General features: G+C 73.2%; 55 protein-coding genes. 27 read left to right on the forward strand and 28 right to left on the reverse strand.

Going from position 1 to position 55,655, the window contains the following annotated elements; all coding sequences use genetic code 11:
- Positions 1-179: 179 nt before the first annotated feature.
- Positions 180-551 (forward strand): DUF6479 family protein, encoded by a 372-nt coding sequence (locus ACIHAA_RS18115; RefSeq protein ID WP_399818187.1) that lies wholly within the window; start codon positions 180-182, stop codon positions 549-551.
- A 48-nt stretch (positions 552-599) separates the two neighbouring features.
- Here ACIHAA_RS18115 and ACIHAA_RS18120 read toward each other — a convergent pair whose 3' ends face one another.
- Together ACIHAA_RS18120 and ACIHAA_RS18125 are read right to left on the reverse strand one after the other, a co-directional pair.
- Positions 600-1,565 carry an ATP-dependent DNA ligase gene (locus ACIHAA_RS18120; RefSeq protein WP_399818189.1) on the reverse strand — a complete coding sequence of 322 codons (966 nt, stop codon included), beginning with the start codon at positions 1,563-1,565 and terminating at the stop codon, positions 600-602.
- A gap of 72 nt (positions 1,566-1,637) precedes the next feature.
- The gene (locus tag ACIHAA_RS18125; protein ID WP_399818191.1) at positions 1,638-2,531 is read right to left on the reverse strand and encodes a Gfo/Idh/MocA family protein; all 894 of its coding nucleotides are present in this window, start codon (positions 2,529-2,531) and stop codon (positions 1,638-1,640) included.
- A 178-nt stretch (positions 2,532-2,709) separates the two neighbouring features.
- On the opposite strand from ACIHAA_RS18125, the gene ACIHAA_RS18130 reads away from it, so the two are divergent.
- Positions 2,710-4,134, forward strand: a complete 1,425-nt coding sequence (locus ACIHAA_RS18130) for a M1 family metallopeptidase (protein ID WP_399818193.1) — start codon at positions 2,710-2,712, stop codon at positions 4,132-4,134.
- A gap of 1 nt (position 4,135) precedes the next feature.
- On the opposite strand, the gene ACIHAA_RS18135 is transcribed toward ACIHAA_RS18130, so the two are convergent.
- Positions 4,136-5,848 (reverse strand): phospholipid carrier-dependent glycosyltransferase, encoded by a 1,713-nt coding sequence (locus tag ACIHAA_RS18135; protein WP_399818195.1) that lies wholly within the window; start codon positions 5,846-5,848, stop codon positions 4,136-4,138.
- Positions 5,849-5,939: 91 nt separating this feature from the next.
- Positions 5,940-6,440, reverse strand: coding sequence for a hypothetical protein (locus tag ACIHAA_RS18140; RefSeq protein ID WP_399818197.1), 501 nt, complete (start codon positions 6,438-6,440; stop codon positions 5,940-5,942).
- A gap of 252 nt (positions 6,441-6,692) precedes the next feature.
- Between ACIHAA_RS18140 and ACIHAA_RS18145 the strand changes: the two genes are divergently transcribed.
- Positions 6,693-7,223 carry a hypothetical protein gene (locus ACIHAA_RS18145; RefSeq protein ID WP_399818199.1) on the forward strand — a complete coding sequence of 177 codons (531 nt, stop codon included), beginning with the start codon at positions 6,693-6,695 and terminating at the stop codon, positions 7,221-7,223.
- Positions 7,224-7,288: 65 nt separating this feature from the next.
- Here the strand turns inward: ACIHAA_RS18145 and ACIHAA_RS18150 are convergent, their stop codons facing one another.
- Positions 7,289-7,549 (reverse strand): hypothetical protein, encoded by a 261-nt coding sequence (locus tag ACIHAA_RS18150; RefSeq protein ID WP_399818201.1) that lies wholly within the window; start codon positions 7,547-7,549, stop codon positions 7,289-7,291.
- A gap of 152 nt (positions 7,550-7,701) precedes the next feature.
- A complete protein-coding gene (locus ACIHAA_RS18155; RefSeq protein ID WP_399818203.1) occupies positions 7,702-8,094 on the reverse strand; it encodes a helix-turn-helix domain-containing protein in 393 nt (130 codons plus the stop codon).
- Between the two features lie 234 nt (positions 8,095-8,328).
- Between ACIHAA_RS18155 and ACIHAA_RS18160 the strand changes: the two genes are divergently transcribed.
- From ACIHAA_RS18160 to ACIHAA_RS18185, 6 genes are all read left to right on the forward strand, one after another.
- Positions 8,329-8,541: a hypothetical protein gene (locus tag ACIHAA_RS18160; RefSeq protein WP_399818560.1), complete on the forward strand. Its 213-nt coding sequence runs from the start codon at positions 8,329-8,331 to the stop codon at positions 8,539-8,541.
- Between the two features lie 207 nt (positions 8,542-8,748).
- Positions 8,749-8,967 carry a hypothetical protein gene (locus tag ACIHAA_RS18165; protein ID WP_399818205.1) on the forward strand — a complete coding sequence of 73 codons (219 nt, stop codon included), beginning with the start codon at positions 8,749-8,751 and terminating at the stop codon, positions 8,965-8,967.
- Positions 8,968-9,046: 79 nt separating this feature from the next.
- On the forward strand, positions 9,047-10,933 hold the full coding sequence (locus ACIHAA_RS18170) for a hypothetical protein (protein ID WP_399818207.1): 1,887 nt from the start codon (positions 9,047-9,049) through the stop codon (positions 10,931-10,933).
- A gap of 133 nt (positions 10,934-11,066) precedes the next feature.
- Positions 11,067-11,741 carry a hypothetical protein gene (locus ACIHAA_RS18175; RefSeq protein ID WP_399818209.1) on the forward strand — a complete coding sequence of 225 codons (675 nt, stop codon included), beginning with the start codon at positions 11,067-11,069 and terminating at the stop codon, positions 11,739-11,741.
- Between the two features lie 332 nt (positions 11,742-12,073).
- Positions 12,074-12,724, forward strand: coding sequence for a DUF4360 domain-containing protein (locus tag ACIHAA_RS18180; RefSeq protein ID WP_399818210.1), 651 nt, complete (start codon positions 12,074-12,076; stop codon positions 12,722-12,724).
- Between the two features lie 216 nt (positions 12,725-12,940).
- The gene (locus ACIHAA_RS18185) at positions 12,941-13,759 is read left to right on the forward strand and encodes an SAM-dependent methyltransferase (RefSeq protein WP_399818211.1); all 819 of its coding nucleotides are present in this window, start codon (positions 12,941-12,943) and stop codon (positions 13,757-13,759) included.
- A gap of 41 nt (positions 13,760-13,800) precedes the next feature.
- Here the strand turns inward: ACIHAA_RS18185 and ACIHAA_RS18190 are convergent, their stop codons facing one another.
- Positions 13,801-14,721 carry a helix-turn-helix domain-containing protein gene (locus ACIHAA_RS18190; RefSeq protein WP_399818213.1) on the reverse strand — a complete coding sequence of 307 codons (921 nt, stop codon included), beginning with the start codon at positions 14,719-14,721 and terminating at the stop codon, positions 13,801-13,803.
- Positions 14,722-14,864: 143 nt separating this feature from the next.
- Entirely contained in the window at positions 14,865-15,095 is a 231-nt protein-coding gene (locus ACIHAA_RS18195) for a DUF397 domain-containing protein (protein WP_399818215.1), read from the reverse strand.
- 291 nt (positions 15,096-15,386) lie between these two features.
- Between ACIHAA_RS18195 and ACIHAA_RS18200 the strand changes: the two genes are divergently transcribed.
- The 7 genes from ACIHAA_RS18200 to ACIHAA_RS18230 all read left to right on the forward strand — a co-directional run bounded on the left by ACIHAA_RS18200 (position 15,387) and on the right by ACIHAA_RS18230 (position 20,719).
- On the forward strand, positions 15,387-15,860 hold the full coding sequence (locus ACIHAA_RS18200) for a hypothetical protein (protein WP_399818216.1): 474 nt from the start codon (positions 15,387-15,389) through the stop codon (positions 15,858-15,860).
- Positions 15,861-16,071: 211 nt separating this feature from the next.
- Positions 16,072-17,655, forward strand: coding sequence for a PP2C family protein-serine/threonine phosphatase (locus ACIHAA_RS18205; protein ID WP_399818218.1), 1,584 nt, complete (start codon positions 16,072-16,074; stop codon positions 17,653-17,655).
- A complete protein-coding gene (locus ACIHAA_RS18210; RefSeq protein ID WP_399818219.1) occupies positions 17,652-18,761 on the forward strand; it encodes a B12-binding domain-containing protein in 1,110 nt (369 codons plus the stop codon). Before ACIHAA_RS18205 ends, ACIHAA_RS18210 begins: the two co-directional genes overlap by 4 nt.
- Positions 18,758-19,141, forward strand: coding sequence for an STAS domain-containing protein (locus ACIHAA_RS18215; protein WP_399818221.1), 384 nt, complete (start codon positions 18,758-18,760; stop codon positions 19,139-19,141). Before ACIHAA_RS18210 ends, ACIHAA_RS18215 begins: the two co-directional genes overlap by 4 nt.
- A gap of 90 nt (positions 19,142-19,231) precedes the next feature.
- Positions 19,232-19,594, forward strand: a complete 363-nt coding sequence (locus ACIHAA_RS18220; RefSeq protein WP_399818223.1) for a PRC-barrel domain containing protein — start codon at positions 19,232-19,234, stop codon at positions 19,592-19,594.
- Positions 19,595-19,946: 352 nt separating this feature from the next.
- Positions 19,947-20,345: an ATP-binding protein gene (locus ACIHAA_RS18225; protein ID WP_399818225.1), complete on the forward strand. Its 399-nt coding sequence runs from the start codon at positions 19,947-19,949 to the stop codon at positions 20,343-20,345.
- A gap of 119 nt (positions 20,346-20,464) precedes the next feature.
- Entirely contained in the window at positions 20,465-20,719 is a 255-nt protein-coding gene (locus ACIHAA_RS18230; RefSeq protein WP_399818226.1) for a hypothetical protein, read from the forward strand.
- A gap of 28 nt (positions 20,720-20,747) precedes the next feature.
- On the opposite strand, the gene ACIHAA_RS18235 is transcribed toward ACIHAA_RS18230, so the two are convergent.
- A complete protein-coding gene (locus ACIHAA_RS18235) occupies positions 20,748-21,179 on the reverse strand; it encodes an ATP-binding protein (protein WP_399818229.1) in 432 nt (143 codons plus the stop codon).
- Between the two features lie 371 nt (positions 21,180-21,550).
- Between ACIHAA_RS18235 and ACIHAA_RS18240 the strand changes: the two genes are divergently transcribed.
- Positions 21,551-21,979, forward strand: a complete 429-nt coding sequence (locus ACIHAA_RS18240) for a MarR family winged helix-turn-helix transcriptional regulator (protein WP_399818231.1) — start codon at positions 21,551-21,553, stop codon at positions 21,977-21,979.
- A gap of 27 nt (positions 21,980-22,006) precedes the next feature.
- Here ACIHAA_RS18240 and ACIHAA_RS18245 read toward each other — a convergent pair whose 3' ends face one another.
- The 6 genes from ACIHAA_RS18245 to ACIHAA_RS18270 all read right to left on the reverse strand — a co-directional run bounded on the left by ACIHAA_RS18245 (position 22,007) and on the right by ACIHAA_RS18270 (position 28,030).
- On the reverse strand, positions 22,007-23,770 hold the full coding sequence (locus ACIHAA_RS18245; protein ID WP_399818233.1) for a PP2C family protein-serine/threonine phosphatase: 1,764 nt from the start codon (positions 23,768-23,770) through the stop codon (positions 22,007-22,009).
- Entirely contained in the window at positions 23,767-24,834 is a 1,068-nt protein-coding gene (locus tag ACIHAA_RS18250; RefSeq protein WP_399818235.1) for a SpoIIE family protein phosphatase, read from the reverse strand. The genes ACIHAA_RS18245 and ACIHAA_RS18250 overlap by 4 nt, the downstream gene beginning before the upstream one ends.
- On the reverse strand, positions 24,831-25,226 hold the full coding sequence (locus ACIHAA_RS18255; protein WP_399818562.1) for an anti-sigma regulatory factor: 396 nt from the start codon (positions 25,224-25,226) through the stop codon (positions 24,831-24,833). The genes ACIHAA_RS18250 and ACIHAA_RS18255 overlap by 4 nt, the downstream gene beginning before the upstream one ends.
- A 47-nt stretch (positions 25,227-25,273) precedes the next feature.
- Positions 25,274-25,693, reverse strand: a complete 420-nt coding sequence (locus ACIHAA_RS18260) for an STAS domain-containing protein (RefSeq protein WP_399818236.1) — start codon at positions 25,691-25,693, stop codon at positions 25,274-25,276.
- On the reverse strand, positions 25,690-26,589 hold the full coding sequence (locus ACIHAA_RS18265; RefSeq protein WP_399818238.1) for an STAS domain-containing protein: 900 nt from the start codon (positions 26,587-26,589) through the stop codon (positions 25,690-25,692). The genes ACIHAA_RS18260 and ACIHAA_RS18265 overlap by 4 nt, the downstream gene beginning before the upstream one ends.
- A 274-nt stretch (positions 26,590-26,863) precedes the next feature.
- Complete coding sequence (locus tag ACIHAA_RS18270) at positions 26,864-28,030, reverse strand: PP2C family protein-serine/threonine phosphatase (RefSeq protein WP_399818239.1); 1,167 nt, start codon at positions 28,028-28,030, stop codon at positions 26,864-26,866.
- Between the two features lie 142 nt (positions 28,031-28,172).
- On the opposite strand from ACIHAA_RS18270, the gene ACIHAA_RS18275 reads away from it, so the two are divergent.
- Positions 28,173-28,649: a MarR family winged helix-turn-helix transcriptional regulator gene (locus ACIHAA_RS18275; protein ID WP_399818242.1), complete on the forward strand. Its 477-nt coding sequence runs from the start codon at positions 28,173-28,175 to the stop codon at positions 28,647-28,649.
- A 278-nt stretch (positions 28,650-28,927) separates the two neighbouring features.
- Here the strand turns inward: ACIHAA_RS18275 and ACIHAA_RS18280 are convergent, their stop codons facing one another.
- Entirely contained in the window at positions 28,928-29,305 is a 378-nt protein-coding gene (locus ACIHAA_RS18280; protein WP_399818244.1) for an anti-sigma factor antagonist, read from the reverse strand.
- 298 nt (positions 29,306-29,603) lie between these two features.
- Positions 29,604-30,881 carry a hypothetical protein gene (locus tag ACIHAA_RS18285; RefSeq protein ID WP_399818245.1) on the reverse strand — a complete coding sequence of 426 codons (1,278 nt, stop codon included), beginning with the start codon at positions 30,879-30,881 and terminating at the stop codon, positions 29,604-29,606.
- A gap of 225 nt (positions 30,882-31,106) precedes the next feature.
- Between ACIHAA_RS18285 and ACIHAA_RS18290 the strand changes: the two genes are divergently transcribed.
- The 3 genes from ACIHAA_RS18290 (at position 31,107) to ACIHAA_RS18300 (ending at position 33,331) form a co-directional block, all read left to right on the forward strand.
- Positions 31,107-32,456 carry a transaminase gene (locus ACIHAA_RS18290; protein ID WP_399818247.1) on the forward strand — a complete coding sequence of 450 codons (1,350 nt, stop codon included), beginning with the start codon at positions 31,107-31,109 and terminating at the stop codon, positions 32,454-32,456.
- 43 nt (positions 32,457-32,499) lie between these two features.
- Positions 32,500-32,940: an Lrp/AsnC family transcriptional regulator gene (locus tag ACIHAA_RS18295; RefSeq protein ID WP_399818249.1), complete on the forward strand. Its 441-nt coding sequence runs from the start codon at positions 32,500-32,502 to the stop codon at positions 32,938-32,940.
- A 139-nt stretch (positions 32,941-33,079) separates the two neighbouring features.
- Positions 33,080-33,331, forward strand: a complete 252-nt coding sequence (locus tag ACIHAA_RS18300) for a DUF5133 domain-containing protein (RefSeq protein WP_399818251.1) — start codon at positions 33,080-33,082, stop codon at positions 33,329-33,331.
- 47 nt (positions 33,332-33,378) lie between these two features.
- Here the strand turns inward: ACIHAA_RS18300 and ACIHAA_RS18305 are convergent, their stop codons facing one another.
- From ACIHAA_RS18305 to ACIHAA_RS18315, 3 genes are all read right to left on the reverse strand, one after another.
- Positions 33,379-33,585 (reverse strand): hypothetical protein, encoded by a 207-nt coding sequence (locus ACIHAA_RS18305; protein WP_399818253.1) that lies wholly within the window; start codon positions 33,583-33,585, stop codon positions 33,379-33,381.
- Between the two features lie 124 nt (positions 33,586-33,709).
- A complete protein-coding gene (locus ACIHAA_RS18310; protein WP_399818255.1) occupies positions 33,710-35,218 on the reverse strand; it encodes a multicopper oxidase family protein in 1,509 nt (502 codons plus the stop codon).
- A 289-nt stretch (positions 35,219-35,507) separates the two neighbouring features.
- Positions 35,508-36,365 (reverse strand): fructosamine kinase family protein, encoded by an 858-nt coding sequence (locus tag ACIHAA_RS18315; protein WP_399818256.1) that lies wholly within the window; start codon positions 36,363-36,365, stop codon positions 35,508-35,510.
- Between the two features lie 189 nt (positions 36,366-36,554).
- Between ACIHAA_RS18315 and ACIHAA_RS18320 the strand changes: the two genes are divergently transcribed.
- Positions 36,555-37,520 (forward strand): polysaccharide pyruvyl transferase family protein, encoded by a 966-nt coding sequence (locus ACIHAA_RS18320; RefSeq protein ID WP_399818258.1) that lies wholly within the window; start codon positions 36,555-36,557, stop codon positions 37,518-37,520.
- Between the two features lie 32 nt (positions 37,521-37,552).
- Here ACIHAA_RS18320 and ACIHAA_RS18325 read toward each other — a convergent pair whose 3' ends face one another.
- Together ACIHAA_RS18325 and ACIHAA_RS18330 are read right to left on the reverse strand one after the other, a co-directional pair.
- Positions 37,553-38,563: a cytochrome d ubiquinol oxidase subunit II gene (locus ACIHAA_RS18325; RefSeq protein WP_399818261.1), complete on the reverse strand. Its 1,011-nt coding sequence runs from the start codon at positions 38,561-38,563 to the stop codon at positions 37,553-37,555.
- A gap of 60 nt (positions 38,564-38,623) precedes the next feature.
- Positions 38,624-40,042 (reverse strand): cytochrome ubiquinol oxidase subunit I, encoded by a 1,419-nt coding sequence (locus ACIHAA_RS18330; RefSeq protein ID WP_399818262.1) that lies wholly within the window; start codon positions 40,040-40,042, stop codon positions 38,624-38,626.
- Between the two features lie 361 nt (positions 40,043-40,403).
- On the opposite strand from ACIHAA_RS18330, the gene ACIHAA_RS18335 reads away from it, so the two are divergent.
- Complete coding sequence (locus tag ACIHAA_RS18335) at positions 40,404-40,940, forward strand: hypothetical protein (protein WP_399818264.1); 537 nt, start codon at positions 40,404-40,406, stop codon at positions 40,938-40,940.
- A 49-nt stretch (positions 40,941-40,989) separates the two neighbouring features.
- On the opposite strand, the gene ACIHAA_RS18340 is transcribed toward ACIHAA_RS18335, so the two are convergent.
- From ACIHAA_RS18340 to ACIHAA_RS18350, 3 genes are all read right to left on the reverse strand, one after another.
- The gene (locus ACIHAA_RS18340; RefSeq protein WP_399818265.1) at positions 40,990-42,285 is read right to left on the reverse strand and encodes a glycosyltransferase; all 1,296 of its coding nucleotides are present in this window, start codon (positions 42,283-42,285) and stop codon (positions 40,990-40,992) included.
- On the reverse strand, positions 42,282-43,247 hold the full coding sequence (locus ACIHAA_RS18345) for a glycosyltransferase (protein WP_399818266.1): 966 nt from the start codon (positions 43,245-43,247) through the stop codon (positions 42,282-42,284). The genes ACIHAA_RS18340 and ACIHAA_RS18345 overlap by 4 nt, the downstream gene beginning before the upstream one ends.
- 241 nt (positions 43,248-43,488) lie before the next feature.
- Positions 43,489-44,388, reverse strand: a complete 900-nt coding sequence (locus ACIHAA_RS18350) for a DMT family transporter (RefSeq protein WP_399818268.1) — start codon at positions 44,386-44,388, stop codon at positions 43,489-43,491.
- Positions 44,389-44,716: 328 nt separating this feature from the next.
- Between ACIHAA_RS18350 and ACIHAA_RS18355 the strand changes: the two genes are divergently transcribed.
- The 3 genes from ACIHAA_RS18355 to ACIHAA_RS18365 all read left to right on the forward strand — a co-directional run bounded on the left by ACIHAA_RS18355 (position 44,717) and on the right by ACIHAA_RS18365 (position 49,889).
- Positions 44,717-45,883, forward strand: coding sequence for a YihY/virulence factor BrkB family protein (locus ACIHAA_RS18355; protein WP_399818270.1), 1,167 nt, complete (start codon positions 44,717-44,719; stop codon positions 45,881-45,883).
- A 96-nt stretch (positions 45,884-45,979) separates the two neighbouring features.
- Positions 45,980-46,720: an SOS response-associated peptidase gene (locus ACIHAA_RS18360; RefSeq protein WP_399818272.1), complete on the forward strand. Its 741-nt coding sequence runs from the start codon at positions 45,980-45,982 to the stop codon at positions 46,718-46,720.
- A gap of 328 nt (positions 46,721-47,048) precedes the next feature.
- Entirely contained in the window at positions 47,049-49,889 is a 2,841-nt protein-coding gene (locus ACIHAA_RS18365) for a SpoIIE family protein phosphatase (RefSeq protein WP_399818274.1), read from the forward strand.
- A 14-nt stretch (positions 49,890-49,903) separates the two neighbouring features.
- Here the strand turns inward: ACIHAA_RS18365 and ACIHAA_RS18370 are convergent, their stop codons facing one another.
- From ACIHAA_RS18370 to ACIHAA_RS18380, 3 genes are all read right to left on the reverse strand, one after another.
- A complete protein-coding gene (locus ACIHAA_RS18370; RefSeq protein WP_399818276.1) occupies positions 49,904-52,321 on the reverse strand; it encodes a SpoIIE family protein phosphatase in 2,418 nt (805 codons plus the stop codon).
- A gap of 495 nt (positions 52,322-52,816) precedes the next feature.
- Positions 52,817-53,587, reverse strand: coding sequence for an HAD family hydrolase (locus ACIHAA_RS18375; protein WP_399818277.1), 771 nt, complete (start codon positions 53,585-53,587; stop codon positions 52,817-52,819).
- A gap of 267 nt (positions 53,588-53,854) precedes the next feature.
- On the reverse strand, positions 53,855-54,721 hold the full coding sequence (locus tag ACIHAA_RS18380; protein ID WP_399818279.1) for a ScbA/BarX family gamma-butyrolactone biosynthesis protein: 867 nt from the start codon (positions 54,719-54,721) through the stop codon (positions 53,855-53,857).
- A gap of 210 nt (positions 54,722-54,931) precedes the next feature.
- Here ACIHAA_RS18380 and ACIHAA_RS18385 point away from each other — a divergent pair, with 210 nt between their 5' ends.
- Positions 54,932-55,645 carry a ScbR family autoregulator-binding transcription factor gene (locus ACIHAA_RS18385; protein ID WP_399818281.1) on the forward strand — a complete coding sequence of 238 codons (714 nt, stop codon included), beginning with the start codon at positions 54,932-54,934 and terminating at the stop codon, positions 55,643-55,645.
- The last annotated feature ends 10 nt before the right edge of the window (positions 55,646-55,655 follow it).

The raw sequence follows: 55,655 nt of genomic DNA on the forward strand, positions 1-55,655 counted from the left end.
GTGCCGGCGCCCCCGGGTGGGGGCGCTGGGGCGGCCCCGCGCGCGCGCCCCCCCCCTCGCCCCCCCCGCCGCCCCCCCGCCCGCGCCCCCCCCCGGGGGGCCCCCCCCCCCCCCGCCGTATTTCCCGGCGGAATTCCCGGGAAAGGGCGGGGTCCATTCTGCGGGAGTATGGTCGGAACATGAATACGATGAGCTTTGTGCTCCTGGCGGTGTCGCGGGAGCAGATCAACGTGTTCGCCGCCTTCCTCGGCGGCCTGGTCGTCGCCGGTGCGCTCATCTGGGCCGTACGGATGGGCATGTCCGTACGCGACCGGGAACCGGATCCCCCCACCCCCGAGGAACAGCCCCATCTGCCGGAGGGCGGCCCGGTCCTGGAGGAACGCGAGGTCCGGGAGCCGGAAGAGGTGCCGCACGCCGCCCAGGAGAGCGAACGGCTCATGCCCTACCAGCTCCACCACGCGGCCAGCCGACGCGGGGACGACCAGGAACGGAAACGCTGGCACCCCGGCTCCAGCGGCTCCTTCGGCAGCGGCGGCCCGGGCCACGTCTGAGCTGCGGACGCCCCCGCCCGCACACCCCGGCCACCGGCCGGGGCACCCTCACGGCAGCTCCGCCGCGGAGTCCTCCGGTGCCAGATCCGGACGCATCCGCAGCCACGACGGCTGTCTGAGCAGACCGGACCGGGTCCGGGTGCTGTAGCGCACCTCGCCCACCAGCCGGGGCAGGACCCACCGGGACCCCGGCACCCGTGGGTCCCGGTCGAAGGGGCAGACCCGTGACTCCACGGCCGCCAGCAGCCGGGCGAGTTCCTGCCGCTCCGCCTCGCTCCAGCCCGTCCCCACCCGGCCCACATAGCGCAGCCGCCCCTCCTCCCGCTGCCCCACCAGCAGCGCCCCCGGCAGCCCCGACAGCCGCCCCTGGCCGGGCAGCCAGCCGCCGACGATCACATCCACGGCACGCACATTGCGGATCTTGATCCAGGACCGGGAGCGCACCCCGGGCTCGTAGACCGAGTCCAGCCGCTTGCACACCAGGCCCTCCAGGCCGCTCTCCCGGGTCGCCGCCAGGGCCTGGGCGCCATGTCCCACGATCGCGCCCGGAGTGGACCAGTGCGGCCCGGCGAGCCCGAGCCCCTCCAGCTCCTGCCGCCGCCGCGCATAGGGCAGCCGGGTGAGACCCGTGCGCAGCACCATCACATCGAAGAGCACCAGATGCACGGGCGTCAGCGCCGCCCGCCGGGCCGCCAGCGCGGGGGAGTGGGCCAGCCCCATCCGGGACTGCAACCGCTGGAAGTCCCCCCGCCCCCGCTCGTCCGGCGCCACCACCTCCCCGTCCAGCACGGCGGGCGTCGCACCCAGCGCACCGCCCAGCGGGCGCAGCTCGGGGTACGCGTCCGTGATGACCTCCCCGGACCGGGCGCGCAGTTCCAGGCTGCCGTCCCCGGGCAGATAGACCACCGCCCGCTGCCCGTCCTGCTTGGTCTCGTACGCCCACTGCTCGTCCTGCCGGGCGGGCGGCAGGACACCGGTCGTGGCGAGCATGGGGGCGATCAGCGGAAGTCTCACGGGTCAGTTGTGGACACCGCCGGGCCCCCGCACGCGTGCCGACCCGGAGTTTTCCCCTGAACGGCGCCCGGGCTACCCGGCCGCGGCCCCGGCGATCAGCTCCTGCAACCGCAGTCCCCGCCGGGCGTCCAGCTCACCGGACACCCCGGTGCGCACCGCGGTGGCGAACTCGCGGCGCAGCACCGGCCAGGCCTCCTCGAAGTCGAGTCCGGTGCCGTCGTAGACCACGGGCGCGGCCGGTCCGAACAGTTCGACGCGGATGCCGCCCCGCGGCACGTTCACCGAGCCGGACAGGGAGCACTGGCTGACCGCCCCGGTGGTGTGCTCGCAGGTCAGCTCGATCCAGCGGCGGGGATCCCCGGCGGCGCGGATCCGGGCGACCGGACCGACCGCCGCGTCCAGCAGGTCGAGCAGATGCGGTCCCACATCGAGCAGCGCGCCGTGCTCCAGCCGCCACGGGGTCGCGAAGTCGCCGCCCAGAAAGGCGCCGCTGAGACCGCTGGAGCGGGCCCCCGCCACCTCCGTCTCCCGGGCGGCGGCCAGGAACCGGCGGCCCTCGGGGTGATAGCGGTTGGACAGCAGCAGCTGTGAGACGACCCCTGCCTCCCCGATCGCGTCCGCGACCCGCCGCGCCGCGGTCAGACCGACGCCGAGCGGCTTCTCCAGCAGCAGCGCCCGGCCCGCCCGCGCCGCACGCGGGGCCAGTTCGGCCTGCACCGCCGGAGGGACCGCGAAGGCCACGGCCTCAACCGCGTCCAGCAGCTCCTCGAACCGGGTGGTGGCCTTCGCGCCGTAGGGAGCCGCGGTCTCCTGGGCTGCCTCCTCGCGCCGCGCCCACACCGCCGTCAGCCGGGTCTCGGGCCCGGCCGCGAGCACCCTCGCCTGCATGGCGCGCGCCCAGGGCCCCGCCCCCACGAGCCCGACCCGCACGGGTTCCCCGGTCCACGGCAGCAACTGGTCCGTCATGCCGCAACTCCATCACGCCCTGCCCCGGCCGGAACAGACCCCGGCCCCGGTCCGGATCAACGGACCACGGCCGCCGCGCAGTTGACCGCGGAGAAATTGACCGAACACTGGTGATTCCGGAGCGGGACGGCCCCCTAAGCTGACGGCCGTTGATCATCCGCCCTCCACAGGAGTCACCGTGACGCCACCCCCTCGGCACCTCCGCAGGCACCGCTCCGTCCTTCCCCGGCAGGCCGTCGCGGCCACGGTCCCCCTCGCCCTGGCCGCCCTGCTCGCCACCGCGGGCACCGCGGCGGCGGGCACCATCGGGTCGGCCGGGGCCGGTGACCCGTACTTCCCGAAACAGGGCAACGGCGGCTACGACGTGAGCCATTACGACCTGACCCTCGGCTACGACACGGGCAGCCGCCATCTCGACGGCCGGGCCGAGCTGCGCGCCCGGGCCACCGAGCGGCTCACCCGCTTCGACCTCGACCTGAGCGGTCTGAACGTCACCCGCGTCACCGTCGACGGCAGCACGGCATCCTTCCGCCGCGACGGACAGGAACTCGTCGTCTCCCCGGGGCGGGTGCTGCGCAAGGACCACGACTTCCGGGTCGCCGTCACCTACCAGGGCACGCCCCGGCCGGTGACCGACCCCGACGGCTCCCTGGACGGCTGGATCCCCACCGACGACGGCGCCTTCGTGGCGGGCGAGCCGCAGGGCGCCATGACCTGGTTCCCGGTGAACGGCCACCCCCGCGACAAGGCCTCGTACGACATCACCATCACCGTCCCGCAGGGCCGCACCGCGGTGTCCAACGGTGTCCTCGTCGGCCGCAGCACCGCCCACGGCCGCTCCACCTTCCACTGGCGCCAGTCGGAGCCGATGGCCGCCTACCTGGCCACCGCGACCGTCGGCACCTTCGACGTCGAGCAGTACACCACCCGGGACGGCATCAAGGTCTACAACGCCGTCGACCCGCGCGAGGCGTCCGCCGCGGCCCCCGTCCTCAAGAAGCTGCCCTCCGTCCTCGCCTGGGAGAGCAAGCTCTTCGGCCCCTACCCCTTCCGCGCCGCCGGAGCCATCGTCGACAAGGCCACCAACGTCGGCTACGCCCTGGAGACGCAGTCCCGGCCCGTCTACGACCGCGCACCCGATCTGAGCACCCTGGTGCACGAGAGCGCCCACCAGTGGTTCGGCGACTCGGTCAGCCTGACCCGCTGGCAGGACATCTGGCTGAACGAGGGCTTCGCCACCTACGCGGAGTGGCTCTACAGCGAGCAGCACGGCGGCAAGACCGCCCAGCAGACCTTCGACTCCCTCTACGCCCGCCCCGCGTCCAACGATCTGTGGGCCTTCCCGCCCGCCGATCCCGGCAGCGGCGCCCATCTCTTCGACACGCCCGTCTACGCGCGGGGCGCGATGGCCCTGCACCGGCTGCGCACCACCGTGGGGGACCCCGTCTTCTTCCGCATCCTGCGCACCTGGGCCGCCGAACACCGCGGCGGCCATGGGACGACGGCCCAGTTCGTGCACCTCTCGGAGCGGCTGTCGGGCAAGGACCTCGGGGGCCTGTTCCACACCTGGATCGGCACCGCGGGCAAGCCCGCCAAGCCCTGACTCAGGGCCGCCGGAAGATCGTGACGGAGTGTCCGACATCGTCGACCGCCCTGCTGCCCCGCAGCAGCCGCTTCAGCGGGCCCCGGGCCTTGGCGATCGACGTGTCGGACACCACGAGCAGTCCGTGCACCCGCTCCGGCGCCACCTTCAGCGGGTCGCGGCCGTGGATGCCGTACCAGGAGGGCACCCCGCTGCCCTTGTAGACGAGCCACACCTCCTTCTCCCGCGGATAGCGCCGGTGCAGCCGGTCGGCCAGCCGCCCGAGGTCCTGGCCCCAGTCCACATTCGAGTCGTGCAGTTCGAGATGCGTCCTGGAGGGCCCGCCGAAGGCCTCGTTGGAGTACGGCAGATAGTACGGATACGTCCGCAGCGAACTCACCGCCACGAACAGGACCAGCGCCGCCGTCACCGCGTACACCCGGCGCCGCCGCAGCGCGAGCACACACCCGGCGGCGACCGCCAGGAACACCGGGACGAACAGCGCGTAGCGCACCCCCAGATCCCGGGAGCCCCCCATGGCCGCCGCCATCAGCACCGCCGGGACGCCCAGCACATACGGCACGGCGGCCCGCAGCGCGGGCACCGCGGCCATGGCCCCGCCACCGGCGAGCCACAGGGCCAGCATGCCGAGCGGTGTCTTCACCAGCAGCGCGGCAGGCAGGTAGTACCACAGGGACCCCGTGTAGAGGCGGCCGAACAGAAAGCCCTGCCAGCGCGCGTTCTCGAAGCCGAACTGGATCCGCATCCCGTCGCGGTAGGCGTCGGGGAACGGCAGCCAGTCGACCAGCAGGGCGCGCACACCGTGCACCGCGGGCAGATGCGCGGGCGGCGTCCATCGCAGCCGGGGATCCACGGCCAGATAGGCGGCCCAGACGACCGCGACCAGGACCAGGCCGAAACCGGCGGCCGCCGCCGCGGACCGCAGGGCGCGCCGCCGCCGGGGGAGGGCGCCGCCCGCCGCCCGCCAGGACGACCAGGCGGCCAGGGCCAGCAGGACGGGGACGGCGGGCAGGGTGCTCATCCTCGTGGCCACGGCGGCACCCGCCGCCGCCCCGGACAGCGGCAGATACAGCCCCGGCCGGTGCCGGGCGCGCCACAGCAGCCACACCGAGGTCACCACGAACCCCACGGCGGGCAGATCGAGCGTGGCCAGCGAACCGTTGGTGATCAGATCGGGGGAGAAGGTGTACAGCGCCAGCGCCACCAGAGCGGCCGCCCGGCCCGCGAGGTCGCGCGCGAACCCGAAGACGACCAGCCCGAACAGCAGCGTCACCACCATCACGGGCAGCCGGGCCCAGAACATCACCCGCCAGGGGTCGTTGCCCGACTCGTACAGCAGCCTGCGCCCCAACTGCCCCTGGCCGCCGTGGAATCCGGGCCTGAGATGCGGATGGGCGAACACCGTCCCGGCGGCGATCAGCAGTTTGCCCAGCGGCGGATGCTCGGGGTTGAAGCGCAGGCTGTGCTCCCGGACGTACACCACCGCGGTGCCCACATAGACGGGTTCGTCGATGGTGGGCGTCTGCCGCACGGCGGTGGTCACCATCGCCACCGCCATCTGCGCCAGCAGCGCGACCACCACCAGGGCGAGCAGCGGCCGCCGCAGCCGCTCCCGGCGGCCGCCGTCCTCCGGGCCGCGGGCGGCCCCCCTGCCGGGAGCCGCGGCGGCCCGGTCGCCGTCCGCGGGCAGCGTCCGCTGTTCGTACGTCATCATGTCCTTTGCTACGTCGGCACGGCCTGACCTTGCTCAACGACGGAGGGCACGGGCCGGCCGCGTGCGGGACGGGACGCGTCCGCGGGACCGCTCAGGGCCGCGCGTACTCCTGCCGCACGGCGGAGGCGAGCCGGGCGAGGGCCTCCTCGGCCGGGCCCGGGTCCGCGTCGTCGAGCGCGGCCAGCGCGTCGGCCGCGGCCTCCCGCACCGGGCGGGGCACTTCGTCCTGCGCCGCCATGCGATAGGCGACCGTGCGCCGCGCCGCCCGCTCCTCGGGGGTGACGCCCGACGGTCCCGTGCGCGGGAAGACCGCGGCCTCGTACGCGCCGACATGCAGCAGCACACCGTGGGCCATCCCCTCCGCGTATCCGCGCACCCCGGCGCGGTGCCGGGCCGTGGCGAAGTGCGCCAGCGCCCGGCGGCGGAGGAGGAAGGCGACCGACGCGGTCACCGCACCGGCCACCGCCGCGGCGACCAGGGCGATCCGGGCGCCGCCGAGGAGCGTGCCGATGAGGGCGCCGCTCGCGGTGGTCAGGCAGACCAGCCCCAAGACCAGCAGACGCAGGGCGCGGGCGGGCGTGATCGGAGCCATGGTGCGCAGTCTGCCAGCCGATGCTGTGCTCCCGGCTGGAGCCCCGGCGGCCGTCCCACCGCGGTGGGCGGCGGCGTGATGTGCGCCACGTGCGTCCCTGGCAACCCCGGAGGCACCACGGGGATCCTTGCTGCGCATCGCTTGATCGATGATCAAGCGGGGGAATTCCGCTGGCCACGCGGTGTGCGCCGCATTTGACACTTTGTTGCGTGCGCGGATAGGAAACAAGGCGCGGAAGCGGAGAGGTGGACTGTGCGCGAGCCCCAGGTGATCGGCGACTGGCAGGAATGCTCGGACGAGCATGCCGGTCTGCGTCTTCGCGTGCACCGCCTGGAAAAGGCGGAGCCGCCGCGCGGGCGGGACGACGCCGCCGAGGGCCTGACCTACTTCCGGTTCCGGGTGACCGTGGAGAACCGCGGCGGTGATGTCGTGGACATCCACCTCGAAGACGGCCAACTCGACGTCCGTACCGGCTCCGACGGCGAGAGCGCCTTCCTCGACTGGCGCAACTCCCAGTTCATCGAGGGCTTCGACCTCTATCCGCTGCGCCGGGCGACCGCGGTGCTCTACGCCGCCGCGCCGGAGCCCGGTCTCCAGCTCGTCGACATCCAGGTGCAGGTGAAGGCCGGCGAGGAATGGGCCGACCGCTATCTGTGGTCCGGCGATCTGAGCGCGGCGGAGGACATGCCCGGCGCGGACGCCCGCCCCGACGGCGTCTCGGAGCTGCTGGCCGGGCAGATCAGCACCTTCCTGCGCGAACAGGCGGAGCGCGGGCGGGGCTGACCCTGCCGCCTGCCTTCCCCCCTGCGGGGCCGCCGCCGTGCGCGATGGGCGCCGATGGACCGCGATCACTCCCGATAGACGGTGAGCACGGCGCCGTTGACCTCGATGCGCCGCGGGGCGGGGCCCTCGCCGCGGCGGAGCGTCGCGAGGCACTGGTCGAACAGCGCGAGTTCGTCCTCGCCCAGCACGGCCGCCGCGAGGTCGAGCAGTTCGCGTATCGCGGTGTCGGTGAGGTCGGCGGGCAGTTCGCCGGAGAGCAGGACCACGGATTCTCCCGTCGGCCCCTTCACGATGGCGGTGGCGGGGCCGCCGTGTACGAAGAGCAAGGTTCCCCCCAGTCGGCCCGGGGCGTGCGTCTCACGGGTCCCGGGCAGGAGGAGAGACTAGCGGCGGATCATGCACGTTTGGGCGGAAGTGGCTACTTCTCACGGAAGTGACCCGAGGAGTGCGGGACCGCTCCGCGAACCGCCGTCCGCGGTCAGGACGCGTCCGGGGTCCGGTTCAGCAACGACTCGACCAGCGCGGCGACATGGCGGCGGTCCTCGGTCGACAGTCGCTGGACACTGGCGATGAGCACGTCCACCTCGGGGTCGCCGGGGGCGTCGGAGACGGGCGCGGGTTCGCTCTCGGGGGCGTAGAGATGGATCCCGCACGCCTCCGCGGCGGCCTGGCGGATGGCGCCCAGGGGCAGTCCGAGGCCCTGTGCCAGCCCTTCGAGGGTGGCGGGTTGGGGCATGCGCGCCATGTGGTCGGCCGTGGCCAGATGGTGGACCGTGGAGCGCGGGATGCCGCCGCGGCGGGCGACGTCGCCGTACGACCAGCGCTCGCGGTCCAGCCGTTCGCGGATGATCTGTTGCAGTGCGTTGGCCACCGATGGTCACTTCCTGCTCGCCGCCGGGCGGAACTGTTCCGTGTCGGATCATTCTAGGGGCGACTTGGGTGAGTGACGGAAGGTGTTCCCCCGAACCGCTTGCGTCACACCGGCCGCGGCCCCTAGTGTCCAATCTCGTTGGACAGTCCGTCCGACGGAGTTGGACGCGGTCCGGGGGGACCTGATCGCGTCCGACGGGAACGCCGTACGAACCCCGAGGGGGAACAGATCATGATGGATCCTCGTGAGCTGGACGCCGAGTCCGCGGAGCTGCTGCCGGGCCGTGAGGCGCTGGGCCGCCTGAAGTTCAGCTTCGGCAAGACGGTGAATGTCACCAAGCACGTGGCCAACGTCTCCGCGCACAACGAGTCGGCCGCGCTCAACGACCACTCCGCGTGGTCGGTGGCGGACTCGGGTGCCGCCCAGTCCATCAGCATCGGCCAGTGATCCCGTGCCGCACGGGCCGGCGCCCCGGCACCGTGCGGCACTCCGTGGAACCGCGGCGACGCATCACCACACACCTCCGCCCGCCGCGGCTCCACGCCGACTGGTCCCGTCATCCGACGACATGTCACCATCCGCCGCCGGGCGGGTGTTTGCTCCGCCCGGCTCCCATCAAGCCTGTCAACGAAGGTCTTTCGGAAAGGACACGCCATGAGCATGAACGCCTACGAACTGGACGCCGAGTCCGCTGAGTTGCTGCCGGGCCGCGAGGCGCTGGGCCGCCTGAAGTTCAGCTTCGGCAAGACGGTGAACGTCACCAAGCACGTGGCCAACGTCTCCGCGCACAACGAGTCGGCCGCGCTCAACGACCACTCCGCGTGGTCGGTCGCCCAGTCCCAGGCCACGCAGTCGATCAGCATCAAGCAGTAACCCCCGTACTACGAGGGCATGTCCGGCGGACCGCGCACGGGGCAGGCGCGGTCCGCCCTTGGGGGGAGGAAGGGCGCACATGACGCTGCTGGGGGACAACGCCGCGACGCTGTACGACACCGGCCCGGTGCCCGGGCCCGGGGGGGTGCCGGTCACCTATGAGCAGGTCACCACCGGCGAAACGACCGTCGTCGGACTCGGGAAGCCCTGGGTGCCACGGCTCGGCGCGGGGCTGGAACTGCACGGCGAGTACCAGGGATCGGGGTTCACCGAGCCCAAGTACATCGCCCGTCGGGGGGACGGGCAGGTCGTGCAGCTGTCCCGGCTGCTGTACCTGGTCGCCTCGTCGGTCGACGGAAGCCGCGACGCCGAGACGATCGCCCACCGGGTCAGCGCCCGGTTCGGACGCGAGGTCAGCGCGGAGAACATCCGCTATCTGATCGAGAACAAGCTGGACCCGCTCGGGGTGACGGTCCCCGAGGGCCAGGAGGACGACCAGGTCTCCGCGCCCCGGTCGGATCTGCTCCTGGCCCTCAAGGGCCACCGGGTGATCTTCAACGAGCGGCGGGTGGCGAAGATCGCCCGCGCCCTCGCCTGGCTGCACCGCCCCCCGGTGGTGGTGGCCGTGCTGCTGGGCATCGCCGTACTGGACGTCTGGCTGTTCCTGTTCTTCGGCGCGATCACACCCGTGCTGGAGGTGCTGGACCAGCCGGTGCTGCTGCTGGTGGTCTTCGTACTGACCGTGGCGTCCCTGGTCTTCCACGAGTTCGGCCACGCCTCGGCCTGCCGCTACGGCGGCGCCCGCCCGGGCTGTATCGGCTGCGGGCTCTTCCTCATCTGGCCCTCGATGTACACGGACGTCACCGACGTCTACCGCATCGGCCGCGCGGGACGGCTCCGCACCGACCTCGGCGGCGTCTACTTCAATGTCGTCTTCATGCTGGCCATGGCCGGCGCCTACGCGGTCAGCGGGCAGGCGTTCTTCCTGGCCGCCGTCTATCTCGGGCACTTCGAGATCCTCGAACAGCTGATGCCCGCCGTACGCCTGGACGGCTACTACATCCTCGGCGACCTCGCCGGGGTGCCCGACCTCTACGGCAAGATCGGACCGATTCTGCTGAGCCTGGCCCCGGGGGCCAAGGGGCGCCGGGCCCGCGCCGAGGTCGCCGCGCTCAAGAGGTCGGCCCGTGCCGTCGTCGCCACCTGGGTGCTCACCATGGTGCCCCTGCTGGTCGGCGAAATGGGCTACGCGCTCTGGAACCTGCCGCGGATCACCACCACCATGGTGCGCTCCCTGACCGAGCAACTCCTCGGTACGGGCGGCGCGTTCGCGGACGGGCAGATCGCGGCCGGCCTGATGGGCGTGGTCGGCTGCGTCATGCTGCTGTGCCCCATGGCGGGCGTGGTCTATCTCTCGGTGAAGCTGGGCGGCCGTCTGTGGCGGGGCGCGGCCCGATCGACGTCCGGGCGGCCCGCACTGCGCCTCGCACTGTGCGCGGTGCTGCTGGCCGGTCTGGGCGGCCTCAGCTATGCCTGGGTTTCCGGACTGACTCCGGAGCCGCTGCCCAAGCGGCCCCCGATCGCCCCGATCCTCCAGCCCGGGGTGCCCACCTCGGCGCCGCCCGCACGGGACGCCACACCCGCCGAGCGACACCCCGCCGCACCGTCGGCGACGGCTCCGGGCGCGCCCTCGGGCACGGCGCCCCCGGCCGCCTCGGGGACCCCTTCCGCCTCGGCGACCCCGTTCGGTTCGGCGAGCCCCCGGCCCAGCGCCTCCCGGGTGCCGTCCGAGTCCCCCGGCGAGACGCCGACCGGGACCCCCGCCGCGAGCGGCGCCCCGGCCTCCGTCCCGGCGGATCCCGGTTCCGTCCCGCCGACGACGCCGCCCTCCCCGGCGGACACCCCGTCCGCGGCGGAGAGTTCCAGCGAGCCGCCCCCCGGGACGCCCACCCCCACCGCTTCCTGAACACCCCGGGCCACGCCCCCGGGGGCCGAGCGGACCGGCCCTGGCCCGGGGCCGGTCCCCGCCGCCGGCCGGGAGTGCCGCGCACCCCGCCCCGGTGGCCCGTCCGTCGACACCACTCCAGCAGGAGACCGAAGTGAACCAGCACCGCAAACCCCGCAAGCACGGGGCCTTCACCCAACGCGCCGTCAGTGTCGGGCTGTTCGCCGCAGGAGCGGCCGGAATCGCGACCGCCGTGCCCGCCCAGGCCGCGACCGGGGTACCCCAGCACACGGCGGTCGCCACCGACCAGACCTTCAGCCGCGCCGACTTCCACCACCACACCGAGGCCCGGGACTCCTTCACCGTGCGCCAGTTCGGCACGGTCGCCGCCGCGACCGTACGCAACCAGGCCAACGCCGTCGGGCTGGGCTGCACGGCCGACGACCACTGCCGCTCGGTCGCCCTGTCGTTCCAGATCGTCACCATGGCCGGTGAGCACACCCGGCTGACCGCCCTGAACCGCGGCGACGCGGTCAACAACCACTGCGACGGCTGCCAGACCCTGGCCGGTGCCTACCAGTTCGTGGTCTCCACACCGCACCCGCTGACCCTGGACCGGGCGACCGCGCGGCACCTCGACGACATCCACCGCAGACTGGACGCGCTGACCCGTTCCACCCTTCCGGTCACCGAGCTGAAGAAGCAGGCCGACGCCCTGGCGGCCGAGGTCAACACCGTGCTCCAGAGCGCGGTCGCCAAGGCGCCCCAGGGTGCCGACCGGCCCACCGTGACCCTCCACCGCCACCTGGACGGCTGGCCCGCCCACTGACCGGGCCAGGCCGGGCCCGCCGCCCCGGGAAAGGGCCCGGGGCGGCGGGCTGTCGGGTGTCCCCGACGGCCCGGGCGCGGGAATGGCTGGAGATGGCCGTTCCGGTTCGGTGCCGCAGTACATACGATGCGGTCGCTCCCGGTCTTCACAGCTCGTCCACAGAGCGGGTCATGCCATCGATTTGGCATGTGCATGACCGCATGGGAGCCCGAATGGTTCGGTGTCTGATCCAACGCACCTGGTCCGCGACGGTCCCGCCCGTGCGGGGCCGCACCCCCCGACACCCGGCGGTGGCGCACCGCCGGGGAACCGATGCAACGGATGGGAGAACCATGGCTGGTGGACTGCTCCTCGGCGGCGCGATCGCCGCGCTCGTCGCCACCGCATTCCCCGCACAGGACCCCTCCGGCGGGTTCACCGACCCGCCCCCGGACAAGATCGTCATCAAGATCGCCACGGTGAACGGCTCCGGCTGCCCCCAGGGCACGGCCGCGATCGCCGTCTCCCCGGACAACACCGCCTTCACGGTGACCTACAGCGACTACCTCGCCCAGGTCGGGGGCGGCGCCGGACCCACCGCGTTCCGCAAGAACTGCCAGCTCAACCTGATCGTCCATGTGCCGCAGGGCTTCACCTACGCCATCGCCAGCGCGGACTACCGCGGCTTCGCCTCGCTCCAGCGCGGGGCCAGCAGCACGGAGAAGGCCTCGTACTACTTCCAGGGCTCGTCGAGCACCGCGGCACTCACCCATCCCTTCTCCGGCCCCTACAACGACGACTGGCAGGCCACCGACACCACCGACTGGGCCCAGCTGGTGTGGGCGCCCTGCGGAGTGCAGCGCAACTTCAACATCAACACCGAACTGCGGGTCAACTCCGGCACCTCGGCGCCGGGCAGCACCAGCTTCATGACCATGGACTCCACGGACGGTGACCTGAGCACCGTCTACCACCTGGCCTGGCAGGAGTGCCCCGACTCCTGACCCCGGCCGGCCGGGCGCCACCGGTTCACCCGCACCGGGACCGGTGGCGCATCACCCGCCATGTCCCCCCACTCGTAAGGCAGTTGGCTCCATCCGTGAACAGAGACGGCCGAACGTGTGGACTCTCCGGAAGGGCTGGCACCGGCAAACATCCCTTCCCTAAGATGGGGAACCCGTCGCGCCGCTTCCGAGGCGCGGCATGGATCTGGGGGAACGATGCAGCCAGGCAGGCAGTTGTCCACGTCCATCGACTCCACGGTGCCGACGGCCGCCCGTATGTACGACCACTATCTGGGCGGCAAGGACAACTACGCGGTCGACCGGGCGGCCTGCGAGGAACTGGACAAGGTCGTGCCCAGCACCCGGGCGCTCGCCCTGAACAACCGGCGGTTCCTCCAGCGCGTTGTGCGGACCCTCGCCCAGGACCACGGCATCCGGCAGTTCCTCGACCACGGCTCCGGGCTGCCCACCCAGGACAACATCCACCAGGTCGCCCAGCGGATCGACCCCGACACCCATGTGGTGTACGTCGACAACGACCCGATGGTCCTGGTGCACGGCCGGGCACTGCTGGAGCAGGACGAGCGCACCGCGGTCGTCCAGGCCGACATGCGGGACACCGACACGATCTTCACCCACCCCGACACCCGGCGCCTGATCGACTTCTCCCGGCCCGTCGCCGTCCTCTTCAACTCGGTGATGCACTGCATCCCGGACAGCGGGACCGACGGACCGCCCGCCCTGGTCCGCAGGGTGGCCGAGCGGCTCGCCCCCGGCAGCTTCCTGGTGATGTGCCAGCTGGTCAGCGAGGACCCCGAAGTCCGGGACTTCGTCACGGCGTTCATGGAGCAGGTCACCCAGGGGCACTGGGGGCGGGTGCGACGGCAGCAGGACGTCGCCGACTGGTTCGAGGGCATGGACATCCTGGAACCGGGTCTGGTCGAGGTGTCCACCTGGCGCCCGGACACCGAGGTGGCGCCCCGCCAACTCACCCGGGAGTGGATCGAGTTCGGGGGAGTGGGACGCCTCCGCTGACGCCGTCCCCCACCGCCTCCATGACGGCCCGCCGACCCCGGTCAGCGGGCCGGATAGCGCTCTTCGAGGGTCCTGCGCAGCAGCCCCAGTGACGCCCGGGGGTCGAGCGCCTCGTCGGCGAGCCGGTCCAGCACCATCCGGTACTCCTCGGTCTCGTCGGGGTCCTCCAGGAAGTTGGCGCTCCTGATGTGCTCCAGATAGACGATGTCCGGCAGGTCGAGCCCGCCGAAGCGCAGATAGGTGACGGGGATCGCCGGGGCCGACGCGGTCGTCACGTCCAACGGCACGATCTGCACGGTCACATGGGGAAGCTGCGCCGCCTCGACGAGATGCTCCATCTGCTCGCGCATCACCTCGTGGCCGCCCAGTATCCGCATGAGGACCGACTCGTCGAGCACCGCCCACAGCCGGGGAGGCTCGGGGCGGTGCAGCAGTTCCCTGCGCCGGGTCCGCAGCTCCACCCGGCGCTCCACCTCCGCCCCCGGCGCGCACGGCAGGCCCCGCTCCACCACGGCCCGGGTGTAGGCCGGGGTCTGGAGCAGTCCGGGAACGTACTGGATCTCAAAGGTACGGATCGCGACGGCCGCCTCCTGGAGCCCGACCAGGCGGTCGAACCACTCGGGCATCAGCCGCTTGTCGTAGCGCTGCCACCAGCCGGGCTCGCCCGCGCGTTGCAGCAGCTTGACCAGGACCGCGGCCTCGTAGTCGGCGGCCCCGTACAGCTCGAGGAGCGCGCGGACATCGCCCTCCGTCGGAGGCCTGCGGCCCTTGCCCGCCTCGATCCGCGACAGCTTCGCGGGGCTGAAGCCGAGTGCTCGCGCCGCCTGTTCCTGAGAGAGGCCCGCGTCCTCGCGGATACCCGCCAACTGCACGCCGACCAGCATCTTCAGCAGAGTCGGAGCGGGCTCCGTCCGGCTCAGATACGGTTCGAGGCGGGAGATGCGGTGCGACTCGGCGGACATCGTGGCTCCCTGCTGGCCGACGGAAAGCAGATCCGCAGTATCGCACCGGAACGCCCTTGGACGCATGCGCCGATGAGACGACTTTCCCGCTCCGCACCGGAGAAACCCGCGCCGTGCGCGAATCCGCCCCCGTCGCGTCCGCCTCAGACGAGGTGGTCGAACTCCCCGTCCTTCGCCCCGGCCAGGAAGGCCTTCACTTCGGCAGGTGTGTAGACGAGCGCGGGCCCGTCCGGATGGCGGGAGTTGCGCACCGCGACGCTCCCGTCGGCGAGAGCGGCCAACTCCACGCAGTTGCCCTCGGCGTTGCTGTGCCTGCTCTTGATCCAGCGGGCTTCCAGCGCGCTGGCCCGCACTCCGTTCGGCTCTGACGACATCGCAGTCTCCTCGCTGACGATCCGCCACGGGGCACCGGACACGGGCCTGATGCACATGCCACCCCGAGGTCTTCCCCTCCACCATGCAATTTCCCGTGCAATTGCACAATGCTGCTGACTGCGTGGATAATAGCGGCGGCGTCAATCGCACGACGTACGCCGCCAGCTGACGTCGCATCAGGGAGATGTCATGTCATCACCTGGGTACCTCAGGCCGGGCCCGCTCGACCGGGCCGAGTGCGAAGCGGGGACGGCGGGGGACCGGCTCCACACTGTTTGCGGGGAGTGGACATGGTGACACCGCTGAAGGGGCTGGAGCGCGTGCCCTGGGACGCGATCAAGGACTCCAGTGGTTCCGCGGAAGCCATCCCGCTCCTGCTCCGCACCGTGGCGCGGGGCGACGCGTCCGCCGCCAGAGCGGCCCTGCGCGATCTGCGCTCCCGCATCTGCCAGTACGGCTTCGTCGTCGACCAGGCGACCGCCGCCACGGTCCCCTTCCTCTGGGAGCTGGCCAGGCTTCCCCAGGTGACCTGCCGTGTGCAAATCGTCCGGCTGCTCAAGAGCATCGCCGACGCCCGGCAGTGGGAGAGCACCGCCTCGGTCTACCCCAAGCTGCTCAAGCACCGCCACGACTACGTGGGTTGGGAACGGCAGGCCCGGCACGCCGTGCACGCGGACCACGGCACCCTGCGCCAACTGCTCACGGAGCCCGACATCGAACTCGTCGAGGCGGCGAGCGAGCTGGCGTCCGCCCTGGCCGCCTGAGTCCCGGGACTCCCGCCGGGCGCCGCGCCGGGCCGCTTGCAGATGATCTTGGAACGCGAGATGGTTGCCCAACGACAACGGTTTCGTCACTGGTGCAACAGAGAAAGGACCGGGCCGCGCACGCGACCCGCTGCTCGTGGATATTTCCCAGCGGACTCCCGGCGGCCCGCGCAGTCGCAGCGATGCGTGGAGCGGTGCACCCTGCCCGGTCGTGGTCGCGGACACCCAGGGCCGTGTGGTCGAGCTGAACCCCGCCGCCACGCGCCTGTTCCCACAGGCGCGGCACGGCTGCCCGCTGCGGGACGTCGCCCCGGCCTGGCTCTTCGAGGCCCATGACCGGTTCGCCGCGGACACCGTCGCGGCGCCGGACACCGACGGGATCTCCGCGACCGGACGGATCGGTGAACGGTCCTTCGAGGCCCACCCCTCCCGCTCCGGGCACGGCCCCGTGGTGTGGTGGCTGTTCGACGACACCGGCCGCCGCAGCGCGGAGGACGAACTCCGCAGCGAGCGGGAGCGCACCGCCTTCCTGGCCAGGGCCTCCACCACCCTGCTGGCCTCGCTCCACGTCGAGACCTGCATGGAGGCCACCGCCCGGCTGGCCGTCGAGCATCTCGCCGACGCCGCCGTGACCGTCGCCCCGGCACGGGGCCGGAGCAGTCCCGTCACCTTCTGCGGCCCCTCGGGCGAGGTCACCCACTCCCTGGTGCGCGCCGACCCCGACGACGTGCCCGGTCTGAGCGAGGCGCTGCGCGGCTTCCCACCGGTGCCGTCCCGCTGGATCGACCCCGCCGCGCTGCCCGACTGGGCGGTGCCCGACGGGCTGACCGGACCGGTCGGCTCCGTCGTGGTGTCACCGCTGCCGGGACACGGCGTGCCCGCGGGCGCGCTCATCCTGCTGCGCACGGAGGACCGCAGGACCTTCAGCGAGAGTGAGGAGACCTTCGCCCGGCTCTTCGCCGCCCGGGCCGGCGCCGCGATCTCCGCCGCGCGGATGTACGCCGACCAGGCCGCCATCACCACGACCCTGATGCGCGACCTGCTGCCGCCCCGACTGCACAGCGTGCGCGGAGTGGAGTTCGCGGGCGCCTACCGGGCCTCCGGCCGGGGCGACCGCATCGGCGGCGACTTCTACGACGTCCACCCCGGCGCCACCGACGAGGAGGAGACCCTCGTCGTCCTGGGCGACGTGGCGGGCAAGGGACTCGAGGCGGCCGTCCTCACCGGGAAGATCCGCAACACCCTCCAGGCGCTGCTGCCGCTGGCCGCCGACCATCAGAGCGTCCTCGGCCTCCTCAATGGCGCACTCCTCACCTCGCACCACACCCGGTTCGCCACCCTCGCGCTGGCCTCCGTCATCCGCCGCGGCGGCACCGTACGGCTCCGCCTCACCAGCGCGGGACACCCCGCCCCCCTCATCGTGCGCGCGGACGGGAGCGTCGAGGCCGCGGACACCCACGGCACCCTGGTGGGCGCCTTCCCCCGGATCACCTCCACCACCGCCCATCTCGAACTCGCCCCCGGGGAGACCTGTCTGCTGTTCACCGACGGCATCATCGAGGCCCGGGGCGGCCCCCTCGGCGACGAACTCTTCGGCACCGAACGGCTGGCCCAGGCCCTGGCGGAGTGCGCCGGAATGCCGGCGGAGGCGGTGGCCGGGCATGTGCAGATGCTGGCGGCCCAGTGGGTCGGCGACGGCCGTCACGACGACATGGCGGTGGTGGCCGTCACCGCACCCCACCACGCCCACCTCAGCGCTGTCGACGGCCGCACCCGCGGGAGGTACACCGCGTGAGCACGGCACCCGTCCGGTCCGGCACGGCGGCGGACCTCGGCGCGGTCCGCGACCGGCTCTGGCAGGCGGTGCGCACGGGCGACGAGTACGCCGCCACCGACGTGGTGCTCGACGCCGTGCGAGGGGGCATCGGCATGGAGTCCGCCCTGCTCGAGCTGATCGCCCCCGTCCAGGCCAGGGTCGGTACGGAGTGGGCCGCGGGACGGCTCACCGTCGCCCAGGAGCACGCCGTCACGGCGGTCCACGAGCGGGTCATCGCCGCACTGGCCCACCACCCCGAAGGCCGCGGCGAGCCGCCCTGGCGGCCCCGCATCACTGTGGCCTGCGTGGACGGGGAGTGGCACGCCCTGCCCGCCCGGCTGCTCGCGGAGGTCCTGCGGCTGCGCGGCTGGCACGTGGACTTCCTCGGCGCCCATGTGCCGACCGCCCATCTGATCGCCCATCTGCACCGGACGGGCCCCTACGCCGTGGCCCTCTCCTCGTCCCTCGCGACCCGCCTGCCCACGGCGCACGCCGCGGTCACCGCGGTCCAGGCCGTCGGAGTGCCCGTCCTCGTCGGCGGCGCGGCCTTCGGCCCCGGCGGCCGGTATGCGCGGGCCCTGGGCGCCGACGACTGGGCACCGGGCGCCCGGGAGGCCGCCGCGCTGCTCGACGCGGGCGTGGCCAGGCCCGACCCGCTCGCCGCCCACCAGCCCGTGGACGATCTGCCCCATCTGGCCGACCAGGAGTACACCATGGTCGTCCGGACCAGAACGGTCCTGGTCAAGGAGACACTGGCGGACCTCGAGGACACGTATCCGCCGATGCGCGCCTACAGCGAGCGGCAGCGCGAGCACACCGCGGAGGACCTCGGCCATGTCGTGGACCATCTGGGCGCCGCGCTGTACGTCGACGACACCGGCCTGTTCACCGGGTTCATCGAGTGGACCGCCCATGTGCTCGCGGCCCGCGGAGTACCCGCCCGCGCGTTGTGCCCCGCGTTGGAATCCCTCCGCGTCAGACTGGGGGACTTCCCGCGGGCCCGTCGTATTCTCGGCGCGGCACACGACGCACTGACCTCCCGACCCGCAGCACCGAACATCCCCGGCTCCGGAAAGTCCAGATGACGACCTCTCACACGCCCTCCCTGTCGCTCACGGTGGAGACCGAGCGGACCGCGATCGTCGTGCGCGTCCTCGGCGACCTCGACTACGAGACCTGCGACGAACTGGTGAGCACCGTCGACGGGCGACTGGCCCGGTGGCCCGCCGACGGCCCCCCGCTGACCGCGCTGCACCTCGACTTCGCGGGACTCGGGGACGTCGACTCCATGGGCCTGTCCGCCCTGCTGGCGATCCGGCGGCGTACGGACGCGGCGGCCATCGACCTCCGGCTGGACGAGCGCCCGCCCGCACTCCAGCGGCTGCTGGAGATCACCGGGTCCCTGGACCATCTGACCGCGCCGTTCGAGGACACCCGGGCCGGGGAGCAGCCCGGAACGGGTTGAGCGCGCGCCGCGGCGAAGGCCGCGACACCTCGATTGGCGCCCCCGGACGCGGGTATCCGCTGCTCCACAGCCACCGAGGGAGGGAGCGTCGTGATCAACGACAGACCGTGGACATACGAAGCGGCGGCCGGACACCTGGACGGGGAGGATCTGACCGGCTTCTCCGTGGAGGCGACGGACGGTGTGGTGGGACATGTCGACCGGCAGGCCGACAGCCCGGGCATCCGCCACCTCGTGGTGGACACCGGGGTGTGGATCTTCGGCAAGAGCATCCTCATCCCGGCGGGCGCGGTCACCGGGATCGACACCGCGGAACGGCGGATCACGCTCGCCTGCTCCAAGGACGAGGTGAAGGCCGCGCCGCTCTTCCACACCGACCGGGAGACACTGGAGCCGGAGTACCTGGCCCGGGTCGACGCCTACTACCGCAGCCTGCCGCCGAGGGCGGAGTGACACGCGCCCGGACCCCGGGGCGTCACGCACGCCCCGGGGACGACCGGGCACCCGGCGCAGGACCGCAGCCATGGCCGCCCCGAGGCCGGGTAGAGGAACGGGTGATGAACGTACGAGAAGGCGACACGTCACCCACGCCCCCCTGCCCGAGCGCACGATGAGTCCGGCCGGGCCGGACGCGCGGGACGGCGGAAACCCCGCCCGCGGACACGACGCGGCCCCGTCGTCCAAGACGGATTCCAGGACGGATTCCAGGACGGACGGGATACCGGTCCACGCGGGCGGGGAACCGGCCGCGGCCGACACACACCCCGTCCCCGCGCCCTGGCCCGCGCCGCAGGAGCCGCCGTCGGTGACCACCGCCGCCGCGGCCCGGGCCCATGTGCTGGCGGTCGTCCGCGGCCACTGGGCCGCACCGGTCCCGGAACCGGCGGAGCAGGCACTCACCGATCTGCTGCTGGTCACCTCGGAACTGGTGTCCAACGCGATCCGCCACGGGGGCGGTCTCGTGGCCTTCGAGGCGGCACCGTCGAAGGACGGCATCCGGCTCACGGTGCACGACCGCAGCCCCGACATCCCCACCGTGGCCTTCGGCTCCGGAGCACTGCCGGTCGCCCATGACGGCGGCGGCTACGGCTGGCCACTGATCATCAAGCTCGCCCATGAGATCGTCATCGAACGCTGTGCGGGCGGCGGCAAGTTCGTGAGCGTACTCGTGCCCCTGGCGGCCGGGCCCGAAGCCGGCGGATGAGGACGGCGGCGGCCCCCGTCCGGCACCGCTTCGCCCGGAGCCCCGGTTTGCGGGCGCCGTCGTGTTTTCACGGGCGAAGTACGGCAACGCGGAACGGGACACCCGTGGAGGGAGCCCCCATGATCGCCGTGTCCCTGCTCATACCCGCGTCCCTGCTCGGTCTGGTGCTGGCCCTCGGACGGTACGAGGAGCGCATGCTGGGCCCCGCGGACGCCGGGAAACCACCCGCCGCGTCCGACACCCGCCGGCTGCGCGTCCTGCCGGACCCGCCCCCGGGCGCCGCGCCCCCCGCCGCGGCGGAAGCGCCGACGCGCCCGGAGACCTCCCCCCGCACGCACGGCGGCAGGTCCAGGGCGCCGAGCCATGCCGCGTGACGGGCGGGGGATGTCCCGCGTACGCGAACTACCAGGGGAGAAAGACGTGCACGTCCTTGCCCTCCGGCTCGATGACGACGCTCACCTGGCTGCACAGCGTGTGCACCAGATGCCAGCCAATGCCGCCCGGGCGCCCGGGCCGGAAGGGCCGCGGACTCGGTGGCGTGGTGCTGCCGTCGTGCAGGATCACATGGACACCGTCGTACGTGGGGCGCATCCGCAGCGCGAAGGGGCCCGGAGCGTACTGAACGGCGTTCGCGGCCAGTTCGTCCACCACCAGCAGGACGTCGTTCCAGTGCTCCGGACTCGTCGGTGGCGACGCCCGTGCCAGCCTGCGCAGAAACCCCTCCGCGGCCAGCCGTGCGTCGGTCACGTCGTGCAGTTCGCCCTTGAAGTCGGCGACGAGGTTCTCGACCGCCTCGAACGGCCAGGCCTTGTCCCAACGAGGCTCGGTTGCCATGCCGTCCTTCCCCCGGCCGTTGCGTCGGCCGGTTGTCGTGGTTCATCGTGCTGTCGCCCGGCCCCCTCTATCACGGTTGCCGGAACGCCGAAGGCTACGCATCCGGGATTGCAGAAGGGACGCACCGGGCGCGGCGCCGCGGGTGGTGCGGGACACCGTGCAGCGATCTTGTGAAGATGGCGGGACCCGAGGGCGTACCCGCCGGGGCGCCGGGTACGGGCGCGCCGATCGGGCCGACCGTGTCGGCTGAACCGGAAGATGAACCGTTCGTGGGCACCTGGGGTGAAGCGGACGGTGCGACAGGCAGGGCAGGCGCGGTGGGAGATGACCGTGAGGTGACGGAGGCAGAGGAGACAAGGGGCCGTCCACTGATGCTGGCCCGGCAGGTCGCAGATGCGGTGGACAGCCTGGTGGCACTGTGGACCGGGGCGGTGGAGGCGGTCACCCCCCGGCTCTCCAGCCATCAGCTCAAGGCACTGACCGCCGTACGGCAGCGCTCGGAACTCAACCTCACGGCGCTCGCGGAGATCCTGGGCATCGCCCTGCCCGCGGCCAGCAGGCTCTGCGACCGGCTGGAGGCCGCCGGACTGCTGGAGCGAGTGAGCCACCCCCGCAACCGGCGCGAACTCCAGCTCCGGGTCACCGCGCACGGGCGGAAGGCGCTCACGGAGATCGCCGACCGCCGCTCCGCGAGCCTGGCCGAGGTGCTGGCCGCGATGAGCCCCGCCCAGCGGGCCGCGCTGGAGCAGGGACTGCACGCCTTCCGCGCGGCCCGGGCGGACCGGCCGGAGGAGGCGTAGACGGCCGCTCCCGGGGCGGCGGCGCGCTCACCCCCGCGTGGACGGCGCCCCGGCCGCCGCCGGGTCCTGCTGTTCGCCGCCGAGGTGGCACAGCAGCAGGCACACGTCGTCGTCGCCCTCGGAGTCCCGCAGCATCGGCTCCAGGATCCGGTCCGCGGCACCCTCCAGATCACCGGCCAGATCCGGCTGGGGGAGTGCGGACAGGGCCTCGGTGAGCCGCTCGATCCCCGGGTCGATGCCCAGCGCCCGCCGCTCCACCAGGCCGTCCGTGTACAGGGCCAGGGTCGATCCGGGCGGCAGCGCGACGGTGTGGTCCCCGATGGCCTGCCGCAGCGGAATGCCCAGCATCGCCCCCGGCTTGTCGTCGAGGACCTGGACCCGGCCGTCGGGCAGGCGCAGCATCGGCGGCGGATGACCGGCGGCAGCCCAGGTCAGCTCCGGTACGCCGGGCTGGAACCGGGCGATCACGGCCGTCGCGTACAGGTCGGGCTGGAGATGGTGCAGAAACAGATGCAGCCGGGTGAGCAGCTGGCCCGGGGTTCCCCCGTCCACGGCGTAGGCGCGCAGCGCGGTGCGCAGCTGACTCATCATCACCGCCGCGTGCAGACCGTGGCCGGTGACATCGCCGATGATCGCGATCAGGCTGCCGTCGGGCTGGCGGAAGGCGTCGTACCAGTCCCCGCCGATGTTGAGGCCGTGGGTCGCCGGCAGATACCGGGCGGCCAGCCCCAGCCCCGGTCTGGTCGGCAGATCGGTCAGCAGGGCCCGCTGGAGGGTCTGCGCGATGTCCCGGTTGTGCTCGAAACGCTGGGCGTTGTCGATCGCGATTCCGGCCCGGCGGGCCAGCTCGATCAGCATCACGGCGTCGTCCGGGTCCCACCGGTCGCCCGGCGGCATGAGGATCAGCACGCCCAGGGGCGTCCGCCGGGCCGACAGGGGAAGGCACAGCAGGGGCCGGGCCGGGTGGAGCGCGGAGGGCGGGCGGTCCTCCACACCGGGCAGCCCGCCCGGGTGGTCCGCCGCGTACTGCGGGCGTCCGGTGCGCGCGGCGACGACGGCGGCGGCGGGACGGGGGCCGTGTCCCTGGCCCTCCTCGTCGCCGACCAGCCATACGTGGACGCTGCTCGCGTAGGTGGGCACCAGCAGCTCGGGAAGCAGCCGCACGATCGCCCCGTGGTTCAGGGACGCCGTGAGCGCGGCGCTGGCGTCGGCGAGGAAGGTGAGCCGCCTGCGCGCCTCCTCCGCCTCGGTGCGGGCGGCCCGCTCGGCGGCGAACAGGTCCTGCTGGGCCCGTCCCGCGGCGTCCAGCTCCGCGTGCAGGGCGAGGACGCCCTGATTGGTCTGGTGCAGCTCCTCGCGGTGGAAGGCGACCAGCGACTCCTGCTCGCTCAGGGCGTCGAGCACCCGTGCCGTGTCGTCGTCGGCACCGAACAGGCCCTCGGCGAGGGCCACCGGGCGGGTCCGGGCCGAGGCCGTCCCGGCGCTGTCCGCGTCCTGTGTGACGGGCACCGACGCCTGCCAGGCAGGCTCGGTGCCGGAGCCGTCGTCCGGGTCGGGCCGCAGCGTTATCCGCAGCCGCGGCCGGTCCTCGGACGGTGTCGGGGGAGTGGTCCGCAGGGTCAGCCGCCAGGCCCCGCCCTTGGTCAGGCACTCACGCAGCTGCGCGGTGAGGGAGGTGACCAGCCGGGTGCGGTCGAGGACGGGCACGCCGTGCTCGGCCGCGAACCGGGCGGTGGCGGTCCGGGCCAGGGCGGCGTCGACGACGGTGGTGATCTGCCAGGTGTGGGTCATGGTTCACGATTCGGCGGTGTGGGGGACAGCACGGCCACCGCGGTGTCGTCCCGGACGGGCCGGGCCGGGCTGCTGGAGTCGCGCGCGATCAGGGCTGCCGTCACCCCCGGGTCCAGGGCCGCGGCGGGCACCTCCGGGTTCAGCGACCAGCGGCTGGGCAGGCCGTCGCTGTGCAGCACGAGCAGGCAGTCGGAGGTCCAGGGCAGCTGCTGGCAGGGGATCTGCGCGGGGCGGTGGGCGCCGACTATGCCGGGATGCGACACCAGCGGCTGCCAGTCGTCGCCGCGGCGGAGCCGGGCGCCGATGTTGCCCACGCCGGAGAATTCCAGCTGCCCCGCGGCCAGGTCGAGCCGGGCGACGGCGACGGCGGCGCCCCGGGTGTCGTGCAGCGCGTCGTGCAGCACCCGCAGCAGCTCCGGCGCCGTCAGATGGGGGGACCGGCGCAGCTGCCGTACCGCGGCATCGGACGCCTCCGCCGCGCGCGGGCCGTGGCCGAGGCCGTCGGCGAGCAGCAGGGTGAGGCGCTCACCACACCGTACGGCGGCCCAGGCGTCGCCCGAATGGCCCTCGACGAGGGGGATGTTGACCCCTCCGGCCCGCACCGGCGCGGGCACCGCCCGGTCCTGCCCGGCGACCCGGCGGGCGGACGGCCGCAGCCGGGCCAGGGCGACGGTGCCCCGCCCGGGCGCGCTGTGCAGGTCGAAGTCGTCCGCCAGACGCCGGCAGGTGCCGAGCCCGGCTCCGAGGGAGGCCGTGGTCGAGAAGCCGTCGTGCAGCGCGGCCGACAGGTCCGGGATGCCGGGGCCGCGGTCGATCGCGACGATCTGGAGCGCGGCCCCCTCGTCGTCGCCCGTGGTGCCGTCCGGCGCGGCGGGCGCCTCCAGCAGTATCTGGCCGCCACCCGCGTGCTTGAGCAGATTGGTGGCGAGTTCCGTGGCGACGAGTGCCGCGGCGGCCTCCCGGTCCGCCTCGAACCCGGCGTGGGCGCAGGCCTCCTCCGCCGCCACCCGGACGTCCCGCACCCGGGTCGCGTCGTGCACCGGTACATCCCACACACGGGTCATCGTGCCTCCTCCCGGGGGCGTGGCGGTCCGGCCGTCCAGCAGACCACGGTGACGGAGGTTCCCCCGCCGGGCCGGGTGTCCACCGAGAACTCGTGGACCAGCCGCCGGGCCCCGCCGAGCCCGAGCCCGAGGCCGCCGCCCGAGGTGTAGCCGTCGGTGAGGGCCTGTTCGAGGTCGGCGATGCCCGGGCCCTCGTCGCTGAAGGTGAGCCGCAGGCCGCGGGCCCGGCCGTTGTCCAGGACGACGGACTCGACCTGTCCGCCCCCGCCGTGGACGAGTGTGTTGCGTGCGAGCTCGCTGGCCGCGGTGATCAGCTTGGTCTGCTCCACCAGACCGAAGCCGAGCTCGGCAGCTGCCCGCCGCACATGCTGTCGTACCCACGCCAGATCCATGTCCGAGCGGATGGGCAGGCATGCGGCGAGGCGGCCCGATGTCTCCGTCACGCTGGCTCCTGGCGTCCTGGGTCCGGGGACAGAGGGGTGGACGCCCGGGTCAGCATCCGCAGGGCCTCGTCGGTGTCGAGCGCGGTCCGCAGGCCCGGCAGGGTGAGGCCGAGTTCCACCAGGGTGATGGCGACCGCGGGCCGCATGCCCGCGACGACCGTCTCCGCGGCGAGCAGCCTGGCGCTCGCGGCGATCTCGGCGAACACCCGCCCGAGGAAGGAGTCGACGATCTCGACCGCGGAGACATCGATCACGACCCCGTGCACGGAGCTGCGGGTGATGGCCGTGGCGACGTCCTGCTGGAGCTGCTCGGCGGCCTTGTCGTGCAGCTCGCCCTGGAGGGCGACGAGCAGCACGTCACCGAGCTTGAGCACGGGGACATGTGCGCCGTCCGGGGAGCCGAGGTCGCCGATCACCGTGCGCCCCCTCCGGTGGCCGTGCGGTCGACGATCACGGCACCCAGCTGGTGGAGGGCGTAGGCGAGGGCGTCGGCCAGGCTGGCGCGGGTCACCACGGAACCCAGGTCGATCCCCAGGTGCACGATGGTCTGGGCGATCGCCGGACGGATGCCGGAGACGACGCACTCCGCGCCCATGAGGCGGGCCGCGGCGACCGTCTTCATCAGATGCTGGGCCACCAGGGAGTCGACGGTCGGCACCCCGGTGATGTCCAGGATCGCGAACCGGGCCTGCTGGGCGACGACGGCCTCCAGCAGGCTCTCCATCACGACCTGGCTGCGGGCGCTGTCCAGGGTGCCGATCAGCGGCACGGCGACGATGCCGTTCCACAGCTTGATCACCGGGGTGGCCACTTCCATCAGCTGGAGGCGCTGCCGCTCGATGATGTCCTCACCGGCGCTGAGGGCGGTCTCCATGACGACCAGGCGCAGCGTGCCGAGCAGGACCGTGAGGGCCACCTCGTGCGCACCGGTCGCCTTCCCGCCCGTCCCGGCGGGCTCGGCGGCCAGCAGTTCGGCGGCGGGCTGCCGCAGCGCCGCCACCTCTTCGGCGATACGGGAGGGGGCGGCTCCCGCCCGTGCCCGTGAGGCAGCCATCCGCGAGAGCTGTTCGCGCACCCCGGCGAAGCCCGGGGCCCGCACGTCCTCGATCCTCCCGGTCGCGGCCACCACGGCGAGCGCCTCCACGAGAGCACGGGCGGCTTCCACGGCCTCGTCGCGGGAGACCGTGAAGACGGTCCGGAACAGTGTCTCGTCGGCCCAGCGCTGGGCGATCTGCTCCCTGCGGCTTTGCAGGAAGTCCCCGACGACCCGCGCCGAGTCGTCCCGGTCCGCTGCCGACTCCTGGTCCGTCACGTCCCTGTCTCCTTCGTACGTCTGCTCCCCCGGCTGCCAGGGAGCCTCGTCGGAGAGCGTGGTTCATTGTCGCGCGACAACTGTAGTCATGGGAGATCGTGCCCGGCACCCGTGGCCTCCCCGATGATCGTCCACAGAGCGAGGGACCCTGCCAACTCCCTTGCGTGCCAGGGTCGTCGGGCGGGTCCACGGGCCGGAAATCCGGCGCGATCGGAGCGTCGCGGCGCTCTGTGCCTCCTCCGGCCGGTCACCCGGCGTGCCACACCGGACACTCCTAGGCGTCCTTCTGCCGCCCGAACCAGTCGAGGCACACCACGAGCGCGTCGTCCTCGGCGGTGGGGCCGCCGCGGTACCCCGACAGGCCCCTGAGGACGGCGCGGGGCACCTCGGAGGCCGGGAGCAGCCGGGTCGCCGCGATCTCCTTGGCCAGCGCCTTGTCGCCGTAGCTCTCGCCGCCCTGCCCGGCGACCCCGTAGACGCCGTCGCTGACGAAGACGAGCCGGTCGCCCGGTTCGACCTGGAACTCCTGGGCGACATAGTCGGTCTCCTCGAACATGCCCAGCGGCAGCTGGGCCTCGAAGTCGACCGCTTCCACGGTCCGGCCCCGCAGCCGCCACATCTGCGGGGATCCCGCGTCCACGACCTTCACCCGGCCGGTGGACAGCTCGAAGTCGAGCAGCAGCACCGACAGATAGCAGGCGCCCCGGTAATGGGCGTAGACGGCCTGGTCGGCGAGGGCCGCCTGGTCGGCGATCGGGATCCCGGCCCGCCGGGCGTTGCGCAGCGCGTTGATGCCGAGGTTGGTCAGCAGCGACGCCTGGATGCCCTCGCCCATGCCGTTGGTGATGTAGAGCAGCAGCCGGTCGGGCCCGGCGGACCAGTCGAAGTTGTCCCCGAAGATCGAGTAGGCGGGCTCCAGATGGGCCCCGAGCGCGTACTCCGGGCGGCCGCAGGACCGGCCGGGCAGCAGCTGCCACTGCATCTCGGCCGCGAGGGTCAGCCGGTCCCGGCGCCTGGCCCGCTGGTACACGTCCGTGTCCCGCTCGGCCACGATCAGCTCGTGCCCCAGCACATCGGCGATGTCGACGAGGTCGCCGAGGACCTCCGCGACCCGCCCGGGCGGCAGTTCGACGATCAGTACGCCGATCCGGTCGCCGCGCACGGTCACCGGCACATGGACCCGGTCCGGGCCCGCGGTCGCCTCCACGACGGGTTCCTGCGCACCGAAGGCCCGGCCGGCCGTGGTGCCGTGCATCGCCACGGGGTCGGCCGCGGGGGACTGCGCGCAGACGGGCTGGAGGACGGAGAGTCCGTAGTCGGCCAGCAGCAGTTCCACGGAGGGGGCCGCGTACTGGCGGAGCAGTACGTCCCTGAGCGCCTCCACCAACCGGTGGGGAGCCGCGTTCCGGAGCGCCCTTTCGGCTGCGACGAATCTGTTCACGATGTCGGATACGCCATTCTTCCACTAGTACGACTGCGGACCCTGCCCTGGAGGGGCCAGCGTCCGTGCCTGTAACTATCGTTGTGCGTGAGCTGTCGCCCGGCAGGCGGACAGGATTCGAGAAGCCTGGGAGAATGAATAGGTGACTTCCTCCAGCCCGCGTCCCGAGCCCAGCGAAGTGGCGCGTGTGACCTCAGAGGCGGCGGAGCTGCTGGAAGTTCTCTGGGGGCGCGCCTCGACGGCCCCCGTGTCGGCTTCCCAGCTGCGGGTGCTCTTCATACTCGAACACAACGAGGGCATCAATCTGCGCACGCTCGCCGACGCGCTGGGCTCGACCCCGCCGTCGACCAGCCGCCTGTGCGACCGGTTGCAGGCTGTCGGATACGTCGAGCGGGCGGCGAGTTCGACCAGTCGGCGCGAGCTGCGGCTGTACCTGAGCCCTCGCGGCAGGTCCTTCCTCGCCGAACTGCGCGAGCGGCGCGAACGCGCGCTGGAGTCCGTGCTCGCCCAGATGCCCGTGGCCACGCGGACGGCGCTGCTCCAGGGGCTGGAGGCGTTCTGCGCGGCCGCGGCGGCACAGCTCCACGAGGACGACGGGACCGACGCCCGCACGGCCTGAGCCGCGGGCGTGCAGGCGCGGTCCGCACGGGCACCAGGGGCACAGCGCGGTCGGTCGGCGCGCGCAGCCGGCTCCGCCCACCGCAACATCCCAGTTCCTTCCGTGCTGTTGATGACCCTCACTTTGTTGCCTGACGGCTACAGTTGTCAAACGGCAAGTGTTGGGGACGGCGAGGCCATCCCGCCCGGGCGTCCGGCCGGGGCCGGGCTCGTCGGTGTCCGAGGGGTCTGGGGCTGTGCCGAGCGGCCGGACGCATCCGCACCCGGCGCCGCCTCCCTCTAGGAGCGGCTCAGCGCGTCGCCGGTCCCGCCCAGCGCCTCGTCCGCGGTCGGGTAGGACGGGACGGTCAGGCTCACCCCCGTCAGGTCGAGGATGCGCTGAACCGCCGGGGCCGGGTCGATGACGCCGACCGTGCCGCCGATCTGCCGGGTCTCCTTGTAGGCCTTCAGCAGGATGTTGATGCCGGACGAGTCCATGAACGGCACCGACGACAGGTCGAGCAGCAGATGGCGGCGGCCGTGGTGTATCTGGTTGGCCAGGTGGTGATGCAACTCCGTGGCGGTGTCGACGTCCAGGAAGCCCTTGACGATGACCAGGGCGACGTCCTCCCGGGGCGTCGCCACTTCGATGGACAGGGGGGTCTGCTCAGCCGACACAATGTCCTCCCATACGTACGGCGTACGCATTTGCCTACCCCGGGGCGGACCGCGGATGCACCGCGGCGCCGCGCTCCGGGCGTGATCAACCTCTCGCCGACGGATCGGTGCTCCGGCGGCGAGTCCGGCACCGCTTACCCGCCGAGGACGGCTTCCACACCAGCGGATCGAGTGTCGGCCGCGTACGCACGCACCGGCGCGCGACGCGCCGGTGCGCGGGACCGCACGGGGAAGCCCCGGCGGGACGTTCCCACCGGGGCTACGGGGCTACGGGGCTACGGGGGCCTTGGCCGGGTCGCTAGTCCCGGTCCCGGTCGGCGGACGTGGAGCTGGAGGGGGAGGCGGAGGTGTCCCGGTCCGGGGCGGCAGGGGCGGAGGCGTCCCCGTTCGGCCCGGCGGGAGCGGTTGCGTCCTCGTCCCCGGCGGCGGCCTCCCGCTCGGCCGGGCCCGCGGTGCGGGAGTCCTCGGCGCCCGCCGGGCGGAGCAGCTTGGCACTGTCCCGGACGCGCTCCAGCGACTTCGTCAGGGTGCGCAGCGAGAACCCCTCCCGCTTGCGCTGCTCCTGCCGGGGTGCGGGCAGGGCGCCGTCGGTGTCCCGGTAGGCCGCCAGCGCCTCATGGGCCAGCTCGGCCGCCTCCCGGTACAGGTCGCGCGACTTCGTCATGGCGTCCAACGCCTCGGCGTACGAGGCGAGTTGGGTGCGCGCCGCGGCCAGTTCCTCTTCCATGGTGGTCAGGTGCCACTGCGCGCGCAGATCGCTCAGGGCCTGCCCGGCGCCCTCGGGCAGCGGCCGGGGTTCCCGGGCGTAGCGGCACACGGTCTCGATCAGCTCGACGGGTTCGGAACCGTCCAGGAACACGGTCCGCACCGCGAAGGAGTCGTCGCCGACCCCGGGGGCCGCCGGGGCGGACGGCAGCACCACGGCTCCGCCGCGGGGCACCCGCGCCCCCAGGTCGTAGAGCGCCCAGTTGGCCACCTGGAACTGCTCGGGAGCGGCCCGGTGCTCCACGATCCGGTGCCGCAGCGAGGGCGGCAGCAGCGGCGCCAGGGGGCGCAGCCCCCGCGCGTCGGGCGTCATCGCCTCGTGCACGACCACATGGACGGCCCAGGAGTGGCGCGCGCACTCCTTGAGCAGGCGCCGAAGCGCCCGGTCCTCCGAGGGCAGCGGGTTGAGTTCCCGGAAGCGCAGCTGGCCGACGGCGTCATGGTCCCAGGGCACCTCGGCGTCCTCGGGCCAGAAGACGGTGGCGGGGGAGGGCCAGTCGGGTTCCCAGCTCCGGTCCGCCTCCGCGACCAGCACCCAGTCCTGGAAGCCGTCCTTCTCGTCGGGCGCCCCGATGTTCAGACGGGCCCGCACGACGACGTCGTCGGCGACGAGCCAGCGGGCCTCGAAGGCGCGATGGGGCACCCCGTCGAGGGAGCCCTCGAATTCGGTGTGGTCCTGGATGACCGCGCTGCTCATCAGCTCCCGCAGCCGGTGCCGGACGGTGTCCTCGGCGTCCGGGCCGAGGTGGCGCCCGCGGGCCGGCCAGACCGTGTCGGGAGCCGTCGCGGGCGCGGTGGGGGACTTAGGCATGAGGGTCACTCTGTGAGAAATCGGGAGGGGGTCATGATCGCTGTTCCCACCGTATGCCCCCGAGGGCCGCGGTGCCGCACCGCATCTTCCCATCGTTTCTCCCGGGCCGCCTGGACGTACGAATCGGCTGCGGATTCCGTCGAATCACGCGTCATCTCTTGATTGGACACTTGTTCCGATCGTACGGTCCTGGCCATCACCTGCCGTCGGACCCGGAGGTACGCCATGGACCGCGCCCGTCTGCACCGGCTGCTCGCCCGTGAGAGCGCCGGGGCCGAGCGGCAGAACCCGCGTTCCCGGGCCGCGTACGAGGGCGCCGCCCATCTCTTCGGCCGGGTCCCGATGACCTGGATGAACAAGACCGCGGGCACCTTCCCCCGCTATCTCGCGACCGCGCGCGGCGCCCGGGTCACCGACATCGACGGCCACGACTACATCGACTTCTGCCTCGGCGACACCGGCGCGATGGCCGGCCACTCCCCGGACGCGGTCACCGCGGCCGTGCACCGGCGCTTCGCCGAACTGGGCGGCGCCACCGCGATGCTGCCCACCGAGGACGCCGAGTGGGTCGGAGCCGAACTCACCCGCCGCTTCGGGCTCACCCGCTGGAGCTTCGCGCTGACCGCGACCGACGCCAACCGGTGGGCGATCCGGCTCGCCCGGGCCGTTACCGGCCGCCCGAAGATCCTGGTCAACAGCTACAGCTACCACGGCAGCGTCGACGAGTCCCTGATCGTGGTGGGCCCCGACGGGCGCGGCACCGCGCGTCCCGGGAACGTCGGCGCGCCCTGCGACGTCACGCTGACCAGCCGGGTCGCCGAGTTCAACGACCTCGACGGGCTCGGGCGCGAACTCGCGCACGGCGACGTGGCCGCGGTCCTCATGGAACCCGCCCTCACCAACATCGGCATCGTGCTCCCCGAGCCCGGCTATCTCGCGGGCGTGCGGGAGCTGACCCGGCGGTCCGGCACCCTGCTGATCAACGACGAGACGCACACCTTCTCCGCGGGCCCCGGCGGCTGCACCGCCGCCTGGGGCCTCGCACCGGACCTGCTCACCATCGGCAAGGCGATCGGCGGCGGCATCCCGGCGGGCGCCTACGGCCTCTCCGCCGACCTGGCCGAACGGCTGCTGGACCGCGACGACCTGGACCTGGTCGACATGGGCGGCGTCGGCGGCACCCTCGCGGGCAACGCGCTCTCGGTGGCCGCGATGCGGGCAACCCTCGAACACGTCCTCACCGACGAGGCGTTCGCCCGGATGGACACGCTGTCCGCGCGGTTCGAGGACGGCGTACGGTCCTGTGTGGAGCGACGGGGACTGCCCTGGTCGGTCAGCAGGCTGGGGGCCCGTACCGAGTACCGCTTCGCGCACCCCGCCCCGCGCACCGGCACCGCCTCGGCGGCCGCCGCCGACCCCGAGCTGGAGGACTACCTCCATCTCCATCTCGCCAACCGGGGCGTCCTGCTCACCCCCTTCCACAACATGGCGCTGATGTGCCCGGCGACGAGCGAGCAGGACGTCGACACCCACACCGCGCTGTTCGACGCCGCACTTGCCGAGCTGCTCGACTGACCGGCGTCGGTAGGCTGGGCGGCGACCGCCGGGAAGGAAGACCGTGGACGAGATCGACCGGGCCATTCTGCGCGAACTCCAGACCGACGGCCGGATCGCCTACGCCGACCTCGGCCCCCGGGTCGGCCTGTCCGCCTCGGCCGCCCGCCAGCGGCTGCAACGGCTCCTGGACAGCAGGGCGGTCCAGGTCGTCGGGGTCACCGATCCGATGCGGATGGGCGGCCAGGCGATGGCCCTGCTCGGCGTCGCCGTGGACGGTGACCCCCGTGCCGTCGCCGACGAGCTGGCCACCCATCCGGAAGTGGTCTACTCGGTCCTGACCTCGGGCGGGTTCGATCTCTTCGTCGAGGTCGTCTGCGCGGGGCCGCGCGAACTGCTGGACTTCGTGGGCGATGTGGTCCGGATGACGGAGGGCGTCGAAGGTGTCCAGGCCTTCCCCTACTTCGGCATCCACACCCACCGCTTCCTCTGGAACGTGGGCTGACGCCCCGGCCCCCTGCTTTCGGCCCCGCCGCTGCCCCGGACGCTGAGAACGCGTCAGAAAGTCCCCGTGTGAGGGGGGTTGCGCATGACTCGCCCGGGACCGGGCACACGGGTGGAAAATCGAGAGAGAGGGCCTCGCCGTGATGGTTCCGGATCCCAAGGTCGTCAGAGGACTGCTGACCCGGTACGCGTCCCTGCGGATCGCACTCGCCGAGAGGGCCACCCCGCAGCGGACGCGTGAACTGGAGGACGTCAGCTACACACTGTGCGTGATGACCGGAACCCGTACCGTCCTGGAGGCCGTGGAGGCCGCGGACGCGCTGCTCGCGGTGGGTGTCGCACGGGACACCGCGCAGGCGGACGGCCGGGACGGCCTGCCGGTGGCCGTCTGACCGGCGGCGCCCTGCCCGTGCCCGGCCGGACGCCCGCAGGGCCGGGGTCAGGGAAGCAGCTTGTCGATGGCGGCACGCCCCTCGGAGGCCAGCTTCCGCTTCGCCCACTCCAGCGTGCTGGGAGTGATGTCCCTGCCCGAGGCGAGGACCAGATCCTCCGGTGAGGTCTCCGCCGGAGTGGAGTGCAGCAGCTCGTCCGGCGTGGCGCGGTCATCGGACGGACGACGTGACGCATCAGGCTGTGACGTCGACATGGTGTCTCCTATGCGAGTCGGTCCGCAGTGGTGGCACCCGCGGGCGTCCCGGGGGCAGGACACCACCTCTTACCTCACCTTTCATCGAGATGCCGCCGCGCGCATCCCGAGAGGCCGCCCGCGCTCACCGGGTACGGGATCCCGGGCTGGGCTTCGGACTCGCCGCGGGGCGGGGCCGGACGATGTCGAGCACGGCCATCATGCCCTCGTCCTCGTGGTTCAGGACATGGCAGTGCAGCACCGTCCTGCCGGTGAAACCGCTGAAGCGGATCCGCAGTACGGCGACGCCGCGCGGAGGCACGTTCACCGTGTCGTACCAGCCGCGGGAGGGCGGCTGCGCCTTGCCGTTGACACTCATCAGCTGGAAGGGGTTGGTGTGCACATGGAAGCTGTGGGCCTCGTCCGTGTCGTTGCGCACCGTCCACTCCTCGACCGTGCCGAGGGTGGCGGTGAAGTCGGTCCGGCGGGGGTCGTAGGTCTTGCCGTTGATGAAGAACTTCGTGCCCGCCTTGTTCTCCGTGTACGCGATCGTCTTCCGGGCCGCGACCGGCGCGCGGGTCAGATCCTCGTGCGAGGCGAAGGCGGTCGGCATGGACACCCGGAGCACGGGCGTGCCGCTGGTGGCGACGGTCGCGAGATCGGCCCGGGGGAACTTGTTCCCGGCGCGACCGCTGTCGTAGGGCAGGGTCTCCAGCCGGGCGGTACCGGCACTGCCCGCCTGGACCAGGACGTCGAAGCGGGCGCCCGCCGGGATGAGCAGGCTGTCCGTCGCGTACACCGTGCGCACGGGGATCCCGTCCTGGGCGATCACATGGAAACGGGTGCCCTGGAGGTGGAGCCGGTAGTAGATGTTGGCGCCGATGTTCGCCAGCCGCCACAGCTGGGTCTCGCCCGGCCGCATGATGATCACGGGGTTCTGCTGCCCGTTCACGGTGCGCCGGGTGGGCGCGCCCATCTTCAGGGCGCGGGTCCTGACCGAGTCGCCCTGGACCTGGTCGTCCTTGAGCGCGATGGTGTGCTCGGTGATGCCGCGCAGCCAGCTCGGCAGATACCGCTGGAGGCCGTCCACGATGAGGATGCCGGACTCGCCACCCGCGACCTGCGCGGCCGAGACGCCGTCGGCGTGCGAGTGGTACCAGTAGGTGCCGACCGGCTGGTTGCGGGGGAGCCGGTAGGTGTAGTGGAACGACTGCCGGTACTTGACGGCGATGAAGATGTCGTCCGAGGGGGAACGCGGCGAGACATGCAGGCCGTGCGTGTGCAGATTGGTGTTCTCGTCGATCTTGTTGACCAGGGTGAGGTCGATGCGGTCGCCGGGGCGCACCCGCAGTGTCGGCGGCATGTACGCGCCGTTGTAGGTGGTCGCGAACAGGCGCTGGTCACCGACCTGGACCCGGCGCCGTTCGACCACGAGGGTGGCCTTGAGCACGCCGTCGCGGCTGACCAGCTCCGGCGGGTCCTGCAACCGCGGGCCGAGGCCCGCCGCCGCGGGGCCGTCCTGTCCCGCGGGCTCGTGCGGTCCGTCGACCGGCCGCGCCGGTGACCCTCCCGTACAGCCGGTCAGCCAGGCCGAGGCGAGGGCGAGACCGGCCGCCCACCGGATCAGCGGAGAACGAGTAATGGGCCCGAACACATCTCTCCCCAGAACAGCCGTGCGGCCGCGCCGCTGGCGCGGGCCCCAGGTGGCGACGGGGCGTTGACGGCCCGTCAGCGGGAGCGTAGGCAAGAGCGCGTCCCCGTCCGTGCCGCCGACGCGCCCGCGGTGACGGCATCCACTCAATCAGCAGTACGCCGGTCGGCAGCGCGGCGGTCGGCGGGGTGGCGGTGGGCAGTGCGGCGGTCGGTGGGGCGGACGTGCGGCAGTCGGCAGTGGGCGGCGCCGGTCCGGGTGCGGGCCGCGCCGGGCCGGGGCACCGACCGGCTCACTGCCTCAGCGTCGCCCGGGCCGCGGCGAGCGCCTGTTCCGCGTAGCCCCGGCCGAACAGCACCGTGTGCACCAGCAGCGGGAACAACTGGTGCAGCCCGACCCGGCCGACCCAGCCGTCGGCCGGCGGTGCCGCCTCCTGATAGCCCTGGAGGATCTCGTCCAGCCGGGGGCAGCCGAAGAGGCGCAGCATCGCCAGATCGGTCTCCCGATGGCCGCCGTGCGCCGCCGGGTCGATCAGCCGGATCTCGCCGTCGGCACCCCACAGCACATTGCCGTTCCACAGATCGCCGTGCAGCCGTGCGGGCGGCTCGGCGGGCCCGGCCAGTTCGGGCAGCCGTGCGCAGACCTCCTCGACCACCGCCGCCTCGGCGGGGCGCAGCAGGGCCCGGTCCACGGCCTTCCGCAGATACGGCAGCACACGGTGCTCGGCGTACCAGAGCGCCCAGTCGTCGCCCGGCACATTGCGCATCGGCGCCAGACCGATGTACGCGTCCACGGGACCGCCGGGCGGCGGCGCGCCGAAGGCGGGCGCCCCGGCGGAATGCAGCGCGGCAAGGCCCCGGCCGAAGCGGCGCGCCGCGCGCGCATCCGGGCGGCCGGGCGGCACACGGTCGGTCACCAGGTACGCCCCGTCGTGGCCGCGCACGGCGGGCACCCGGACCGCACGGGCCTCCGCGAGCCAGCGGAGCCCCGCCGCCTCGGCCCGCAGCGCGCCTGGTCCACCGCCGCGCTTGACCATCACGACCAGCCCACCGGCCAGCGTGACCTCGGTGAGGGACCCGGTCACCGGGCGTTCAGCGGTCACCGGGCGGCCGGTCCACCGGCTTGCCGCGGCACCCTCCGGCGTCGGCACGCCGCGCCTCCTTCCGGGCCCCGACGGGACCGGCGAGCACCGTCCGGGGCCGTGGGGCCGCCGTAGGGGGTGCCGCAGGGCAAGGGACCCGGGCGCCACCGTACGCCCCGGCGCCTCCACCCGGGGGCACGGACCGCAACGAGGGGAGGGGCGAGTGAGCGGGGGTGGGAGGGGAACTCGTCGGGCACTGTGCACGCGAAGGCCCTGCTGACCGGGTGGTTCAGCTTCCCGGACAAAGACGCCACCGCGGGGGACGTACTGGCCCTGCGGCGGGTCGAGGGTGTGCTGCGCGGCGCGGACATCGACTACGACGTGGCCTGGAGCGCCGGTTTCCGGCCCGCCGCGCTGCATCTGGACGAGGCGCGGCCCGCGGCGTACAGCCACCTCGTCTATGTGTGCGGCCCGCTGCACGGACCCCAGGTGGAGGAGCTGCACCGGCGGTTCGCGCACTGTGTGCGGATCGCCGTGGGGACCTCGGTGCCCGACCCCGAGGACCCGGCGGTCACCGGCTTCCACCGGGTGCTGGCCAGGGACGGTCCGGCCGCGGTGACGGAACCCGACCTCGCCGCCCACGCACCCGTCGAGGCGACGACACCCGTCGTCGGGGTCATCCTGGGCCAGGACCGGGACGGGGCCGGGGAGGACGACGGCGACGCGGCCGAGGCCCTCACCCGGTGGCTGGCCCAGAAGGACTGCGCGCGCCTGGAGCTGGAGACCCGGCTCGACAGCCGCGACTGGCGGCTGTGCGCCACGCCCGGGCAGGTCCAGTCCGTACTGACACGGATGGACCTGGTGGTCACCGACCGGCTGCACGGACTGGTGCTCTCGCTGCGCGGCGGGGTGCCCGCCCTGGCCGTGGACCCGGTCGCCGGGGGCGCGCGGGTCACCGCCCAGGCCGATGCCTGCGGCTGGCCGGCCCTGGTACCGGCCGAACGCCTCAGCGACCGCAAGCTGGACCACTGGTGGCACTGGTGCCTGACGTCCGGCCGGGTGGCGGCCCGCCAGATACGTCGGGAGTTCCTGGAGGACCCGGAGGCGGACAGCGCCGCGGGTCTGGTCGCCGCCCTGTCCGCCCCGCTGGAGACGGCCGGGGCCCGCGGAGTGCGGCCTGACGGCCCCGGGGGAGCAGAGCCCTCGCGGGGGAACGGCCGCTGAGGCGGGGGCGGGCCCGGCAAGCGGTGCCGTTCTCAGGAGTCCGGCCGGGCCGCCTCGGGGTGGCGCTGGAACAGGGAGTAGAGCCACAGCACGGACGGGACCAGCAGCACCGCGCCGACCGCCAGCGCGGCCAGGCTCGTGGCGAGGACCGAGGGCTGGGAGGCGGTGGCGGCGACGGTCACCGACGGGGGCAGCATCTCCGGGTACTGGGCGACTCCCCAGCTCCACAGGAGGGCGGCCACCGCGGCCGCCGCCGTGATCCGGACCAGGGCCGTCCCGGCGAGCATCAGCAGGACCAGGCTCAGCGCACCCAGCACCGCCGACACCAGGACCAGGGGCAGTGCCCGGTACGTCAGACCGTGGAACAGCCGATGGGCGTCCGTGTGCAGGATCTCGATGCCGACGAGGGCCACCACCCCGGTCACCGCTCCCGTGGCCAGGGCCCGTCGGCGGAAGTAGGCCGCCAGCCGGGCGTCGCCGGTCCGGGCCGCGTCCCCGCACAGATAGACCGCCGCGAGATAGGCGCAGACGAGGACGGCCAGGACGCCGCCGAGCGCGGACGTCGGATTGAGCCAGCTGGTGAGCAGGTCCCCCTTGGCCAGCCCGGGCGGGACCCGCCCCGAGGCGACCGCTCCGGCCACCGAGCCGAGGAAGTAGGGGGTGACGACCGAGGACAGCGCGAAGCAGCCGCCGAACAGCCGCCGTTGCCACACCTCCCCGCTGGCCTTGCGGAAGGCGAAGGCGGCGCCGCGCGCGATGATCCCGAGGGCGGTCAGGGTCAGCGGAATGTAGAGCGTGGACATCACGGCGGCGAAGACCGGCGAGAACCCCGTCCACAGCAGGACCACCACGAAGACCAGCCACACATGGTTGGCCTCCCACACCGGGCCGATGCTGTGCTCGATGAGCTTGCGGGGAGGTTCGCCGCGTGCGCTGCCACCGGCGAGGAGGTCCCACAGTCCTGCCCCGAAGTCGGCGCCGCCGAAGAGGGCGTAGCAGGTCAGGCCGATCCACATGACGGCCAGTGTCGTATCGGCGAGCATCAGCGGCCCCCTGTCGCGGCGGTGCGTACGGAACCGGCCGGGCGGGCCGGACCGGCGGAGTCAGACAACGGGGTAGTCCTCCACGTCGCTCTCCTGGGGCGCGACGGGGACCGGCCGGTCGCGGGTCAGCAGGCGCAGCACATAGACCGTGGCGACGGTCATCAGCGCGTACACGGCGACCACCAGCCACAGCCCGATCCGCAGGCCGGGGGCGACGTTCACCGCGTCGGACACCCGCATCAGGCCCGAGACGACCCAAGGCTGCCGTCCCTCCTCGGTCACGACCCAGCCGCACTCCAGGGCCACGACCGCCGCGGGACCGGCGAGGGCGCCCAGCGCCAGAAAGAGCCGCAGCGGTCGACCCGTCCCCGCCAGCCAGGGTCCGGGGCGGCGGCGGTGGCGCAGCGCGAGCACCAGCAGCCAGAAGCCCGTCGCGAGCAGGAACATCCCGCAGCCGACCATCACATCGAAGGGCAGGTGGACCCCGGTGACCGGCGGCCGGTCGGCGCGCGGCACCTGCTCCAGCCCCGTGATCACCGTATGGGGGCTGAAACCGACCAGCAACGACAGCCCGTTGGGGATCTCCAGGCCGTACTGGAGGCCGTCCCGTCCGGCGATACCGCCCAGGGTCAGCGGAACATGGCTTCCGGTGCGGTAGACCCCTTCCATCGCGGCCAGTTTCACCGGCTGGTAGTGGGCGACGAACCGGGCGGCCCAGTCCCCGACGACCAGTTGGAACGGGGTGACGATCGCGCCCAGGGCCAGCGGGACGGTGAAGCCCAGGCGGTGGTAGCGGTCCCGGCGGCCGCGCAGCAGCGCCACCGCGTACACGCTGGCGGTGAGGAAGGACGCGACCATGAGGGCCGCCAGGATCATGTGCGTGGTCTGCGGAGGCGTCGCCGGGTTGAACATGGCCGCCCAGGGATCGACATGGACGACCCTGCCGTCCCGCACGGTGAAGCCGCGGGGCTGGTTCATCCAGGCGTTGGCGCACACCACGAAGAACGCCGACAGCACACCGGCGACCACGATCGGCACGCCCGTGAGCAGATGGCGACGGGGCGTCAGCCGGTCCCAGGCGTAGAGGTAGATGCCGAGGAAAATGGCCTCGATGAAGAAGGCGATGCCCTCCATGGCGAACGGGAGCCCGATGACCTGGCCGTAGGTCCCCATGAGCCCCGGCCACAGCAGCCCCAGCTCGAAACTGAGGATGGTGCCGGACACCGCGCCGACGGCGAACAGCACCCCCATCGCGCGGGCCCAGCGGCGCGCCAGCAGTCGGCAGGAGGGGTCCCGGGTGCGTGCGCCCCACCACTCCACGGTCAGGGTCAGCAGCGGCAGCCCCACCCCGAGGCAGGCCAGCACGATGTGCCAGGCCAGGGAGAAGCCCATCTGGGCCCGGGCGGCGTCCAGGTCGCCCGGGTCGGCGGCGGCGAGGGCGGCGAGCGCCCGCGGCAGCACGATGGCGGCCGGTTCCATCGGACGCCTCCTTTCTCCGAGGTCTCCCCGGCGGTCTCCCAGGCCTTCCGGGCGGCTCTCCCCCCGGCTCCCGGGCGGCACCCTCGACCGGCCGCCGCCCCGACACCGTTGCCCCTTGCGGGGGCAGGAGCGTGCGCGCCGCGCATGACCTGTCGGTTTTCCCTGCGAACGGAGCATCCGGGGCGGTTCCGCCCCTGGCCCCGGCCACCGGCCCGGGGAGTGGGCCGCGACGGGTGCGGGTACTCGTCCGGCCCGTGGCCGCCCGCGGCTACGCGTGACCAGCGCCCGTGGACTCGTGGACACGGCCCATGACAACGGCAGGGGAGCCCCGGGACACCGGAAGGGAGAGGGGTGAGGCGGGATGAGCGACGTACGCAGTGCCGGTACGGCCGACACGCGCCCGGCCGAGCGGACCCGCTCGGACCTGCTCGGCATCTACCTCAACGACCATCTGGCGGGCTCGACCGCCGGGGTTCGCCGTGCCGGGCATCTGGCGCACACACAGCGCGGAAATGCGAACGGAGCGGTGCTCCGGTCGATTGCGGACGAGATCGCGGACGACCGGGAGACCTTGCTCGCGATCATGCGCAGGCTCGGAGTGCCCGCCCGCCGCTACAAGGTCCTCGCGGGAGGCGCGCTGGAGCTGGCCGGGCGCCTCAAGAGCAATGGCCGTATCGTCCGCCGTTCCCCGCTCACCACCGTGCTGGAACTGGAGCTCCTGCGGCTCGGAGTCGAGGGAAAGGCTGCCGCCTGGCGGACCCTGCGCGGGGTCGCCGAGAGCGACCACCGCCTGGATCCGGAGCGGCTGGACCAGCTGATCGAGCGGGCCGAGCAGCAGATCCGGACGCTGGAGGACCTGCGGATGCGGCAGGCACAGCGGACGTTCCTGGCCCCCTGAGGTTTCCTCACGCCCGGCGACGGGGCGGAGGGTCGGGAGGCAGACGGCCTCAGGGGGCGGGCATGGTCCGGGCGGCGGCGTACTGGGCGTCCAGGACGACGCAGTACGCCGTCTCGGTGACCGCGGCGACCCGCGCCCAGCCGTATCGGCGCAGCACCCGCCGTCGGCCCGCCGCTCCGCACGCCGCCCGGGCCACGTGGTCGGCGAGCAGCTCGTGGACGGCACGGGCGAGGGCATCCGGGTCGCGGGGCGGCACCAGCCGCCCGGTTCCCGGATCCGCGACGGTGTCGAGATGACCGCCCACCGCGCTGGCGACCACCGGCCTGCCACAGGCCATCGCCTCCAGCGCGGCGCGTCCCAGCGGCTCGTGGTCCCCGGGGCACACCACCACATCGGCTCCCCGCAGCAGCGCGGGGACCTCGCGGTGGGGCACCCGGCCGAGGAAGCGGAGCCGGTCGGCGACCCCGGCGTCCGCGGCGATACGGCGCAGTCGGCGCACCTCCGCATCGGCGTCGAGCCGGTCCGGGCGCGGCCCGCCCACGACGAGCAGCTCGGTGCCGGGCAGCCGGGCCAGCGCCGCGAGGGAGACCTCCGTACCCCGGTGCGGTCCGATGCCGCCCAGCTGGAGCAGCCGCCCACGGCCGGTGCCGGGCGGGGCGGCCGGTCCGTGCGGGGTGAACAGCGCGGTGTCGACCCCGCACGGCACGACGCTGATCTTGTCGCCGGGGATGCCCAGACGGACCAGTTCGACGGCCTCGTCCCGGCAGGAGGCCAGGGCGTGGTCGCAGCCCAGGCCCACTTCCGTCTCGTGGGCGAGATGCTCGGGCGTTCCCTGGGCGAGGTGCCCGAGAGGGTCGGTGCCCGTCCGTGGCGGATGCCGCCGGGCCGCGGTGCCGAGCGCCCGGCAGGTGTGCAGCAGTGGCAGCCCCAGCTCGCGCACGGTCCGCAGGGAGGCCAGCCCGGACATCCAGCAGTGCGAGTGCACCACATCGGGGGGCCTCACCCGCCAGATCCGCGCCAGGCGGCGCCCGAACTCCCCGAGGTGGGGGAGGAGTTCGTTCCGGGGCAGGGGCTCGGGCGGCCCCGCCGTCACCTGGTGCACCTCGACTCCCTCGCGCGGCGTCGTCCGGTCCGGCAGGCCGGGGTCGGTACGGCGGGCGTAGACGGTCACCCGGTGGCCCCGCTCGGCCAGCGCCTCGGCGAGCTGGAGGACAGGCGGGGTGCGGCCACCGGTGCCGGGCGCGGCGAGCGGGCCCGCACCCTCCGCGACCAGGGCGACGGAGAGGGAACCGGGGTCCTCCGGGGCGCAGGCGCCGCCGCCGGGCGAGCGGGGGGACGACGTCATGACAGGGCCTCCGCCATCACCCGGTTCCAGTCGGCGAGGAAGCGTTTGAGCCCGTACCGGCCCAGGGCCGCCTGACGGGCGCGGGCGCCGTCGGCCGCCGCGGCCTCCGGTTCGTGCAGATAGTGCCGGGCGGCACGGGCCAGTACCTCGGGCCGGGTGGACAGCGCCCCGGCACCCCGCGGGACGGCCTCGACGACCTCCGTGGTGGCGAGCGCCACCACCGGCAGGCCGAGGTGCATGGCCTCCAGAAGCGGCAGACCCGGCGACGCCCACCGCACCGGATGCAGATGGAAACGCCGCTCCGCCATGGCCCGGTGCAGCTCCGCCTGGGGCAGCTCGGCGCTCCGGCAGCGCTCCTCGGGCAGGCCGAGGCGGGCGGCCAGACCCTCGGTGCCCCGGCCGTAGACGTCCAGCGGGGCGGCCTCGGCGAGGGCGGGCAGCAGATCCGTGCCCAGGGGCCGGGCGCCGCGCACCGGTTCGTCCATGACGACACAGGCGCGGGCCAGCCGTCCGGTGTACTGGTGACCGGGGTCGGCGATGCCCGGTTCGATCACCTCGGTGCGGGTGCTGCCCGAGTCCCAGAACAGCCGGTTGAAATGGGCGGCATGCACAAGGGTCAGGTCGGACCGGTCGGCGAAGGGGTGCCGGGTGCGGGGTACGTCTCCGTCCGGCGTGTGGTGCTCCAGATAGATGCCGGGCAGATCGCGGCCGATCCGGCGGCCACCGAGCAGACGCTCGGCCAGCTGAGGTTCGTGCGGCCGTTGCAGCAGGACCAGATCCACCTCCGCGTCCCGCAGTTCCTCCGGGTCCACTTCCCGGACCGACTCGGGCCAGGACCCCGCCCGGGGCCGTCCGGGCCCGGCCGCGTCGCGGTTTGGCGGCACGGGAACGAGACAGGTGTGGGTGCCCTGGGCGAACGCCGCCGTCCAGGAACCGCGGACGGGCCACAGCAGGATGTTCATACGCTCGCTCCTCGTTCCGTGTCCGACCCGCACCCGGCGGGGCACCTCGCCGGGCACCTGGCCGGCCCGGGCGGACACCGGAGGCAGCGCAATGGCGTCGGGTACCCGATCAGGGTCTGTCGTCGGGGAGCCCGGGGCTCGGTGGTGTACGACAACCGGGTGACGCACCCCGGCGGCTTCCACGCGCAGCGGGTGGTGAGCCGGGCCACCGCGTGGGTCGGGCGGCCGACGCCGACCGCACTCAGGGAGCGACCGGCGGTGTGCTGCTCAGCCTGTCGCCCGCGGTCGGCGCCTCCTCCTGCATGTGCGGCACCACACGGCTCAGACGCACCACCCCCCAGACGATGAGTCCGACCCCGATGATCTCCGGGAGCACCCACCAGCCGGTGCGGATCCGCTCGTCGAACAACGTGATGCCGAGCAGCAGACTCACCGTCGCGTCCCCGATGGTGAGGGCGGGCTGGGACGCCGCGAGCCAGCCCGCCTGGAGCGCGTTCTCCAGCAGCAGGACGGCGCAGATGCCGGTCAGCGCGAAGCCGTAGGTCTGCCAGGCGCTGAGGAAGGCTGCCGGGCCGCCCGCCGCGAACACGCCCGTCGAGGACTTCAGCAGCGCGGCGGTCAGCGCGTTGCCGATGGCGGAGGCCGTGCCCAGCACGGCGGCCCTGAAGAGCGGCGGGCGCCCGGGGCGGGCCAGTGCGACCGCTGCCGCCATGCCGCCCAGGCAGAGCACCAGGGCGGGGACCCAGCGCACCATCGGCGCCTGGTCCTGGACACCGGAGGGCGCGGCGGACCCCAGCACCAGTGCGAGACCGGCGACCACACTGGTGATGGCCCACCAGCCCGCGTTCGGCAGCCTCCGGTGCATCAGCGGCGCGATGATCAGCAGCGCAAAGGGCAGTTCCAGCACGAACAGGGGCTGCACCAGTGCCATCGGCCCGTTCACCAGGGCCAGCGCCTGGAACAGTGCGGCACCGACGACCCCGGCGACGCCGAGCAGCCAGGCGGGCCGGTGCGCGAGCGCCAGCACCAGCCGCAGGCCGCCGCCGCGGGAGACCGTGGACGCCGCCTTGCGCTGAAAGGCGGTGCCCATCGCGTTGCTGGCTGCCCCGATGACCGCGAACAGCGCGGCGAGCACGATCACCTCTCCAGCATGCCCCGACGCGGCGGCCCCGGCCTCTGGGCTGCGGCGCTCCCGGCCCGGGGTGGCTGAGGAGATCCCGGCCCGGGTCGGCTGCGGTGATCCCGGCCCGGGCTCGGACGGCCGCGGGCGCACGCCAGGTCACGGCCGACGACGGTGCCCGGGCCACCCGCGCCCCCGCGCGCCGATCCACCCGCGCTCCCGCGCGCCGTGCCGCACACACCCGCGTGGCGCGCGCCAGGACCCACCCGGGAGCGGTGGGCAGGCCCCTCCCGCAAGCCCGGCCCGTCCGCACCGCGTGAGGACGTGCGGCGGGGATACCCGACGTGGCATGACACGGCAGCCGAAGCGGGAACACGGGGATGACAGGGACCATGGGGACCACGGGAACCATGGGGAGTACGGGGACCACGGGGAGTACGAGCAGCGCGGGACGCATCGCGGAGGCATACCGGACGGGACGGGCGGCGCTCCCGTGCCCCGGGAGTCCGGCCCCGGTTCGGCCACCGAGCCGCCCGGCCCCGGTCCCGGCCCGGAGATCGAGCGCAGGGCGCCCGACGGGCCCACCGAGTTGAGCGGACGGTCCTGGCGTGCGGTGTTCAAGGGCACCCTGCGCGAGTTCCGGAACGACGAACTGACCGACCGGGCCGCGGCGCTCACCTACTACGGGGTGCTGTCGCTCTTCCCGGCCCTGCTGGTGCTCGTCTCCCTGCTGGGCACAGCGGGCAGATCGACGACCGACACCGTCCTGGACAACCTCAAACGGTTCGCCCCCGGCTCGGCACGGAACATCATCACGCGGGCCGTGGAGCAGCTCCAGGGCCACAGCGCCACCGGCTCCGTGATGGCGATCGCCGGTCTCGCCCTGGCGCTGTGGTCGGCGTCCGGCTACATCGCCGCGTTCATCCGTACCGCCAATGTCGTCTACGACATGCCCGAGGGGCGGCCGATCTGGAAGGTGCTGCCGCTGCGTATCGCCGTCACCCTGGTGCTCGTGGTGCTGGCCATGGTCAGTGCGCTGATCGTGGTCTTCACGGGCGGCCTCGCCCGTCAGGCGGGCAGTGCGCTGGGCATCGGGCACACGGCCCTCACGGTGTGGTCGGTCGCCAAGTGGCCCGTCCTCGCCGTACTGATCACGGTCATGATCGCGATCCTGTACTGGGCCGCCCCGAACGCCAAGGTCCCCGGCTTCCGCTGGGTCAGCCCGGGCAGCGTCCTCGCCCTGGTGATCTGGCTGGCCGCCTCCGGCGGATTCGCGGTCTACGTCACCAACTTCGCCGCCTACAACAAGACCTACGGCACCATGGCGGGCGTCATCGTCTTCCTGGTCTGGCTGTGGATCGGCAATCTGGCCATTCTGCTCGGTCTGGAGTTCGATGCCGAGACCGCTCGGCAGCGGGCGATCGCCGGGGGCCTCCCTCCGGACCAGGAACCCTACGCCGAGCCACGGGACACCCGGGCCTGGGACGAGGAGGACCGACGCCGCCTGGAGGAGTGACGCCCGTGTACGAGCGGTGAGCCGACCCGATCCGCTCTGCCGTGCCGGGCCACCAGCGGGGCACCCGCCCGCCCACCCCCGTGGCACAGTGGCGGTATGTGCGGCCGCTATGTGTCCAGCCGCGGCCCCCAGGAGCTGGCCCGGCTCTTCCAGGTGACCGACCGGCCCCCGGGAGCTGCCGTGGCGCCCAGTTGGAACGTCGCTCCGACCGACCGGGTGTGGGCCGTCCTGGAGCGGGCCCCGCGCTCGGCGGCCGAGGAGCCCCCGGTCCGGCAGTTGCGGGCGGTGCGCTGGGGGCTGGTGCCGTCCTGGGCGAAGGACCCGAGGACCGGCGCGCGGATGATCAACGCACGGATGGAGACCGTGCACGAGAAGCCCGCCTTCCGCCGCGCCTTCGTCCGGCACCGCTGTCTGCTCCCGGCCGACGGTTTCTACGAGTGGCAGCCGGAGCGGGATCCGGACACGGGCAGGACCCGCAAGCAGCCGTACTACATCCACCCCGAGGACGACCGGGTCATGGCGCTCGCCGGGCTCTACGCCTTCTGGCGCGACCCGGCCGTCCCCCACGACGACGACCCGGCCGCCTGGCTGACCACCTGCACCGTCATCACCACCGAGGCCACCGACGCGGCCGGGCGGATCCACCCCCGGATGCCGCTCGCCATCGCGCCGGACCACTACGACGCCTGGCTCGACCCCCACCGCCGCGACCCCGACGGCCTGCGCGCCCTGCTCGCCGCGCCCGCGGACGGCCGCCTGGAGACCCGCCAGGTCTCCCCGGCGGTCAACGACGTCCACCACAACGGCCCCGGACTCCTGACCGGGACCGCCCCCTGACCTCCGCCCCCCGCGCGGTCACCGTCCCCACCGAGCCGCCCGCCGTGCTTGTCCCCGTCCCCCTGCCCCTGTTCCTCGCAGCCGGGGCCCTCGCCGGGTATCGAACGGCTCAGCGCGGCACGGCGGAAATCCGGGACGCGCCCCGCGGCTGCCGCGACCGCACCCGCACCCCCCGCGATCCGGCCCGGGGGCCCTGCCGCCCCACGGTCCCCCGAGGGAGCGGGCCCGGGCCCCGGAATGCGGCGGCCCCGGCTCCGTCCCCGTCATCGGCGGCTTTCCTGCGGTCGCGGCCATGGCCACCCAGGGTCACCAGTGCTACAAAGGGTCCATGGCGGACCGTTTCGCCCGGTTTCGACGCGTGTCGCCGCGGTCACTGATAGGCAAAAGCCCGCGAAGCGTCGCCGGGCAGGTCTTCGTTCTGCAGGTGGCGCTGGTCGTGCTGCTCGTGGCCTGTGCCGTCTTCGCCCTGGTGCTCCAGTCCGAGCGGGACACCAGCGCCGAGGCCAAGCGCCGGTCCGTGGCCGTGGCGGAGGCCTTTGCGCACGCCCCGGGCCTGCTCGCCGCCCTACAGACGCCCGACCCGTCGAAAGTGCTCCAGCCCATGACGGAGGCCGCCCGCAAGGCCGCGGGCGTCGACTTCATCGTCGTCATGAACACCCAGGGCATCCGCTACACCCACCCCCTGCCCAGCAAGATCGGACAGAAGTTCGTCGGCACGATCGGGCCCTCGCTCCAGGGCAAGGTCTACACGGAGAGCGTGCACGGCCCGCTCGGGCACGAGGTCCAGGCCGTGGTGCCGGTCGAGAACCCCGACGGCAAGGTGGTGGCCCTGGTCTCGGCGGGCCTCAAGGTCAAGAACGTGGTCAGCGAGGTGGACCGCCAGCTCCCCATCATCTTCGGCGCCGGGGCCGGAGCACTGGCCCTGGCGACCGCCGGAACGGCGCTGATGGGAAGACGGCTGCGACGGCAGACCCACAGCCTCGCCCCGGACGAGATGGCCCGGATGTACGAGCACCACGACGCGGTCCTGCACTCCGTCCGCGAAGGAGTGCTGATCATCGGCGACAACGGGCGGGTGCTCCTCGCGAACGACGAGGCACGGCGGCTCCTGGAGCTGCCCCCGGACATCGAGGGACGCCATGTCTCGCAGCTGGAGGGCCTGGACCCGGACACCGTCACCCTGCTCGTCTCCGGCCGGGAGGCCACCGACGAGGTCCACTTCGCCGGAGAACGGCTGATCGCGGTCAACCAGCGGCCCACGGACCGCGGCGGAGGCCCCAAAGGGACCGTGGTCACCCTGCGCGACACCACCGAGCTCCAGGCGCTGACCGGCAGGGCGGAGGTCGCCCGCGAGCGGCTGAAGCTCCTCTACGACGCCGGGCTGTGCGTCGGCACCACCCTCGACGTCATCCGTACGGCCGACGAGCTGGGCCGGGTCGCCGTCCCCCGCTTCGCCGACTTCGTCACCGTCGATCTCGCCGACGCCGTACTGCGCGGGGAGGAACCGGCCGGTACCGCGACGGACATGCGACGGGTCGCCATCGTGGCAATCCGCAACGATCATCCCTTGTACGAGAAGGGCCGGCTGATCGACTTCGCGCCCTCCACGCCCCAGGCGCGCGGCTACGGAACCGGCCGCTCGGTGCTGGTGACGGACCTGTCCGCCGCCACCGGCTGGCATGCGCAGGACTACAAGCGCACCAGGGACATCATGGACTTCGGCATCCACTCCCTCATCGCCGCTCCGATCTCGGCCCGGGGCGTGGTGCTCGGCATGGCCAACTTCTGGCGCTCCAAACAGCACGAGCCGTTCGACGAGGAAGAGCTGTCGCTGGCGGAGGAGCTGGTGGCCCGCGCGGCGGTGAGCATCGACAACGCCCGCCGCTACACCCGGGAGCACGCCCTCGCGGTCACTCTGCAACGCAGCCTGCTGCCGAGGGCTCTGCCGGAGCAGTCCGCGCTCGATGTCGCCTACCGCTATCTCCCGGCCCAGTCCGGGGTGAGCGGCGACTGGTTCGATGTGATCCCCCTGTCCGGGGGCCGGGTGGCGCTGGCCGTCGGTGACGTGGTCGGCCACGGCCTGCACGCGGCCGCCACCATGGGGCGGCTGCGTACCGCGGTGCACAACTTCTCCACCCTCGACCTGCCGCCCGACGAGCTGCTCAGCCATCTGGACGACCTGGTCGGGCGCATCGACCAGGACGAGGCGGGCACCGACACCGCCGCGGGCGTGGTGGGCGCCACCTGCCTCTACGCCATCTACGATCCCGTCGCCCGCCGCTGCGCCATGGCCCGCGCCGGTCATCTGGCGCCCGCGCTGGTCCACCCCGACGGCACCGTCACCTTCGCCGACCTCCCGGCCGGACCGCCGCTCGGCCTCGGCGGCATGCCGTTCCAGACCGCCGAACTGGACGTGGCCGAGGGCACCCAGCTGGTCCTGTACACCGACGGCCTCATCGAGGACCGCACCCGCGACCTGGACGTGGGCATGGAGCTGCTGCGCGACGCGCTGGCGGGCCATCCCGAGCGCTCCCCGGAGCAGCACTGCCGGGCCGTTCTGGCCGAGCTGCTGCCCGACCGGCCCAAGGACGACGTCGCGCTCCTCATCGCCCGCACCCAGCCGCTGTCGCCCGACCGGATCGCCGACTGGGACGTCCCCCTGGACCCGGCCGCCGTCGCCGGGATGCGCGAGGCCGTGTCCGGGAAGCTCGACGAGTGGGGCCTGTCCGACCTCGGTTTCCTCGTGGAGCTCGTCCTGAGCGAGCTGATCACCAATGCGATCCGCTACGGTTCCGAGCCCATCCATGTACGGCTGATCCGGGACCGCACCCTGATCTGCGAGGTCGCGGACGGCAGCAGCACCTCACCGCATCTGCGCTACGCCGCGACGACCGACGAGGGCGGCCGTGGCCTGTTCCTGGTCTCGCAGATGACCGAACGCTGGGGCACCCGCTACACACCGCAGGGCAAGGTGATCTGGGCCGAGCAGGCCGTGCCGTCCGGCGACGGGCGCGACGCGCAGCTCCCCGGGGCCTTCGATGTGGACGCCTTCAACCTGGACGCCTTCAGTGACGAGGGGTTCGACGACGAGGTGCCCGGGGACGGGGAACCCGGCGGCGAGGACACCCCGCGGAGCCCGGGCTCCCGGGACTCCCGGGACGGCACCTGAGGCCTTCCGCCCGGTCAGGCGGCCGCCGGGTCTCCCGGGCCGGGGTCGAGCGTCTGTTCGGCCCAGATGGTCTTGCCCCGGTCGGTGCGGCGGGTGCCCCAGCGATGGGCGAGCTGGGCGACGAGCAGCAGCCCCCGGCCGCCCTCGTCGGTGGTGCGGGCGTGCCGCAGATGCGGGGCGGCGCTGCTGCCGTCGGTGACCTCGCAGATCAGCGAGCGGTCCCGGATCAGCCGTACCTGGATCGTGCCCCGCGCGTACCGGATGGCGTTGGTGACCAGCTCACTGATCACCAGTTCGGTCGTGAAGGACAGATCGCCGAGCCCCCAGGAGGCGAGCTGGCGGTCGACCAGGGTGCGGGCGGTGGCCACGATCGCGGGATCGCTGGGGAAGGTCCAGGAGGCGACCTGGTCCTCGCTCAGGACGCGGGTGCGCGCCAGCACCAGGACCACGTCCTTGTCGGGCCGCCCGGACAGCTCGGAGTAGATCACCGCGTCGCACGCCTCCTGCACGCTCGCATGCGCCTGGCCGAGGATGCTTCCCAGCCGGGCGACCCCTTCGGCCTCCGGCCCGCCGACGAGGCCCTCGCTGTACAGCGCGATCAGGCTCCCCTCCGGCAGCTGCGACTCCCAGGTGGCGAACGGGGGGCCGGTGGTGCCCAGGGCGGGCCCGGCGGGAATGTCGACCGGTTCCCGGTGCCCGTCGGAGTGGACGAGGACCGGGGGCGGCTGCCCGGCGCAGGACACCTCGATCCGGCGGCTCGCGGGGTCGTAGACGACACAGACACAGCCCGCGGTGGCGGAGTGCGCCTCCAGGGGGTCGTTGGCGGCCTCGGGGCGGACCTCGTCGGCCAGCCGGACCATCAGATCGTCCAGATGGGCGAGCAGTTCGTCGGGCGCCAGGTCCAGGGCGGCCAGGCTGTGGGTCGCGGCGCGCAGCCGGCCCATCGTGGCCACGGTGCGCAGCCCCCGGCCCGCCGCTTCCCCCACCACCAGCGCCGCCCGGGCGCCCGACAGCGGGATCACGTCGTACCAGGTGCCGCCCGCGTGTCCGGGCAGATAGCTGAACGCCAGATCGAGTGCGCTCAGGGTGGGCAGCTGCCGGGGGAGCAGGCTGTTCTGGAGGGTGAGGGCGGCATTGCGCTCGCGGGTGTAGCGGCGGGCGTTGTCCACGCACAGGGCCGTCTGCGCGGCGAGTTCGGTGGCCAGGGTCAGGTCGTCGTGGTCGAAGGGTTCGGGCGTCGTGGAGCGGTAGAAGCTGACCACGCCGAGGACGACTCCGCGCGCGGCCAGCGGCGCCACGATCAGCGAGTGCACCCGGTCGGCGCGGAGCCGTTCGCCCAGCACCGGATCGTGCGCCAGCCACTCGCCGTCCTCGTCGATCCGCGGGATCAGCCGCGGGCGGAGGTCGTGCAGCACCTGGGTGAGCGGTGTCGGGAAGCCGTAGGACGCCGTCTCGCCGACCGCGTAGGCGGGCCGGAGGGCGGCGTCGGGCGACGACCGGAACGCCTCGCGGCGGACGGTGACCTCGCCCGTGACCGGCCCCGGTTCGGGGGCGTCGCCCCGGCCGACCCGGTCGAGCACGTCGACGGCGACGGCGTCGGCCACCCGCCCGGCCGCGATCTCCGCCAGCTCGTCCGCGGTCCGGCCGATGTCCAGGGTGGTGCCAATGCGTGTGCTGGCGTCATGGAGCAACTCCAGCCGTGCGCGGTATCGGTGACGCTCCGTCACATCAAGGATCAGGGTGGCCACTCCGAGGGTCTTGCCGAGGCGGTTGTGCAGCCGGAAGGCCGACAGGGAGAAGACGTGCTCACGGCTGTGGTCGGCCGGCGGGTAGCCCGGCTGGACGTAGTCGATGACCGGCCGGCCGGTGTGCAGCACCCGCCGGAGCGTGTTCTCGACGGCCTCGGTCACCACCCGCGGCGCGACCATGGCGCTCGGCAGGCCGATGACGTCCTCGGCGCGGACCCCGCGCATCCCGGGCGAGGCGGTGTTGAACCGCACCACCCGCAAGTCGGTGTCCAGCAGATGCAGTCCGATCGGCGACTCGGTCAGGAGGGCGTCGAGGACCGCGCGGTCGAAGTCGCAGGGGTCCGTGCCGTCCGTACGTGCAAGAAAGACCGCCCAGGTCACCGGCCCGTCGGCGGACAGGTACGGGTACATGCGCCAGGTGGTCTCGACCGTGCGGCCGGACCGGTCGCGCAGCCGCACCAGGCCGTCCGCGGGCGCCTCCTGGCCGGGCGGGCCGTCGCCCGGATCGGGCCGGACGAGGAGCGGCCACAGCGGGCGTCCCACCATCTCCCGGGAGCCGTAGCCGAGCAGGTCCTCGGCCTCCCGGCTCCACTCGGTGATCACACCGTCGGTGTCCAGGAGGATCCGCGCCCCCGTCGTCGCCGGTTCGCCGCTGGGGTCCGGCACCCTGTCCGGAGCGGTCATCGCACCTCTCCATTCGCCCGGTGGCCCGTGCCGTCCGCCCGGTGCTCGTGTCGGCCCGTGCAGGCCGGACGACCGGTATGTCTCTCAGCCTGACAGCCGCCCGCATCACCCGCTCGGCGGTACACGGTCGGTGCCCGGTGCGGTCCGGCGGGTGACGCGCTCCACCCCCGTGTGGTTCACGGGTCAACCGCCTCGGCACCCCGGTTCCGGACGGGCCGGGGCCCGGTCCGCACGGGACCGCGCCGCCCGCCCGCTCGCCGTCGGGTGATCCGGTACCCGGCGCCGGACGCCGGGGAGCCGGGTGCCGGACGCCGGGGAGCGCGGTGCCGGGTGCCGAAACCGGGCCAGGTCTCGGCGGCGGGCGGGGCCCGGGCTGCCGCGGGCGGGCCCCGGCACGGCGGCTGTCCCCGGCCCGGAGGCCGTGGAGTGCCGTGCGGGCCGACCGTACGGGGCCGGGGCCCGCCCGGGAGCGCCGGGGCGGTGGGTCCGGTGCCGTCAGCGGGAGGTCCGGGACTGGGTCCGGCTGCCCTGCCGCGGAACCGTGGGGCGCACCGGGGCGGTGGCCGTGGTCCCCGATTCCGTGCGACGGCCGGGAGGGCGGCCCGTGGCCCAGGCCGTCAGCTGCCGGTCCTCCAGGGTGTCGACCCACAGATCCGCCAGGGCGAGGGCCTCCGGGCCGGGAGCGCGGCCGACGCCGATCACCCGCAGACCTGCGGCGACGGCCGACCGGAGACCGTTGAGCGAGTCCTCCACCGCCAGGGTGCCGCCGCGCTCCGCGCCCAGGAGCCGTACCGCCTCGGCATAGGTGTCGGGGTCCGGCTTGGGGGCAACTCCCGGTCCCGGCACCACGATGTGCCGGATGTGCTGTCTCAGGCCCACGGACTGGAGGCTGAACTCCACCACGTCCGCAGGGCAGTTGCTGGCCACGGCGAGGGGAACGCGCCTGCTCAGGGCGGTCACCAGGCCGGGGGCTCCGGGCATGGCCGCGGGTGCCTGGGCCACCAGGCCGCGGAAGGCGGTGAGGAGTTGACGGGTGATCTCCTCGCTGTGCTCGGGCGTGCCGATGAGGTCCGCCATGAGGGCGCCGCACTCGGTGTAGTGCAGTCCCTTGCTGCTCTCCGTGAACTCCGGGTCAGGCTCGGCGCCGTTCTCGCGCAGCACGATGTCGCGGGCCTGCTGCCAGTGCCGTTCGGAGTCCACCAGGGTGCCGTCGCAGTCGAACACGACGGCTTGGGGGGTCCAGTCGAAGATGCGATGGATCGTCATGAGTGTGCTTGCCGTTCTGGTGCAAGGCGGAACTGCCGTGAAGCGGCGCGATCCGCCGACGGGGGTTCCGGTGCGCCTGATGGGTCGATTCACTGCCGAGAAGAGTGAAATGCGCTGCGGTGATGGCCCGTTCACCCAGGGGGTGGTCGCCTACCGCACACGGCCGTGGTCCCGAGCGCATCCGGAACCAGAAACATAATGAACGCTACGCTCTGATTGACATGTTGGGGAGATTTGCCGACGCAATGCACACGTGTGGGTGACATCTCAGCGGTAGCGCAGCAGGCCCGTGACGGTTCTGTGGCCGTCCTGACGGCACTGGAAGAGGGCCGAACTCCCGTGCTCGGAGACGTGGATGACGGCGGGCGGGCGGTGCTCGGTGAACCGCAGGGCCGACATACGGCCGGACACCGGACGCACCAGCCGCCCTCCGCTGCGCACCGCGACGGCCTGCCGTGCCGCCTCCAGCACCGCCATGCCGGGCACATGGTCCGTGTCGTGGTCGAAGAGGAAGGGGTGGCGCAGATCGGCGGGGTCGAGAAGGATGTCGTCGCCCTCCAGGGACACCACGACGTCCGCGGCCGACTCCAGCCCCAGCAGCGCCGGTTCGGGGCGTGAACGGCCGCTCTCCGACTCGTCCGGGGCAGCGCCTGAGCGCAGCAGCGCACCGGCCCGCAGGGCGGTGTACCGACCGGTGTCGAGGAACCGCGCCCCGCCCGCCGCTCGCGCGAACTCCCGGTTCCCGGCGAGGAAGACGGCCCGCATCCGCAGACCGGTCACCGCGGTGCCGCTGCGGTCGGTGCGCACCTCGCCCACGGACGCCAGACAGGTGATCTCGCTGGCGCCGTGGGGTGCTCTGGGCTCGGCGGCCGGGTCGACCTCGTAGGCGACGTCGTCGATCAGGAAGTGGGCCGTGGGCTCCACGCCGAAGTGGCGCAGCGGAATGCAGATGCCGAGTTGACGCAGTGTCTCCACGACCATCCAGGGGCTGTGCCGGTCGTCGCGCCCCCGGGGAAAGGTGGGGTGCGAGCGCGTCCAGGCGGCCGCCGCGCAGAAGCTGTGCGGTCCGCAGGGGCGGACATCCGTGAGCAGGACTTCGGCCACCGAGATCCGGTGCACCCATTCCCGGTCCACGGTTCCGGACCGGCTCAGCGAGGGGTAACACGCCCCGGAGGCCCGCCGGGTGCATCCGTCGGCCGATTCCTGTGCGCCCCGTGTCCGCTGCCCAGAGTCCATGTAATACAGCTAATAAGACAATTGGCGGTTTCGCATGCGCGACCTCGTGTCCCGGCGACTGGAGGGCTACATTCCTCTCGCGCTCCACCGACAGACAAGGGAATACACGTGCAGGATCGGGCAGAAGAAACCCGCCGGGCCGTACTCCAGGCCGCGGCTCACCTGTTCTTCGAACGGGGATACGCGGCGACCAGCATCAGTGACATCAGCGAACGGTCCGGCCGTACCAGCGGGGCGATCTACTTCCACTACACCAACAAGGAACAGCTCGCCCTGGCCGTGGTGCAGGCCCACTTCGCCGCCTGGCCCGTCCTGGTGGCCGCCCACGAGGCCGCGCCCGAACCCACCCTGCGCAAGCTGGTGCGCCTGAGCTTCGCGGTCGCCCGGGCCTTCCGCGACGACGTCCTGGTCCGCGCGGGCGCCCGGCTCTGGGCCGAGCGCAGATCCATCGCCGTCGACATGCCCCCGCCCTTCGTCGACTGGATCGCCACCGTCGAGCAGATGCTCGCCCGGGCGCGGGCGGAGGGCGACCTCGCGCCCCGCGCGGATCCCAGCCGCGACGCACCCACCCTGGTCGCCGCGTTCTTCGGACTGCACACCCTCTCCGATGCCCTCGACGACCGGGTGCTGATCGAGGACCGGCTCACCCACCTCTGGCTGCTGCTCCTCCCCGCGCTCCAGGCCGACCCGGCCCCGCAGGCACTGCTCGCCGAGGTCCGCGGCCGCCCCTCGGGCCTCGGAACCGGCCACCCCGGCCGTCCCGTCCTGCGCACGCCCGCCCCGCAGGACCCGGCGCCCCGGCCCGGAGTGATCAGCGGCTGAGCCCCCGGGT

The organism is Streptomyces sp. NPDC052040 (assembly GCF_044548405.1).
In the GTDB taxonomy this organism is placed as follows: domain Bacteria; phylum Actinomycetota; class Actinomycetes; order Streptomycetales; family Streptomycetaceae; genus Streptomyces.

What these genes read in the sequence shown, in the direction of transcription:
- ACIHAA_RS18115 (WP_399818187.1), top strand. Translation starts at nt 180, where the DNA reads ATGAATACGATGAGCTTTGTGCTCCTGGCGGTGTCGCGGGAGCAGATC.
- ACIHAA_RS18125 (WP_399818191.1), bottom strand. Translation starts at nt 2,531, where the DNA reads ATGACGGACCAGTTGCTGCCGTGGACCGGGGAACCCGTGCGGGTCGGG.
- ACIHAA_RS18135 (WP_399818195.1), bottom strand. Translation starts at nt 5,848, where the DNA reads ATGATGACGTACGAACAGCGGACGCTGCCCGCGGACGGCGACCGGGCC.
- ACIHAA_RS18140 (WP_399818197.1), bottom strand. Translation starts at nt 6,440, where the DNA reads ATGGCTCCGATCACGCCCGCCCGCGCCCTGCGTCTGCTGGTCTTGGGG.
- ACIHAA_RS18160 (WP_399818560.1), top strand. Translation starts at nt 8,329, where the DNA reads ATGGATCCTCGTGAGCTGGACGCCGAGTCCGCGGAGCTGCTGCCGGGC.
- ACIHAA_RS18165 (WP_399818205.1), top strand. Translation starts at nt 8,749, where the DNA reads ATGAGCATGAACGCCTACGAACTGGACGCCGAGTCCGCTGAGTTGCTG.
- ACIHAA_RS18170 (WP_399818207.1), top strand. Translation starts at nt 9,047, where the DNA reads ATGACGCTGCTGGGGGACAACGCCGCGACGCTGTACGACACCGGCCCG.
- ACIHAA_RS18180 (WP_399818210.1), top strand. Translation starts at nt 12,074, where the DNA reads ATGGCTGGTGGACTGCTCCTCGGCGGCGCGATCGCCGCGCTCGTCGCC.
- ACIHAA_RS18185 (WP_399818211.1), top strand. Translation starts at nt 12,941, where the DNA reads ATGCAGCCAGGCAGGCAGTTGTCCACGTCCATCGACTCCACGGTGCCG.
- ACIHAA_RS18190 (WP_399818213.1), bottom strand. Translation starts at nt 14,721, where the DNA reads ATGTCCGCCGAGTCGCACCGCATCTCCCGCCTCGAACCGTATCTGAGC.
- ACIHAA_RS18195 (WP_399818215.1), bottom strand. Translation starts at nt 15,095, where the DNA reads ATGTCGTCAGAGCCGAACGGAGTGCGGGCCAGCGCGCTGGAAGCCCGC.
- ACIHAA_RS18200 (WP_399818216.1), top strand. Translation starts at nt 15,387, where the DNA reads ATGGTGACACCGCTGAAGGGGCTGGAGCGCGTGCCCTGGGACGCGATC.
- ACIHAA_RS18215 (WP_399818221.1), top strand. Translation starts at nt 18,758, where the DNA reads ATGACGACCTCTCACACGCCCTCCCTGTCGCTCACGGTGGAGACCGAG.
- ACIHAA_RS18230 (WP_399818226.1), top strand. Translation starts at nt 20,465, where the DNA reads ATGATCGCCGTGTCCCTGCTCATACCCGCGTCCCTGCTCGGTCTGGTG.
- ACIHAA_RS18235 (WP_399818229.1), bottom strand. Translation starts at nt 21,179, where the DNA reads ATGGCAACCGAGCCTCGTTGGGACAAGGCCTGGCCGTTCGAGGCGGTC.
- ACIHAA_RS18240 (WP_399818231.1), top strand. Translation starts at nt 21,551, where the DNA reads ATGCTGGCCCGGCAGGTCGCAGATGCGGTGGACAGCCTGGTGGCACTG.
- ACIHAA_RS18245 (WP_399818233.1), bottom strand. Translation starts at nt 23,770, where the DNA reads ATGACCCACACCTGGCAGATCACCACCGTCGTCGACGCCGCCCTGGCC.
- ACIHAA_RS18250 (WP_399818235.1), bottom strand. Translation starts at nt 24,834, where the DNA reads ATGACCCGTGTGTGGGATGTACCGGTGCACGACGCGACCCGGGTGCGG.
- ACIHAA_RS18255 (WP_399818562.1), bottom strand. Translation starts at nt 25,226, where the DNA reads ATGGATCTGGCGTGGGTACGACAGCATGTGCGGCGGGCAGCTGCCGAG.
- ACIHAA_RS18285 (WP_399818245.1), bottom strand. Translation starts at nt 30,881, where the DNA reads ATGCCTAAGTCCCCCACCGCGCCCGCGACGGCTCCCGACACGGTCTGG.
- ACIHAA_RS18290 (WP_399818247.1), top strand. Translation starts at nt 31,107, where the DNA reads ATGGACCGCGCCCGTCTGCACCGGCTGCTCGCCCGTGAGAGCGCCGGG.
- ACIHAA_RS18305 (WP_399818253.1), bottom strand. Translation starts at nt 33,585, where the DNA reads ATGTCGACGTCACAGCCTGATGCGTCACGTCGTCCGTCCGATGACCGC.
- ACIHAA_RS18325 (WP_399818261.1), bottom strand. Translation starts at nt 38,563, where the DNA reads ATGCTCGCCGATACGACACTGGCCGTCATGTGGATCGGCCTGACCTGC.
- ACIHAA_RS18330 (WP_399818262.1), bottom strand. Translation starts at nt 40,042, where the DNA reads ATGGAACCGGCCGCCATCGTGCTGCCGCGGGCGCTCGCCGCCCTCGCC.
- ACIHAA_RS18335 (WP_399818264.1), top strand. Translation starts at nt 40,404, where the DNA reads ATGAGCGACGTACGCAGTGCCGGTACGGCCGACACGCGCCCGGCCGAG.
- ACIHAA_RS18340 (WP_399818265.1), bottom strand. Translation starts at nt 42,285, where the DNA reads ATGACGTCGTCCCCCCGCTCGCCCGGCGGCGGCGCCTGCGCCCCGGAG.
- ACIHAA_RS18345 (WP_399818266.1), bottom strand. Translation starts at nt 43,247, where the DNA reads ATGAACATCCTGCTGTGGCCCGTCCGCGGTTCCTGGACGGCGGCGTTC.
- ACIHAA_RS18355 (WP_399818270.1), top strand. Translation starts at nt 44,717, where the DNA reads ATGACACGGCAGCCGAAGCGGGAACACGGGGATGACAGGGACCATGGG.
- ACIHAA_RS18360 (WP_399818272.1), top strand. Translation starts at nt 45,980, where the DNA reads ATGTGCGGCCGCTATGTGTCCAGCCGCGGCCCCCAGGAGCTGGCCCGG.
- ACIHAA_RS18365 (WP_399818274.1), top strand. Translation starts at nt 47,049, where the DNA reads ATGGCGGACCGTTTCGCCCGGTTTCGACGCGTGTCGCCGCGGTCACTG.
- ACIHAA_RS18370 (WP_399818276.1), bottom strand. Translation starts at nt 52,321, where the DNA reads ATGACCGCTCCGGACAGGGTGCCGGACCCCAGCGGCGAACCGGCGACG.
- ACIHAA_RS18375 (WP_399818277.1), bottom strand. Translation starts at nt 53,587, where the DNA reads ATGACGATCCATCGCATCTTCGACTGGACCCCCCAAGCCGTCGTGTTC.